Origin of the sequence: uncultured Flavonifractor sp. (genome assembly GCF_944385615.1) — a bacterium.
GTDB lineage: Bacteria > Bacillota > Clostridia > Oscillospirales > Oscillospiraceae > Flavonifractor.
Window position 1 is genome coordinate 1 of the sequence record NZ_CALWXV010000016.1, and the last position, 47,653, is coordinate 47,653.

At 58.9% G+C, this 47,653-nt stretch carries 48 protein-coding genes, 1 other RNA gene and 2 riboswitches; of the genes, 9 read left to right on the forward strand and 40 right to left on the reverse strand.

Annotated elements, in window-relative coordinates; all coding sequences use genetic code 11:
• Window positions 1–450: 450 nt before the first annotated feature.
• Genes Q0J75_RS05990 through Q0J75_RS06010 form a run of 5 tightly spaced genes read right to left on the reverse strand, consistent with a single transcriptional unit; the run spans window position 451 to window position 8,675 of the window.
• Window positions 451–3,417, reverse strand: coding sequence for a type I restriction endonuclease subunit R (locus Q0J75_RS05990; RefSeq protein WP_297198131.1), 2,967 nt, complete (start codon window positions 3,415–3,417; stop codon window positions 451–453).
• Window positions 3,418–3,435: 18 nt separating this feature from the next.
• Window positions 3,436–4,614 carry a protein kinase domain-containing protein gene (locus Q0J75_RS05995; protein WP_297198134.1) on the reverse strand — a complete coding sequence of 393 codons (1,179 nt, stop codon included), beginning with the start codon at window positions 4,612–4,614 and terminating at the stop codon, window positions 3,436–3,438.
• On the reverse strand, window positions 4,614–5,954 hold the full coding sequence (locus tag Q0J75_RS06000) for a restriction endonuclease subunit S (protein ID WP_297198137.1): 1,341 nt from the start codon (window positions 5,952–5,954) through the stop codon (window positions 4,614–4,616). The genes Q0J75_RS05995 and Q0J75_RS06000 overlap by 1 nt, the downstream gene beginning before the upstream one ends.
• Entirely contained in the window at window positions 5,951–7,960 is a 2,010-nt protein-coding gene (locus Q0J75_RS06005) for a type I restriction-modification system subunit M (protein ID WP_204650116.1), read from the reverse strand. Before Q0J75_RS06005 ends, Q0J75_RS06000 begins: the two co-directional genes overlap by 4 nt.
• Window positions 7,961–7,982: 22 nt before the next feature.
• Window positions 7,983–8,675, reverse strand: coding sequence for a helix-turn-helix domain-containing protein (locus tag Q0J75_RS06010; RefSeq protein WP_297198143.1), 693 nt, complete (start codon window positions 8,673–8,675; stop codon window positions 7,983–7,985).
• 192 nt (window positions 8,676–8,867) lie between these two features.
• On the opposite strand from Q0J75_RS06010, the gene Q0J75_RS06015 reads away from it, so the two are divergent.
• From Q0J75_RS06015 to Q0J75_RS06030, 4 genes are all read left to right on the forward strand, one after another.
• Window positions 8,868–8,993, forward strand: coding sequence for a hypothetical protein (locus Q0J75_RS06015; protein WP_275951050.1), 126 nt, complete (start codon window positions 8,868–8,870; stop codon window positions 8,991–8,993).
• Window positions 8,932–9,279, forward strand: a complete 348-nt coding sequence (locus Q0J75_RS06020) for a cysteine-rich VLP domain-containing protein (protein WP_363315713.1) — start codon at window positions 8,932–8,934, stop codon at window positions 9,277–9,279. The genes Q0J75_RS06015 and Q0J75_RS06020 overlap by 62 nt, the downstream gene beginning before the upstream one ends.
• A 116-nt stretch (window positions 9,280–9,395) precedes the next feature.
• On the forward strand, window positions 9,396–9,794 hold the full coding sequence (locus tag Q0J75_RS06025) for a replication initiator protein A (RefSeq protein ID WP_257592660.1): 399 nt from the start codon (window positions 9,396–9,398) through the stop codon (window positions 9,792–9,794).
• Window positions 9,795–10,113: 319 nt separating this feature from the next.
• Window positions 10,114–10,287, forward strand: a complete 174-nt coding sequence (locus tag Q0J75_RS06030) for a hypothetical protein (RefSeq protein ID WP_297198149.1) — start codon at window positions 10,114–10,116, stop codon at window positions 10,285–10,287.
• A gap of 700 nt (window positions 10,288–10,987) precedes the next feature.
• On the opposite strand, the gene ssrA is transcribed toward Q0J75_RS06030, so the two are convergent.
• From ssrA to Q0J75_RS06050, 4 genes are all read right to left on the reverse strand, one after another.
• Window positions 10,988–11,335: a transfer-messenger RNA gene (ssrA, locus tag Q0J75_RS06035) on the reverse strand.
• A gap of 66 nt (window positions 11,336–11,401) precedes the next feature.
• On the reverse strand, window positions 11,402–11,923 hold the full coding sequence (locus Q0J75_RS06040) for a peptidylprolyl isomerase (RefSeq protein ID WP_297198152.1): 522 nt from the start codon (window positions 11,921–11,923) through the stop codon (window positions 11,402–11,404).
• A gap of 42 nt (window positions 11,924–11,965) precedes the next feature.
• Window positions 11,966–12,439, reverse strand: a complete 474-nt coding sequence (gene smpB, locus Q0J75_RS06045) for an SsrA-binding protein SmpB (RefSeq protein WP_297198156.1) — start codon at window positions 12,437–12,439, stop codon at window positions 11,966–11,968.
• A 62-nt stretch (window positions 12,440–12,501) separates the two neighbouring features.
• Entirely contained in the window at window positions 12,502–12,996 is a 495-nt protein-coding gene (locus Q0J75_RS06050) for an adaptor protein MecA (protein WP_297198159.1), read from the reverse strand.
• A 157-nt stretch (window positions 12,997–13,153) separates the two neighbouring features.
• On the opposite strand from Q0J75_RS06050, the gene Q0J75_RS06055 reads away from it, so the two are divergent.
• The 5 genes from Q0J75_RS06055 (at window position 13,154) to Q0J75_RS06075 (ending at window position 18,486) form a co-directional block, all read left to right on the forward strand.
• Complete coding sequence (locus tag Q0J75_RS06055; RefSeq protein ID WP_297198162.1) at window positions 13,154–13,690, forward strand: NUDIX hydrolase; 537 nt, start codon at window positions 13,154–13,156, stop codon at window positions 13,688–13,690.
• Between the two features lie 15 nt (window positions 13,691–13,705).
• Entirely contained in the window at window positions 13,706–14,416 is a 711-nt protein-coding gene (locus Q0J75_RS06060; protein WP_297198165.1) for a response regulator, read from the forward strand.
• Between the two features lie 74 nt (window positions 14,417–14,490).
• Complete coding sequence (locus Q0J75_RS06065; RefSeq protein ID WP_297198168.1) at window positions 14,491–16,281, forward strand: ATP-binding protein; 1,791 nt, start codon at window positions 14,491–14,493, stop codon at window positions 16,279–16,281.
• Window positions 16,268–17,620 carry a hypothetical protein gene (locus tag Q0J75_RS06070; RefSeq protein ID WP_297198171.1) on the forward strand — a complete coding sequence of 451 codons (1,353 nt, stop codon included), beginning with the start codon at window positions 16,268–16,270 and terminating at the stop codon, window positions 17,618–17,620. The genes Q0J75_RS06065 and Q0J75_RS06070 overlap by 14 nt, the downstream gene beginning before the upstream one ends.
• A gap of 41 nt (window positions 17,621–17,661) precedes the next feature.
• Window positions 17,662–18,486 (forward strand): hypothetical protein, encoded by an 825-nt coding sequence (locus tag Q0J75_RS06075; RefSeq protein WP_297198175.1) that lies wholly within the window; start codon window positions 17,662–17,664, stop codon window positions 18,484–18,486.
• Window positions 18,487–18,755: 269 nt separating this feature from the next.
• On the opposite strand, the gene raiA is transcribed toward Q0J75_RS06075, so the two are convergent.
• From raiA to Q0J75_RS06230, 31 genes are all read right to left on the reverse strand, one after another.
• Window positions 18,756–19,301 (reverse strand): ribosome hibernation-promoting factor, HPF/YfiA family, encoded by a 546-nt coding sequence (gene raiA, locus Q0J75_RS06080; protein WP_297198179.1) that lies wholly within the window; start codon window positions 19,299–19,301, stop codon window positions 18,756–18,758.
• 99 nt (window positions 19,302–19,400) lie between these two features.
• Window positions 19,401–19,820: a DUF134 domain-containing protein gene (locus Q0J75_RS06085; RefSeq protein WP_297198182.1), complete on the reverse strand. Its 420-nt coding sequence runs from the start codon at window positions 19,818–19,820 to the stop codon at window positions 19,401–19,403.
• Window positions 19,821–20,115: 295 nt separating this feature from the next.
• Window positions 20,116–21,396 carry a glutamate-1-semialdehyde 2,1-aminomutase gene (hemL, locus tag Q0J75_RS06090; protein ID WP_297198185.1) on the reverse strand — a complete coding sequence of 427 codons (1,281 nt, stop codon included), beginning with the start codon at window positions 21,394–21,396 and terminating at the stop codon, window positions 20,116–20,118.
• Window positions 21,396–22,379, reverse strand: coding sequence for a porphobilinogen synthase (gene hemB / locus Q0J75_RS06095; protein ID WP_297198188.1), 984 nt, complete (start codon window positions 22,377–22,379; stop codon window positions 21,396–21,398). Before hemB ends, hemL begins: the two co-directional genes overlap by 1 nt.
• Before the next feature lies 1 nt (window position 22,380).
• Window positions 22,381–23,865, reverse strand: coding sequence for a uroporphyrinogen-III C-methyltransferase (cobA, locus tag Q0J75_RS06100; protein ID WP_297198190.1), 1,485 nt, complete (start codon window positions 23,863–23,865; stop codon window positions 22,381–22,383).
• On the reverse strand, window positions 23,862–24,740 hold the full coding sequence (hemC, locus tag Q0J75_RS06105) for a hydroxymethylbilane synthase (RefSeq protein WP_297198196.1): 879 nt from the start codon (window positions 24,738–24,740) through the stop codon (window positions 23,862–23,864). Before hemC ends, cobA begins: the two co-directional genes overlap by 4 nt.
• Window positions 24,737–26,383, reverse strand: coding sequence for an NAD(P)-dependent oxidoreductase (locus Q0J75_RS06110; protein ID WP_297198200.1), 1,647 nt, complete (start codon window positions 26,381–26,383; stop codon window positions 24,737–24,739). The genes hemC and Q0J75_RS06110 overlap by 4 nt, the downstream gene beginning before the upstream one ends.
• Window positions 26,380–27,072, reverse strand: a complete 693-nt coding sequence (gene cobI, locus Q0J75_RS06115; RefSeq protein ID WP_297198203.1) for a precorrin-2 C(20)-methyltransferase — start codon at window positions 27,070–27,072, stop codon at window positions 26,380–26,382. The genes Q0J75_RS06110 and cobI overlap by 4 nt, the downstream gene beginning before the upstream one ends.
• The gene (locus Q0J75_RS06120; RefSeq protein WP_297198206.1) at window positions 27,069–27,917 is read right to left on the reverse strand and encodes an ATP-binding cassette domain-containing protein; all 849 of its coding nucleotides are present in this window, start codon (window positions 27,915–27,917) and stop codon (window positions 27,069–27,071) included. The genes cobI and Q0J75_RS06120 overlap by 4 nt, the downstream gene beginning before the upstream one ends.
• Window positions 27,914–28,693: a cobalt ECF transporter T component CbiQ gene (gene cbiQ, locus Q0J75_RS06125; RefSeq protein ID WP_297198208.1), complete on the reverse strand. Its 780-nt coding sequence runs from the start codon at window positions 28,691–28,693 to the stop codon at window positions 27,914–27,916. Before cbiQ ends, Q0J75_RS06120 begins: the two co-directional genes overlap by 4 nt.
• Before the next feature lie 2 nt (window positions 28,694–28,695).
• Window positions 28,696–28,992, reverse strand: a complete 297-nt coding sequence (locus Q0J75_RS06130) for an energy-coupling factor ABC transporter substrate-binding protein (protein WP_297198211.1) — start codon at window positions 28,990–28,992, stop codon at window positions 28,696–28,698.
• 13 nt (window positions 28,993–29,005) lie between these two features.
• The gene (locus tag Q0J75_RS06135; RefSeq protein WP_297198273.1) at window positions 29,006–29,653 is read right to left on the reverse strand and encodes an energy-coupling factor ABC transporter permease; all 648 of its coding nucleotides are present in this window, start codon (window positions 29,651–29,653) and stop codon (window positions 29,006–29,008) included.
• Window positions 29,654–29,756: 103 nt separating this feature from the next.
• A riboswitch (cobalamin riboswitch) is annotated at window positions 29,757–29,953 on the reverse strand.
• 1 nt (window position 29,954) lies between these two features.
• On the reverse strand, window positions 29,955–30,734 hold the full coding sequence (locus Q0J75_RS06140) for a sirohydrochlorin cobaltochelatase (protein WP_297198214.1): 780 nt from the start codon (window positions 30,732–30,734) through the stop codon (window positions 29,955–29,957).
• Window positions 30,735–30,750: 16 nt separating this feature from the next.
• Window positions 30,751–31,398 (reverse strand): precorrin-8X methylmutase, encoded by a 648-nt coding sequence (locus Q0J75_RS06145; RefSeq protein ID WP_297198217.1) that lies wholly within the window; start codon window positions 31,396–31,398, stop codon window positions 30,751–30,753.
• A gap of 3 nt (window positions 31,399–31,401) precedes the next feature.
• A complete protein-coding gene (locus Q0J75_RS06150; protein ID WP_297198220.1) occupies window positions 31,402–32,898 on the reverse strand; it encodes a cobyric acid synthase in 1,497 nt (498 codons plus the stop codon).
• Entirely contained in the window at window positions 32,898–33,953 is a 1,056-nt protein-coding gene (gene cobD, locus Q0J75_RS06155; RefSeq protein ID WP_297198222.1) for a threonine-phosphate decarboxylase CobD, read from the reverse strand. Before cobD ends, Q0J75_RS06150 begins: the two co-directional genes overlap by 1 nt.
• Before the next feature lie 14 nt (window positions 33,954–33,967).
• Window positions 33,968–34,945: an adenosylcobinamide-phosphate synthase CbiB gene (gene cbiB, locus Q0J75_RS06160; protein WP_297198226.1), complete on the reverse strand. Its 978-nt coding sequence runs from the start codon at window positions 34,943–34,945 to the stop codon at window positions 33,968–33,970.
• Window positions 34,942–35,538 carry a histidine phosphatase family protein gene (locus tag Q0J75_RS06165; protein WP_297198229.1) on the reverse strand — a complete coding sequence of 199 codons (597 nt, stop codon included), beginning with the start codon at window positions 35,536–35,538 and terminating at the stop codon, window positions 34,942–34,944. The genes cbiB and Q0J75_RS06165 overlap by 4 nt, the downstream gene beginning before the upstream one ends.
• Window positions 35,529–35,885 carry a bifunctional adenosylcobinamide kinase/adenosylcobinamide-phosphate guanylyltransferase gene (locus Q0J75_RS06170; protein ID WP_297198232.1) on the reverse strand — a complete coding sequence of 119 codons (357 nt, stop codon included), beginning with the start codon at window positions 35,883–35,885 and terminating at the stop codon, window positions 35,529–35,531. Before Q0J75_RS06170 ends, Q0J75_RS06165 begins: the two co-directional genes overlap by 10 nt.
• Entirely contained in the window at window positions 35,882–36,649 is a 768-nt protein-coding gene (locus tag Q0J75_RS06175) for an adenosylcobinamide-GDP ribazoletransferase (protein ID WP_297198235.1), read from the reverse strand. Before Q0J75_RS06175 ends, Q0J75_RS06170 begins: the two co-directional genes overlap by 4 nt.
• A complete protein-coding gene (locus Q0J75_RS06180; RefSeq protein WP_297198239.1) occupies window positions 36,646–37,167 on the reverse strand; it encodes a bifunctional adenosylcobinamide kinase/adenosylcobinamide-phosphate guanylyltransferase in 522 nt (173 codons plus the stop codon). Before Q0J75_RS06180 ends, Q0J75_RS06175 begins: the two co-directional genes overlap by 4 nt.
• 181 nt (window positions 37,168–37,348) lie before the next feature.
• Window positions 37,349–38,407 (reverse strand): nicotinate-nucleotide--dimethylbenzimidazole phosphoribosyltransferase, encoded by a 1,059-nt coding sequence (gene cobT / locus Q0J75_RS06185; RefSeq protein ID WP_297198242.1) that lies wholly within the window; start codon window positions 38,405–38,407, stop codon window positions 37,349–37,351.
• Window positions 38,404–39,774: a cobyrinate a,c-diamide synthase gene (locus tag Q0J75_RS06190; RefSeq protein WP_297198245.1), complete on the reverse strand. Its 1,371-nt coding sequence runs from the start codon at window positions 39,772–39,774 to the stop codon at window positions 38,404–38,406. Before Q0J75_RS06190 ends, cobT begins: the two co-directional genes overlap by 4 nt.
• On the reverse strand, window positions 39,771–40,964 hold the full coding sequence (gene cbiE, locus Q0J75_RS06195) for a precorrin-6y C5,15-methyltransferase (decarboxylating) subunit CbiE (protein ID WP_297198247.1): 1,194 nt from the start codon (window positions 40,962–40,964) through the stop codon (window positions 39,771–39,773). The genes Q0J75_RS06190 and cbiE overlap by 4 nt, the downstream gene beginning before the upstream one ends.
• Window positions 40,961–41,713, reverse strand: a complete 753-nt coding sequence (cobK, locus tag Q0J75_RS06200) for a precorrin-6A reductase (RefSeq protein ID WP_297198250.1) — start codon at window positions 41,711–41,713, stop codon at window positions 40,961–40,963. Before cobK ends, cbiE begins: the two co-directional genes overlap by 4 nt.
• Before the next feature lie 4 nt (window positions 41,714–41,717).
• Window positions 41,718–42,452: a precorrin-3B C(17)-methyltransferase gene (cobJ, locus tag Q0J75_RS06205; protein ID WP_297198253.1), complete on the reverse strand. Its 735-nt coding sequence runs from the start codon at window positions 42,450–42,452 to the stop codon at window positions 41,718–41,720.
• Window positions 42,449–43,438, reverse strand: a complete 990-nt coding sequence (locus Q0J75_RS06210; protein WP_297198256.1) for a cobalt-precorrin 5A hydrolase — start codon at window positions 43,436–43,438, stop codon at window positions 42,449–42,451. The genes cobJ and Q0J75_RS06210 overlap by 4 nt, the downstream gene beginning before the upstream one ends.
• Complete coding sequence (cobM, locus tag Q0J75_RS06215) at window positions 43,435–44,190, reverse strand: precorrin-4 C(11)-methyltransferase (RefSeq protein WP_297198259.1); 756 nt, start codon at window positions 44,188–44,190, stop codon at window positions 43,435–43,437. Before cobM ends, Q0J75_RS06210 begins: the two co-directional genes overlap by 4 nt.
• A 2-nt stretch (window positions 44,191–44,192) precedes the next feature.
• Window positions 44,193–45,332: a cobalt-precorrin-5B (C(1))-methyltransferase CbiD gene (gene cbiD, locus Q0J75_RS06220; protein ID WP_297198262.1), complete on the reverse strand. Its 1,140-nt coding sequence runs from the start codon at window positions 45,330–45,332 to the stop codon at window positions 44,193–44,195.
• A 95-nt stretch (window positions 45,333–45,427) separates the two neighbouring features.
• Window positions 45,428–45,611: riboswitch (cobalamin riboswitch) on the reverse strand.
• Window positions 45,612–45,658: 47 nt separating this feature from the next.
• Entirely contained in the window at window positions 45,659–46,117 is a 459-nt protein-coding gene (locus tag Q0J75_RS06225; RefSeq protein WP_297198265.1) for a GNAT family N-acetyltransferase, read from the reverse strand.
• Window positions 46,114–47,653, reverse strand: a 1,540-nt coding sequence (locus tag Q0J75_RS06230) for an HAD-IC family P-type ATPase (protein ID WP_297198268.1), incomplete at its 5' end; no start/stop codon positions are given. The genes Q0J75_RS06230 and Q0J75_RS06225, both read right to left, overlap by 4 nt.

Here is a 47,653-nt window from a genome sequence, read left to right on the forward strand (position 1 = left end):
TTGACACCGACGATTTCAGCCATTTTAACCTGAGATAGCTTGACACTTTCCCGCAGAAACCGCAGCCTTTCTGCTACCTCTTTCAAAAGATACACCCCCTGTCTGTTAACTTGATTTTATCAGATAACAGGATAACATTCAACCCCATATCAACATAATATTGTGAGGTCAAACCAGAAAGAAATGCAGGTCTATGCGATACAGTCCCGGAAGTCAAACATATAGGCGCGCAAGCAATGCGTGTGGATAGCCACACACAAATCCGGCAAGCAATGCGAGTGTTAATACACACTCACATTTCCTGCCGTCTGCTTGTTGAGGGCAGCGCCCCCAAACCCCTTTTGATCGCAGAACTTCATTCTGCGGCTGCGCGTTCTGCGAACGCTTTTTTATTTAGAATTACCCCTATGCCACAATTCAGGACATAGGGGCAATTCTACTGCGGTTTTCTCAATTCTGAGACGGCGTTTGATAAGGCTTTCCTTCCTTATTGTAAGTCAAATTAAACACCAGATCTGACAACCATTTTTTGAAATCGGGATTATCCTGAAACTGCTTGAACAGTTCCATATTGTCAGCCATGATGCTAAAAATAACCTGCTGCAAAGCACGCTCACTTTCAATACGAGCATTTTGCTTATCGGAGTTTTTCATAGCATTTTGATAGTGCTCATCCTTGGAGACCATAGCCGGAATCTCAAGAATTTGACGGCGGACATTATCCGCATCATTCCAATCTATGTTGCCAAACATATCATTAAATGTTGTCAAGATGGCAGAGAGCAAATCCATCTCTGGCTCTTTTTTGGCTCCAATCTGACCCGTCGGCACAGGGGCCACTTCTGCATCTTCATCCTGAAGCACAAGAGAAATACATTCCTTAGCCTCTAAGCGATAGCTATCCAGATCAATCGCCTCTAAAATCCCCTGTGTAAAATCATCCTCTGGCGGAGACGGCAGTTTCGGGATAAGCAGATTCAAGAAAATCGAGAGCTTTTCCCAATCAGGATTTCCATAAGGGAGAATAGCCCCCAGGAATCCATATGTACGCACAAAGGATTTGGCCGCACTTTTAAATTTGATTTGTCCGTCGACATCCAGTTCTTTGTATGCAGCAGCACAAGCATCCAGAATAGGATCAAGTCGATCCCGCTCGGCACCGTCGAGGTAGAGATTGACCAGTTTCTCTACATGATCCTGTGTGAATACCTGATACTCCTCCATCGCGGCAATCAGGTCATAGAGTTTATTGGGATCAGTTTCATCCGACAGCAATGTGGTGCGGTAGTACCGAGAAAAAGCCTCTACAATTGTGGCTGAATCATTGGCGAAGTCCAAAACAAAAGTATCGTGCTTCTGCGGATGAGCGCGATTGAGCCGAGAGAGCGTCTGCACGGCCTTTATGTCAGAAAGTGGCTTATCCACATACATGGTGTGCAACAGCGGTTCATCATAGCCTGTTTGGAACATATCCGCCACAATCAAGAAACGATAGGGATCTTGCTTAAATGTCTTTTGGATTTTGTTATCTGGGAATCCATTCAGCCCCGCAGAAGTCAATGCAGGCTGCTGACCGTGAAATTCCTTTTCGCCAGAAAACGCGATGATTGCTTCATAAGGACTATGCCGAGCAGCTAAGCATCTATTGACCGCATAGTAGTATTCAATGCAACGCTCAATATTGCTGGTGATAATCATTGCTCTAGCTTTTCCACCAATTTTACCCTTGGCAATCACTTGTTCGTGAAAATGGCTGACCATCATTTCAGCTTTTTGCTCAACTGTAAAAGACTGATTTTCTACAAAGGCACGAAGCTTCTTTTGAGCTTTTTTCTTATCATAGAGTGGATCGTCCTCCACGGTCTTTTTTAAGCGATAAAAGCTGTCGATAGGTGTATAGTATTTGAGTACATCCAGGATAAAGCCCTCTTGGATTGCCTGTTTCATGGTATAGACATGGAACGGGCGATGCTTGATTTTATCTCCCTCTTGGTACGGGGTTCCGAAGGTCTCGAGGGTTTTATTCTTAGGTGTGGCAGTGAAGGCGAAGTAGCTGGCGTTTTTCAGCAGCTTGCGTCCTTCACACATGGCATTGATTTTATCCTCATTATCCTGTTCTTCCTCAGAAGCCAACCCAGACAGGGCAAGGTTCATCTTTGCCGAGGTGCGCCCACTCTGACCGGAATGGGCCTCGTCGATAATGATTGCGAAATGGTTATCCTTGTGCTGTGTGCCAATGTCAGAAAGGACAAATGGGAATTTCTCCACGGTGGTAATGATAATCCGTTTCCCAGCCTGAATTGCCTTTCTCAAATCACTGGAATGTTCTGCCCACGCCACGGTGCTGCTCACCTGCATAAACTGCTTGATGTTATCCCGAATCTGCTTGTCCAGAACTACTCGGTCTGTAACGACGATAACACTGTCCACAAGCAGCTCACCATCGTCCGATTCCAGTCCTATGAGCTGATGGGCCAGCCAAGTGATTGAGTTGGATTTTCCGGAACCGGCACTGTGCTGAATCAGATACCGCTGCCCAATACCGTTTGCCTTCACATCTGCTAGCAACCGCTCTACCACATCCAGCTGGTGGTATCGAGGAAACACCTGCGTATATGTTTTCTTTTTGGTGTCCGGATCTTCCTTTTCCACCACTTGGGCGTAGTTTTCAATAATGCGGGCCAGCTTCTGTTTGGTCAGAATGTCCTTCCAGAGATAATCGGTCATCATGCCGTTTGGATTGGGCGGATTCCCCGCTCCATCCTTATATCCCTTGTTGAACGGGAGGAACCAGCTGGCTTTTCCGTCCAGCTTGGTGCAGAACTTGATCTGCGCATCGTCAACCGCAAAATGAACCATGCAGCGTTTGAACTGAAACAGCAGTTCTTTGGAATCGCGGTCATGCTGGTACTGATAAACGGCATCGTCCACATTCTGCTTGGTGAGCTGGTTTTTCAGCTCAAATGTAATGACCGGCAGACCGTTGATAAACACGCATAGATCCAAGGCCAGCCTTGTGGCGTCCTTGGAGTACATCAGCTGGCGGGTTACACTAAAAATATTCTGCTCGAACATCTTACGGGCGGCCACATTTTTGGCGGTGGGGGTCAAGTAGAACATGACCAAATCCACCGGATACACCTTGATTCCCTTGCGCAGGACATCTATGATTCCACGTTTGGCAATTTCACCTTGCAGACGATTGAGAAACTGCTGCTTTTTTTGCTCACTTTTGAACACGCCCAGCTTGTCCATCGCATCGCCCTGTGTGGACTGCAAAAAGCGAAACAGGCGTGTTTCGTCAATCGCATAGTCGCGGTTATAGTCGGCATTGGTACCCTGCTCATATCCGTTGTGGTTGACCAGCCAATCCACGATTAAAGTTTCAATGCCAGATTCTTTTGTGTTGGTTGGCATAGTGTCACCTCGTTTTGTTTAGAATGGTAATTCATCATCAGGAATTGCGACTGCAATTGTAGACAGTTTTGATATGATATTTTGCAGTATAAGTTCCTTCGTTTCCATGCTGTAAGACTCATACCACGTTAAAAAGGCTTTTACCGCTTCGCAGGGAATACCAACACTATTGTCATACCTGTACGAACACGAAACCACACTGCTAATAACATCTGCATTCTTTTGGATGTACTCTTCAAAAATATTGCTTTGTAATGCCTTTTGTAATTTCTCGCTAAATGATTCCGGCGAAGTATTAAATTGGCGTTCTGATGTGTACTGTGTCAAAGATTTGTATAAGTTATCAACAAAGGAATGATAGATCTTCTTATCTTCCTCTGAGATATTGAGTGCCACAAACCCACGCTTGCTGATAGCTTTTCGGATTTCTTCAAAGCTGGAGTATCTATCCTCCGGTTTTTTCTGCATCATCTTATCGAGAATGCTTTGATAAGAAAAATTCATCTCATCAGGATGCTCCGCTTCTCTCATCAGGCGATTAAGTAGCTCCGCCAAATAAAACATATCTGTCAGAGATGTATATTCTTTGTCGTAATATTCCTGCGGTAATGTATCAGCATTGCGCCTGTTGATTTGCGAACGCAAACTATCATCAGCTTGTGTCGACTCAACAAGTTTTCCAATTCCAAAATCAATTACTTTAACCGTACCTGACTTATCAATCATGATATTTCCTTCGCGGATGTCACGATGAATGACATGGTGTTTTTCCATATACGCAAAGGCATCGATCAACTGAACAAAAATATTATCAGGCGTCGGGTCATCGCACAAAATCGAATCAAGTTCTTCATATTCACTTAGATATTTATCGATCGTTTTTCCGTCTATAAATTCCATCAAAATATATCCTCTATAAATATTCTCATAAGCATAGTAGTTATAGATGCGGACGATATTTCTGTGATTAAGTTTATAGAGTATTTTGATTTCATCAAGGAAGTTCTTGTAAAATTGCTCCCTTATTTCGTCATATTCTGGCTCATACTTTTTTGCAACAAAGAGTTCGTCAATATACGGATCTTTCAAAACAACGGTTTTGCCAAATGATCCGCCGCCCAGATCATTATTAACCATGATATAGTCTTTTTGTTTGACAAACTCAATAATATCTCCATTTTGCTTCTCAATGGCCATTATTCCACCTCCATCTCGTCCTCTGGTTCTTCGGCTTCATCTGCCAGTTCCTCGACTAACTCAAAATCCGGCACATCAATGCTCCGCACATCAATCTGGCCTGTGACAACATCAGAAATCAGACGAGTACGAAGTTCATGCAACAGCTCAATTTCTCTGTTTAAGGCGTTCTCAACTGCCGAAGCCTTTTTAGCCTGAGCGTCGATATATTGCATGATTTCTTTTTGTTCCTCGATGGGCGGTACAGGAAGATAGATCGTATAGAAATCTTCTGTATAGAGCCGCCAAAATCCTTCGATAATACCACGCACTCGAACCCGCAGTTCACGTCGACACAAGGCGCTTTTCAACACCATTTCTCCAAAGGACGGAATTATTCTTTCTGTATTTGGTATCAAAACAGTGTAGTCCGGACTGATTACTCCGAATTGTGGCGCTAATGCAAATACTCCCAGATGGGCCTTCAAACGATTTAACACCAGATCATCTTGATAGCACAGCTTTCCGCCAGCATATGATTCCGACAGCATACGGCGCTCATCCAGTTGGGAGTCAGGAACCAAGCCGTACTTCTGGCTCATTGACAGGTGCGTTTCCATACCTTCTTTTGACCGCTCATCTCTTTCCCTAAACAGGTATTTGCAGCGAATAGCCGACCAGTGGCTGGGGATATCGCCAATCCAAGCGATATGACTGTCTTTGCAGCCAACATCACTATGTACGCCCTTTGTGATTACTTCGCAAATCAATTTTTGTTGCTGTTCTCTCAACACTTGAATCTGTTGTTTTTTTGCGGCAATTAACCGATTGATTTTAGAAGTCTGCCATTCCAGATATCGTACAATCTGATCTTGTTCCTTATGAGATGGGCATGGAACATACATATTTCTAATATCTTTGTACCCAATCGACTGACGAACGCCTCCTCCCATGCCATAAAAAACTTTTCGGATATCGTACGCATGAAGTAAGTAGTGTAGATATGCTGAATTGCTTAATGGGCAAAGGCAAGTATATGCAGATGTTATAATCCCAGTTTCTTTTGCTAACCCTGTTCTCAAACTCGTATGATCATTTTGTAGGTCTGTTAATCTTAGTATAATATTTCCTTTACGGATGACCTGGTAATTGTTATAGTTTTCTGGCACCAATCCGGCGCTAAGATTTTTTTTGCGTATTATATTTCCATAACTCAGTGACATTACCGCAAAATCTATATTTTCCGGCTTCCTATCCTTTTGCTCTTTGGCAACTTGAGAAAGAAATTTCCATTCCCATTTTTGTGGAATTTGAGGCAACCAAAATAGCCCCGTGTCTTTATATACCTCGTATCTTCTCATTGCTCAACTCCTCCAAGAATCTCCGCCAGCATACCATCAGTTTCAGATTCCAACTTTTTGAGGTCGTTTACGATTTCCTCCATGCTACGCAACTGCACCGGCTGATAGAAATACTTGGTAAAGGACAGCTCATAACCAATCTGGGTTTTCTTTTCGTCTACCCAGGCATCCGGCGCATATGGCAACACCTCGTTTTTCATAAAGGCATCGATCCCGCCCTCATAAGTAAAGGGAATCATCTCTGTGTCCCGCAGGTCGGTATCAGGTTCTCCGTCAACGGGCTGCGCCATGGGATCTTTCTCCGTGATAAAGGGACGAATCTTTTTCAATGCGGCCGCTTTTAGCTTTGTGGCCTTGGAAAAAACCGTCCAATCATCGGTAGGGGTTCCTGCCGGGACAGAGCGGATTGCTTTCTGTACTTGCTCCAACTCCTCCGCCTTTTTGAAAGTGTCGGCAGGAATCGTTCTGTCAGGGTACACCCGCAGGCGAAGAGGGCGCTCGACAGTAATGGACCAATATCCGAATTCCCGGTTGTCAAATACACGGCTGACGGAGCTTTCTTCCATCTCCATGAAAATCCGCATGATTTCATCCCGGAGCTCCGGTGTCAGCTCGCAGTTTTTCTCGCCCATGTTTTTACGCAGCGGGGATTTCATAGCCGTGGCATCGATCAGCTGAATCTTTCCTTTGCGGCGTTCTTCTTTTTTGTTGCTCAGCACCCAGATATAAGTACCAATCCCTGTGTTATAAAACATTTTTTCCGGCAGTGCAATTACCGCTTCCACCAGGTCACTCTCAATGAGGTAACGGCGGGCATTGCTTTCGCCGGAACCTGCATCACCGGTAAACAGAGAGGAACCGTTGTGAACTTCTGCAATGCGGCTGCCCAGAGGGGTATCCGTCTTCATCTTCGCCGCATTATTCAGCAGGAACAGCAACTGGCCATCACTGACACGGGGGATCATGGCAAGCTGAGTGCCATCCTCCAGGTAGGCATTGAAACGGCTGTCCAGGATGTCTTTTTTGCCGCCCATCTTTTCTGCGTCCACTTTCCATGTCTTTCCGTAAGGAGGATTGGACAGCATAAAATCAAACTGTCTGGTGGCGTTACCATCCATCGACAGCGTAGAGCCATAGCTGATATGCTCTGCTTGTTTTCCGTCACCCTTCAGCAGCATATCCGCTTTGCAGATGGCATAGGTCTCCGGCTGCACTTCTTGGCCAAACAAGTGAATCGAAACCTGCTTGCCGGTTTCTTCCGCCAGTCCCAGCAGGCGATCCTGCGCCACGGTCAGCATACCACCCGTACCGCAGGCTCCATCATAGCAGGAATAGGTGGCATCCTTGATCTGGTCCTTGATAGGAACAAAAATCAAATCTGCCATCAGTTCCACCACATCACGAGGTGTGTAGTGTTCACCAGCTTCTTCGTTGTTGGCCTCGTTAAACTTGCGAATCAGTTCTTCAAAGATAGTGCCCATGGCGTGGTTATCCAGTCCCGGCAGCTTGATCTCGGTTTTGCTATCATCGGTATAAACCGGATTAGGGCTGAGGTTGATTTCCTTCGACACAAATTTTTCAATGACTGCGCCCAGAATATCGGCTTCGATCATTGTGTCAATTTGGTTTCGGAACTGGAACTTCTGCAAAATCTCCTGTACATTTGGAGAAAAACCGTCCAAGTATGCGGTGAAATCGGCTTTGAGCTGCTGTTGCTTGGCGCGGGCCGTCAGATCACGCAGACGGAAGGGAGAAGTGTTGCAAAACGCCTGTCCAGCAGCTACACACAGTGCCTCCGTTTGATTGGTAATCCCCGCAGCATCCAGTTTGGCTTTCATGTCCATAACCTGCTGTTTCGTATCCTCCAAAACAGCATCCAGACGGCGAATCACCGTCATAGGCAAAATCACATCACGATACTTGCCACGCACATATACGTCGCGCAGACAGTCATCAGCAATGCCCCAAATAAAGCTCACAATCTGGTTGTGAATCTGATTATCCATATTAGCAACCTACTTTCTTTGTTTAGTTCTTCCTAAATTCATCATATAGTCGCTTCGGCAATTTTCGCAGATAAGAGTTCAGTACGCCAATAGCATTTTCCATGTGGACTTGGGAAATTACATCATTCTCAACCGGAAAGTAACCATATTTGTTCATCAACAGGCGGGCTTCTTCCAATTTTTCAGCATTTCTCTCACGCCGTTTTGTTCCAAAAGCATCACTGCTCAGTGCGTACAGATAGTACGAAAATAAGCTCTGCTTGATCTTCTCCATCACAATTTCAAACTCCATACTGGTGAGAAAATCATTTAGAATTGCCGTATCCTGCTGTGCATATATTTTCGGATCTTCCTCACTGCTAGAATCTTCCTTGCATCGAATCAATTCTTCAATCGCCCCGTCGCACAGACCCAACTGCTCAGAAATATTGTGGTATTCCTGTTTGCGAGAGTTAGACAGTCCCAGCAGATACTCCACCGACACATCGTAAAAATCCGCAAAGGCGACCAGATACTCGATGCTCATGCTGCGGGTACGGCCATACAGAGGATGGACAGGATCGTTGATTTCATAATTTTTGAGATTTGTATGGCTGATGTTGACGCCACGCTCTGCAAGCTGCTTGGAAAGCTGTTCAAAGGACAGCTTTTTTTCTTTACGAAGATCTTCCAGCCGCTCTTTGGTCAGCGCCATCCGTGCTTCGTCATACAGCATGAGTTTATCCTCCTATCCGTTTATAAACTATAATTTACAAACGTGCGTTTTCTGAAACCAAAATAATTTGTGGTTGATATACCGCATTCAGGCTTTTTCTGCGGTACAATTCAATTAGAGTTTACGGTTTACGTTTATTATAAACCATAAATCTCACAAAATCAATTCTCTACATGAAATGGAGGAAAGCGCATGGAAAAATATCTGCATATGCTGCAACCACAAAGCTGGGAGGAAAAACAATTTGTTGATTCAAATGACACCCAAGCAAAGGAGAAAAGCCAATGCGCTGATTCGAAAATCTTGCTGCAATTATGACGGCGGCAATTGTATTGCGCTGGATGATGGCGAGCCTTGTGTCTGTGTACAGAGCATCTCTTATTCTCTGTGCTGCACCTGGTTCCGGGATTGGGTTCTGCCAGGTGCTCCGGCTTTACAAGCTGAAATCACCAGTCCCAAAGGATTGAAGCGATGCGCAGAATGTGGTACGCCGTTTCTGGCAAAATCCAACCGTGCCAAGTATTGTCCCGATTGTGCCCGCAAGGTACACCGCCGTCAGAAAACAGCAAGTGACAGGAAACGGAGGTTGAATACGGACAAATAGAGCTTCTAAAAGCCGGATATATGCTCGGTTTCCAGCCTGGCAATCATGGAGATGAATAGCAATACCCCTTATCGCTCAGAAATCACGTTCTAATTGTCCGCATGGAGGTACCTGTCATGGCTACAAAACCCTTTTACATTCATCAGAAGCCACCGGCCCAAAGTTTTATACGACTGCCCAATTTTCTGTTTGAGGCACCAAGTTTTTGCTCCTTGTCAAGCGAAGCCAAACTGTTGTATGCGATGATCCTGCGTCGAACGGATTTGTCCCGCAAAAACGGATGGGCCGACGATTATGGCAAAATTTATCTGTATTACCCCATCAACGAGGTGTGCGAGCTGCTGCACTGTGGCCGTCAAAAAGCGGTGGACACGCTGCGGGAGCTGCAATATGCAGATCTTGTATCCATCAAAAAACAGGGGTGTGGAAAACCCAACCGTATCTACCCAAAACACTATGAAGCGGTTTCGAACACCGACTTCAAGAAATCCGGTTACGGAACGCCGGAAGTCTGAATAATGAATTCGACAAGTACAGTAATCCGCTTTCTTGAAGTGCGAAAACCAGACGGTAGATAAAAAGAAAAAGATAAATATACCCAGTTTAATTCGATTCATTCCCTTCCTATCCGAGCTATTTTGTGCGGGCTTTTCCGGCGAAAACCCCGGAAGGGAAGGGATGGGAAAGGAGCTCTATGAGAATTTTCTCAGGCTTTAAAATTATCTGTTTCCCCTCTGTGTATGGGAACAATCTTTCGCAGCTGTGTATCGCCGGGAAGGAGTGTGAGATGGACTGAGTTGAGCCGGAAAGGTTTTGCTGTTGGGGCAATACACTATGTCCAGCCAAGAAAAACGTCAAAATCCATATGAGATCGAACTGCCACAGTCCATCATTGATTCCTTCGCCCGATTCCTTGCACCTGAAATCCAGAAATTATATGCCAGCGAAGAAGGGCGGAAGGAATTGGAAACATGGAAAAAGAAGTATTCTGATAAAAGTGAGGAGTGAAGTAAAGTTCAAAGATAATATGCAAAGGGACGCCCTATTTCGGGGCGTCCCTTTTTGTTTTGTCGCAGTAATGAGGAGGAACGGTTTGTTCCATGGGGGCATTTCTCACACCTGAGATGGATAGGCGTTTTGCCTACCCGCTCATGTTCGGTGCGTCGCGTTTTGCGACGTACCAGTCGGAATCAGGGGTGTCCCTGTTTCACAGTACCTTTACGGTGTAAAGGGGTGCGAAATTTGAACACCCTTTTGGAGGGATAGTACACCATAGCTATCGTCCCGAGTAAGGGGCTTCCATTTTGGAAACCCCCTTTTGGGGAAACTTATATCGCCGGATGGGATGGTATATTGCCACCTCATAAGGGTGTAACGATTCGTCACATCCCTGCAAAGGGGGCGGCGTTTTAGCGTACCCTTCAAAAGTGTTCGCAGAACACGCAGCCCCAAAATGAGTTCTGTGTTCAGTGGGGTTTGGGGCATAGTACCCAACAAGAGGAAAAGTGAGTGTGTGTTAATACTCGCATTGCTTGCGACGATCTATCTATTATGATTGGGCAATGAATCCCAATAGGGCATAAGCATACAAAAAAACCGAGGACCAAGGTGCATAGTACCTTGGTCCTCAGTTTCTGTTTTGACATCACAGCCACACCCTTACGGCAAAGCCGCCTTTGAAAAAGTAGGTGTTCGTGTAATGTCCATCTGGTGGAGGCGGGGGGAGTCGAACCCCCGTCCGAAAACGCTTCCTCGGGAACTTCTCCGGGCGCAGACGGTCATTTACATTCCCTCACCCTGGCGTAGGCCGTCAAACTACAAGGCTCGGTAGCTTCATTGTTCATGGTGCGCTCAAAGCTTTGCGCACACACGTGCACCACTCGACGACGCCCCATCCCGGCTCGTGGTCCTTCCGGGCGGGACGGCCGCTAATTAAGCAGCGGCGAGAACGACGTTATCGTTGTTCTTTAATTTATAAGTTGCCCGTTTTTAGGATGTCAGGCACATCCGCCCGCTATTCCCGCCTCTACGTCCCCGTCGAAACCAGTACGCCCCCATGGAGCGGCGCGGCTGAGCCGCGCCGCGACAGGTAATATACTTTATTTCTGTGGGTGAGGCAGTCTCAGCACTTCTCCGGAGCGGGATACTCCACACCAAAGGTCTCCACGGTAACCGACTTCATCCGCTGATCCTCATAGGGCCGGTCCATCCGGTCCCGCTTGGCGCCCACAATGGCGTCGGCCACATCCATGCCCTCAATCACCTTACCGAAGGCAGCATACTCGCCGTCCAGGTGGGGGGCCTTCTCTACCATAATGAAGAACTGGCTGCCGGCAGAGTTGGGATGCATAGCCCGAGCCATGGACAACACGCCCCGGTCATGCTTCAGGTCGTTTTTCACCCCATTGTGGGAAAACTCACCCTTGATGGAGTAGCCGGGACCGCCCATGCCGGTGCCCTCGGGGCAGCCGCCCTGAATCATAAAGCCGGGAATGACCCGGTGAAAGATCAGGCCGTTATAAAAGCCGGACTGGACCAGGCTGATAAAGTTGTTGACAGAATTGGGCGCCACCTCGGGGTAGAGCTCGGCCACCATCTTGCCGCCGTTCTCCATCTCAAAGGTCACGATAGGATTCTGAGCCATGTGGATCTCCTTCCTTTCTTCGGGGCATCAAATCCCCGCCGTTCAATAACCGCCGCGGCGGTGAGCTTTCATGGTGCGGTCCATCTCCCGCTTGGCATCTCTGGCAGCGGCGGAATCCCGCTTGTCGTAGAGCTTTTTACCCTTGGCCAGGCCGATCTCCAGCTTGACTCTGGGGCCCCGGAAGTAGATGGACAACGGAACCAGCGCGTATCCGTCCTGCTTGACCTTGGCAAACAGTTTGAAAATCTCCCGCTTATGCATCAGCAGCCGGCGGGGGCGCAGCGGGTCCTTATTAAAGATGTTACCCTTTTCATAGGGGCTGATGTGCATCCCATGGACGTGGATCTCCCCGTCCTTGATGATACAGAAGGAGTCCTTCATGTTGACATGGCCCTGGCGGATGGATTTGACCTCGGTGCCCGCCAGCTCAATGCCCGCCTCGTACTTATCCTCGATAAAATAATCGTGGTAAGCCTTGCTGTTCTTGGCGACCACTTTGACACCCTTGTGCTCCATTCCGCCACCTCCCAACCGGGACAAATCTTCTGAGAATATATTATACCATACCTGTCAATAGCTCAGCCAGGAAAATATGCCAGCAGTCCGGTAAGGGCGTCAGAGGGGAGTACCGTCCGGCCATGCTCGGCCAGACTGGCCTCCAGATGAGGCCGGTCGGTCTCGCCCCGGCCAAACTCCGACAGCCGGGCGGCGGCCTGCTCCTCCTCCACCGGCAGGGAGAGCCACCACCGCTCCCCCCACCACAGCAGGGCTGCGTCCGGCCTGGGAGTCGCCACGGCCCGGGCGGCGGCGGCCAGATCCTCCAGACTGTCAAAGGAAAACCAGCGCCGCTCCGGGGCGCGGACATGGGCAAATACCAGCACGCCGCAGGATTCTGGGTATGCCTCGATCTCGATGGCCCCCTCCAGATCCATCCCCGCCTGCCGGAAGGCGGTGCGGGTGAGCTCCAGGGCCTGCTCCAAAGTCAGACCCGCCGGGGTCAGGCCGTGCTCTTTCAGATCGGCGGGGGTGATGTACAAGGCAACGCTGGCGCTGCCGATGGGCTGGATGGTCATAGGCTACCTCCTCACATGGTCACAGACGATTATACCGGCTGGGCCGGGCGGCGTATAGCTGTAATGATTGGCGGGATTGGAAAAGCTGAGGGTGGCACAGGTGCCGGGATTATGATATAATGCTCCTATCCTATTGAAGAAAAAGGGGATATGCCGGATGGAACTGTGGGAAAAGACCGTAGAGAGCCAAACGCTTTTTGAGGGCAAGATCGTCACCCTTAAGCTGGACAAGGCCCAGCTGGTCAACGGACGTGTGACCGGGCGGGAAGTGGTGGAGCACCCTGGCGGGGTGGCCATCCTGCCGCTGTTTGATGACGGTACGGTCAGCATCGTGCGTCAATTCCGCTACCCCTTCCAGGAAGTGGTTACCGAGCTGCCTGCCGGCAAGCTGGAAAAGGGGGAGGACCACCGCCCCGCCGCCCTGCGGGAGCTGGAGGAGGAGGTGGGGGTCACCTGCGGCAAGCTGACCTATCTGGGCTGCCTGTACCTCTCCCCCGGGTTCTCCACTGAGGTACTCCATATGTATCTGGCCCAGGAGCTGAAGCAGGGAGCCTGCCACCCGGACGACGACGAATTTCTGGAGGTGGAGCGGATTCCCTTCTCCCAGCTGGCCGATCAGGTCATGTCCGGGGAGATCACAGACGCCAAGACGGTGGCCCTGGTGCTGAAGGTCAAGCAGCTGCTGGGGCTGTAAGGACAGGAGGTTACCATGAGCAAGCGTATTCTGATCGTGGAGGATGAGAAGAATATCGTGGACATTCTCAGCTTTAATCTGGCTAAGGATGGTTACGAAACGCTGGAGGCCTATGACGGTGAGGCGGGCTTGCAGCTGGCCCTGGAGCAGAATCCCGACCTGATCCTGCTGGATCTGATGCTGCCCAAGATGGACGGCTTTGACGTGTGCCGCAGTCTGCGCAAGGAAAACCGCAGCACGCCGGTCATCATGCTCACCGCCCGGGAGGAGGAGACTGACAAGGTCCTGGGCCTGGAGCTGGGGGCTGACGACTACATCACCAAGCCCTTTTCCATGCGGGAGCTGCTGGCCCGGGTCAAGGCCAATATCCGCCGCAGTGAGATGGTATCCGGCGCGCCCATTCCGCCCCCCACTCCCTCGGGCAGCCGGATGGAGCTGGGCCGCATTTCCATTGACCCCGACCAGATGATGGTCTATAAGGATGGCCGGGCCCTGGATCTGACCCAGCGGGAGTATGAGCTGATTAAGTTTTTGGCTGCCCAGCCCGGCAAGGTGTTTTCCAGGGAGGCTCTGATGGAGCACGTGTGGAATTACGAGGGCTATGTGGGCGATGTGCGGGCAGTGGATGTAGCCATCCGCCGCCTGCGGGAAAAAGTGGAGGACGACCCAGCCTCTCCCCAGTTTGTGGTGACCCGGAGAGGACTGGGGTACTATTTCAACGCCTGACAGTTTCATAAGGGCGGGGCTCTGTCCCCGCCCATCGGTTTTTATCTTTCAACCAGAGAGGAGTGGTCCACGGTATGTTTCGCAGCCTGCACATGAAGCTCATGCTCATCATGACGCTGCTCATCATCCTGCTGATGACCGTTGTGGGCGCATTCCTCATCAACTCTGTGGCCAATTTTTATACCCAAGACTTTTATACCCAGATGGCCGAGGCCTTTCAGGACGAGGTTTTCTGGGCCGATTTGAATACCCCCACCTCCGATGAGGAGGACGGCGCGGCCAGCATTGCCGAAATCCTCAACGCCTATAACGGCACCCTTGGAGTAGACAACCGCAGCCGGAAGTATTATGTGCTGGACGGCACCGACGGTCACTGGCTGGCGGGCTCCGACGAGCAGGACGCCGACCAGCCTTTAGACCTGGACTCCCGCAACCTGATGCAGGTGCTGGCGGGCGCGGAAAAGGGGGACGACAGCACTCCCTCCGCCTCTTACATGGATGTGGCGGTAGCTGTTCAGCGGGGAGAACAGCGCTATATCATCTATGTCCGGGACGACGGTACCAACGCCGCCGCCCTGAACCGCGAGCTGATTACCCTGATCGTGGAGGCTCTTGGCTTTGGTCTGGTCATCTCTGTAATGCTCTCTTTCCTGCTGTCCAAAACCCTTATCACCCCCATTGAGCGGCTTACCGAGGGGGCGGAGCGGGTAGCCAACGGGGACTTTTCCCAAAAAATAGAGGTGGCCTCCCGGGATGAGATCGGTATCCTCACCGGCACCTTCAACGACATGGCCCGCCAGCTCCACCACACCCTGGAGGAGGTGGAGAACGAGCGCAACAAGCTGGGCACTCTCTTTCTCCACATGACCGACGGCGTGGTGGCCTTTGCCCGGGACGGGGCGGTGATCCAGTCCAACCCCGCTGCCGAGGAGCTGCTGGGCATGGCCATCCCCATCGGAGGCAGCGTCAACTATGACACCCTATTCTCCGACATCGCCCCCCTTCAGGGGGTACTGGCAGTGGAGTCCCCCGGCTATCTGGACGGGGTGCGCAATGTGGGGGGCAAAAGCCTGGAGCTGCTGCTCACCCCCTTTGACCAGGAGCGGCTGGGTGGCGTTCTGGTGGTGATCCATGACGTCACCGAGCAGCACAAAACCGAGGAAATGCGCCGGGAGTTTGTGGCCAACGTGTCCCATGAGCTGCGCACCCCCCTGACCAATATCCGTTCCTATGCGGAAACTCTGGTGGATAACGCGGGAGAGCTGCCCCCCGACACAGAAAAGAACTTTTTGGGGGTCATTCTCAACGAGTCCGACCGGATGACCCACATCGTCCAGGACCTGCTCACGCTGTCCCGGTTCGATTCCGGCCGGTCGGAGCTGAAGCTGGCTCCCTTCTCCTTTGGGCAGGCAGTACAGGACGTGTACAACGCCATTTTGATGGAGGCCCAGCGCCACGGTCATCAGGTGGAGCTGAAGCTGCCCGATACCCTGCCGCAGATCGTGGGGGACCGGGAGCGCATTGTCCAGGTGATGATGAATATCGTCTCCAACTCCATCAAATACACCCCCGACGGCGGCCATATCCGCATCTCTGCCGGTCAGTGGCCCGCCAAGGTGTGGATGGAGGTGGCAGATGACGGCATCGGCATCCCCAAGGAGGACAGGGGACGTATTTTTGAGCGGTTCTACCGGGTGGACAAGGCCCGCTCCCGGGAATCCGGGGGCACCGGCCTGGGGCTCTCCATCGCCAAAGAGATCATCGACCGTCACGAAGGCATCATCGAGCTGCTGGACCGTCCGGGTCCTGGCCTGACGGTGCGCATCACCCTGCTGATGGAGGGGCCGCGCCATGCAACAGAGTAAGCCCAGACGCCGCCGGAGGCGGCGCAATCAGGGAGTGGAGCGGCTCAAGACGCTACTGATCGTGTTGCTCTCCCTCTCCGCCGTCTATCTGACCGGCCTTGCTCTGATTCAGAATGAGGCGGCCTCCGGCACACAGGGACTGCTGGGGGGACTGATCTCCCTCTTCCACCCCACCCACGCCGATTCCACGCTCAGCTCTGACAGCGGCGGACAGCTTACCGCCGCCGCCCGGCCGGTGCGCATTGCCCTGTACGACGGAGAAAACCGGTACGCCGTTCAGTACGATACCACCCAGACCGACAAGCTGTATGACAGCGTGGGAATTCTGTTGGGAGAGGCGCTGACCAGCGCCGCCCGGCCCGTCTCAGTACCGGAATCGGATTGGCGGACCGCCCTCCAGTCCCCCGGCATCTGGTTTGACTTCCTGGGCCATATCCCGCTGGAGACCCTGAGCGCCTGGACCGGAGAAGGGAGCGGAAATACCGCCCTCACCGGCTCAGTCCGGCAGATCGCGGTGGCCCGGGTGGACGGCGAGGTGCGTCTGTACTATCATAATGAGAGCGACAGCCTGTATTATGCCTGCGAAACGGCGGTGGTCTATGAGGGCCACATGGATCAGCTGCTGTCCGGCTACGGCGGAAACGGCACATTTTTTGTCTTTGAGCTGGGGGAGGACAGCGGCTACAGCGGTCTGGACCCCTATATGCTCCTCTCCGCCGCCACTCCCACGCCAACCGTCTACCGCGCTTCCAATCCCCTGTCCAGCCTGGATGACACGCTGATTGGCACGTTGCAGCAGGCCCTCTCCTTTCAGACCTCCTACTACCCCATCCCCAACGGGATCCGCATCCGGGAGGGACAGGAGACTCTGGAGATCAGCAGCACGGGCACCGTCTCCTACAGCACGGCGGAGGGTACCGCCTCCCGCTATCCGGTTGGGAGCGAGAGCGGCTATGATGTTACAGAGATCGTAGAGGCCACCCGGAAAATGGCCGCCGATACGGTGGGCAGCTACTGCGCCGCCGCCCGGCTCTATCTGATGGCGGTGGAAAAGACCGACGACGGTCTGGAGGTCCGCTACGGCTACAGCCTGAACGGGGCGGAGGTCAGCCTCCCCGGCGGGGGATGCGCCGCCCACTTTACCATTCAGGATGGACAGATCACCGCCTTTACCCTCTGTTTCCGCCGGTATGAGGATGCCGGACAGACCAGTTTGGTCCTACAGGAGCGGATGGCGGCCGCGGCGCTGGACGCCCTCTCCCCCGAGGGTCGGGAGCTGCTGCTGTGCTACCGGGACAACGGCGGAGAGACCGTCCAGGCCGGCTGGGTTGCCAAATGACGCCCCTGGGGCCCCAGCGGGCATGAGACAGCGAGGTTGCTATGGAATGGTCGAAACTGAAAAATGTGATCCTGCTAATGCTGCTATGTGTCAACGCCATCCTGCTCCTGCTGGTAGGCAGTCAGGCCAGAGTGAGCACCCGATATCAGGAGGAAACCAAGGAAGCAGCCCTGTCCGTGCTGGAGCAGGGGGGCATCTCCTTTCTGCTGGATGAGCTGCCCGATGACTTAACCCTGCCGGTGGTGACGGTCACCCGGGACCGGTCCAATGAGTCCGCCATCGCCTCTGCTTTGTTGGGAGAGGTAACCCTTCAGGAACAAAACGAGGTGCGCCCCCGCTACTCCGGCCAAAACGGCACGGCGGAGTTTTCCATGAACGGCAGCTTTACCATAACCCTTCAGCCCGGTGTGTACACGCTGGACGGTCATGATTATGACAAATCCAGCCAAAGCTGTCTGAAAACCATGGGCCTTTCCGGCACGCTGGCGGACAAGCGCCTGGACGGGTCGGAGACGGTGCTCACCTACTTTCAAAATTGGGAGGGCGCCCCGGTCTTTTCCTGTCCCGTCACCCTGCGCTGGCAGGGGGAGGACCTGATCCAAATTGAAGGTTCGCGTTTGGAGGGGACCGCCGCTTCCTCAACGGAAGAGGCGCTGCTCTCCACCTCCACCGTGCTGGTCCGCTTTCTGGCAGGGGTCAACGCCGGTGGATATGTATGCAGCCGCATCGAGGCCATGACCCCCGGCTATCTGTCCAGCAGCACCACCACCCGGCAGGTCCAGCTGACTCCGGTGTGGCGGTTTACCACCGATACCGGCGCCTATTATGTGGACGCCCTTACTGGCGACTTCACCCCGGCGGAATAGGACACCGCCTTACACACAAAAAGTTCCTTTGTAAAAGTGCCTCGCAGAGTTCCGCCGCCCGAAGGCGGCGGAATGAAATCAAAATTTGTCATTTCCAAGGACATGCGCCTTGGAAATGACACTTCTCATGATGGATGGGGTGACAATTTCGCAAGAAATCGAACTCCATCCATCATGTAATCTTTTGTGGAAAAAGACTTACGGTCTTTTTCCACAGTCTTAAAAAGCGGGAGCGGCAAAAGCCGCTCCCGCTTGGATTTTATGCACCTTTAATCCTCGTCCACAATGAGTCCGTAGTCTCCATCGTTGCGCTTATACACCACAGCAAACCGACCGTCCTGGTCGATATCCTTAAAGGCGAAGAAGGTGTGGTCTACCAGATTCATCTGGAGCACCGCCTCGTCTACCGTCATGGGCTTGATGGGGAAACGCTTGGTGCGGACAATCTTGAAGTCCTCTTCATCGGTCTCCGGCGCGAAAGAGGAGATCTCCTCCATATCCACGCTGCGGGAGAAGGCGTCCTGACGGAGGCGCTTTTCCAGCCGGCTCTTATTCTTGCGCAGCTGGCGCTCCACCGAGGAGACGGCCGCGTCGATGGTGGCAAACATATCAGAGGTGCTCTCGGCCACACGGATGATGGTGCTGCCGGAGCGGATGGTCAGCTCCACATTGTTGCGGTCCTTTTCCACGCTGAAGACGATGGCGGCCTCCGTATCCGCCTTAAAATAACGGTCTAACTTGCCCACCTTTTTCTCGGCGTAGGCATGGACCTTGTTGGGCAGATTGATCTTCTTGTCTGTGAACACGAACTTCATCGTTTTCAACTCCTTCCACCCTCCGAGGAGGGATTGGGTCGCCGGACCGGTCCGGTTCCCTGTTCTGATTATACCACGAAGTACGCAGATTGTCACAACTTATTTCAAAAAATTTTGTGAACTTTGCCCAGCGCATTTTACCCCCTCAGAAGGGGCACAGCCACCGCACCCGCAGCGCCCTCCCCCGCAGCCTCTGCGTGCGCAGTCCCGGCCTGGACAGACCTCCCCCTGCGGACACAGGGTATAATCTCCCCCGGCAATGGCCAGACGCCGTCCCTCCACCAGAGCCAGGGCCAGCTTCCGCCGGGCGGTGTCGTACACCTGCTGCACCGTGGACCGGGCCACCCCCATCTGGGCTCCACATTCCTCCTGAGTACAGCCCAGCAGGTCGATCAGCCGGATGGCCTCGTATTCCTCCACCGCCATCTCCACCGTACCGCCAGCCGTTCCCTCCAGCGGACCAAAGGCACGATGGACGGGCAGGGCACAGATACGGCGGCACTTTTTTGGTCTTGCCATGGGCCTCCCTCCTGTTCTTGCCTCCAGTGTACCAGATTCCCGGTGTCTGTCAAGAAAGGGCAAGAGAAAAGCCGCTGCGGATGCAGCGGCTTTGAGGCTGCCCAAAAAGACCTGCGGTCTTTTTGGGCAAAGGGTTGCATGACGGATGGGGTTCGATTTCTTGCGAAATTGTCACCCCATTCGTCATGAGAAGTGTCCTTTCCGAGGCGCATGTCCCCGGAAAGGACGGATTTTGATTTGATTCCGCCGCCTGCGGGCGGCGGAACTCTGCGAGACTTTTTCAACAAGCTGTGGATTACAAGCTGCGAAATACTTCTTCCGCGGCATCCAGAGTGGCCTGGAGTTCTGCCTCCCCATGGGCGGCAGAGACAAACATCGCCTCGAACTGGGCGGGAGCCAGGGCCACGCCCCGCTCCAGCATCCCCTGGAAATACTTGGCGTACTTGCCCACATCGCTGCCCTTAGCGTCCACAAAGGTGGTCACCGCCGTGGGGGTAAAGAAGGGGGCCAGCAGGGAGCCGATCTGGTTGACCACCACCGGCGCGCCCGTCTTGGCAATGGCCTGCCGCAGACCGGCGGCCAGCTGCTCTCCCTTGGCCGCGATGTCGGTATACACCTCCGGGTGCTCCTTCAGATAGGTGAGCTGGGCCAGTCCGGCAGCCATGGCCACCGGGTTGCCGCTGAGGGTGCCCGCCTGATACACTGGGCCGCAGGGGGCCACCTGCTCCATCAAGGCTCGGCTGCCGCAGTAAGCTCCCACCGGCATACCGCCGCCGATGATCTTGCCGAAGGTGACCAGATCCGCTTTGACCCCAAAATATGCTTGCGCGCCTCCCAGAGCCAACCGGAAACCGGTGATGACCTCGTCAAAGATGAGCAGGGCGCCGCTCTTGTCGCACAGCTTCCGCAGGCCTTCCAAAAATCCAGGGGCAGGGCCTACCACACCCATATTGGCGGCCACCGGCTCCACAATGATACAGGCAATCTGGCCGGACCAGGCGTCCAACAGAGCCTCCACAGAGCTGAGGTCGTTAAACTGGGCGGTAAGGGTGTGCTTTACAATGTCCTCGGGCACACCAGCGGAGGAGGGATGGCCCCCAGCCAGGGCGGAGGAACCGGCGTTCACCAACAGGCAATCGGAATGGCCGTGGTAGCACCCCTCAAACTTGATGATCTTGTCCCGCCCGGTAGCCCCCCGGGCCAGCCGGACGGCGGACATCACCGCCTCGGTGCCTGAGTTGACCATGCGTACCATCTCGATATTTGGCACCAGGTCGACCATCAGCTGGGCAATCTCCACCTCCCGGCGGGTGGGAGCGCCGAAGGACAGGCCGTCTTTGACGGCCTTCTCTACGGCCTCCCGAATGACCGGGTGGTTGTGCCCTAAAATCATGGGGCCCCAGGAACAGACATAGTCGATGTATTGCTTGCCGTCCTCGTCCCAGATGAAGGGGCCGTCGGCTCTGGTAATAAAGCGGGGGGCCATGCCCACGGCCCGGTAGGCACGCACCGGGGAGTTGACCCCGCCGGGGAGCACCTTAATGGCCTGTTCAAAGAGTTCTTCCGAGCGTCCCATCAGCCGATATCCCCCTTCTGAATGGCCTGGGCCAGTTCTTTGGCGTAGTAGGTGATAAGCATATTGGCCCCCGCCCGGAACACGGACAGAGCCGACTCACACATAATGCGGTACTCATTGATGAGCCCGGCAGCCGCTGCCGCCTTGATCATGGCATACTCGCCGGACACGGAATAGGCACACATGGGCAAATCGTAGGCGTCGGAGCACTCCCGGATCACGTCCAGGTAACTGAGGGCGGGCTTGACCATGAGGATATCCGCCCCTTCTTCCACATCCAGCGCACACTCTTTCAACGCCTCTTTCCGGTTGTGGGGGTCCATCTGGTAACCTTTCCGGTCCCCAAAGGAGGGGGCGGAGCCTGCCGCCGACCGGAAGGGGCCGTAGAAGGCGGAGGCATACTTGGCGGAGTAGGCCATGATGGGGGTGGCGGTATAGCCGTGCTCGTCCAGGATGGCCCGGATGGCGGCTACCCGGCCGTCCATCATGTCGGAGGGGGCTACCATGTCCGCCCCGGCCTGCACATGGCTGAGGGCGGTCTTGGCCAGTACCTCCAGAGTCTTGTCGTTGTCTACCTCATGGCCGCAGAGGATGCCGCAGTGGCCGTGATCGGTATACTCGCACATACACACGTCAGTAATGACGTAAAACTCCGGGTACTTCTCCTTAATGGCCCGGATGGCCTTCTGGACCACCCCATCCTCTGCCCAGGCAGAGGAACCCACAGCGTCCTTGTGGGCGGGCAGGCCGAAGAGGATACAGTGATGCACCCCGGCGGCCAGGCACTCCTCCACCGCCAGACACACACTGTCCAGGCCGTAGTGGTTCTGTCCCGGCAGAGCCTCGATAGGCCGGGTCCCCTGAAGGGTCTCGTCCACAAAAATGGGGTAGATCAAACTGTCGGGGGACATACGGGTCTCCCGGCACAGGCGGCGCACCGCGTCATTGCCCCGCAGGCGGCGGGGCCGTTGGATCAATTCCATATTAAACACCTTCTACAATTAGTTCCACCAGCGCGTCCATGGTGGCCTCTCGGGCCACCCGTACCGGAATCCCATAGTTCCGGGCTTCGGCGGCAGTCTGAGCGCCGATGCACATGCCCACCATGCGGGAAAAATCAGCGTCCTCCCCCACCGTGGACACAAAGCCTTTGACGGTGGAGGCGCTGGTGAAGGTGACCAGCAGCCCCGCTTGGGACTCCACCGCCTCCCGCAGCTTCTGAGAGCGGGGATTCTCATACAGGGTACGGTAGCTGGCCACGTCGTCACAGGGTATGTTACGCTTTGCCAGGGCCTCTGTCAAGGCGGGGGAGCCCTCTTCCGCGCGAAGCGCCAGCACCTTTCCGCCGGCAGGCAGGCCCGCTCCCAGATGGGCGGCGTCATACACCTCCGGCACATAGTCGGCTTTCAGTCCGTGAGCAGCCATGGCCTTAGCGGTACCAGGGCCGATGGCCGCCAGCTTTACGCTCCACAGGGCCCGGGCGTCTTTGCCATGGCCCTCCAGCCACCGCCACAGCGCCTCCACCCCGGCGGGGCTGGTAAGAACCAGCCATTCATACTCCTTCAGCCGTTCCATGGCCCCATCCACAGCGGGGCAGGGGTCCAGAGGTACCGTGGCAATGCAGGGGTACTCCCATACATCGGCCCCCAGAGCCTGCAGCCGGGCGGACAGGGTGCCGGAGCGTTCCTTGGGCCGGGTAACCACCACCGTTTTCCCCTTCAAAGGCAGTTGATCGAACCAGTCGAACTCCTCTGCCAGAGCGCATACCTGCCCCACCACGATGACAGCAGGGCTTTCTACCTGTTTCTCCGCCGCCACGGCGGGGAGAGTGGTCAAGGTGGCGCTGATCCGCCGCTGCGCGGGGGTGGTGCCCCGCTCCACCACAGCAGCGGGGGTGTCGGGGGTCATGCCCGCCGCCAGCAGGCCGGTACAGATGGCCTCCAGAGCAGATACTCCCATCAGAAAAACCAGGGTGCCTTTCGTTCGCACCAGGGCCTCAAAGTCGATGTCCAGCTCCTTCCCCGCCCGCTGGTGGCCGGTGACGATGTGGAGAGAGGAGCAGCAATCCCTGTGGGTCACTGGGATACCGCCGTAGGCGGGGGCGGCGATGGCGGAGGTAATGCCGGGCACCTCCTCAAAGGCCACGGCGTGCTCCGCCAGCAGCTCCAGCTCCTCCCCGCCCCGGCCGAAGAGGAAGGGGTCGCCCCCCTTGAGGCGCACCACGTTTTTCCCTTCCAGAGCCTTGTCCAGCAGGATCTGGTTGATCTGCTCCTGGGGTACCGGATGGCGGGCGGCCTGCTTGCCCACGTTGATCTGTTCCGCCGTTTCCGGCATCAGGGCCAGGATAGCGGGACTCACCAGCCGGTCGTATACCACCACCTGGGCATTCTGAAGGGCCTCCAGCCCTTTGCGGGTGAGCAGGCCCGGGTCCCCGGGGCCCGCCCCCACCAGCGTCACTTTTCCCTTCATGCCTGCGCCTCCTTCATCTGGTCCGCCAGCTGTTCCGCCAAGGCCTCCCCCTGGTCCCGGGGGCCGGAAGTACTCTGGCGAAACACCTTTCCGGCCTCATTCACATAGAGGCCCATCAGGGTAATGGTATCCCCTTCCAGCCGGGCGTGGGCGGCAATGGGGGAGGAACAGCCTCCGTCCAGCCGTTTTACAAAGGCCCGCTCGGCAGCGGCACACAGGGTTCCTTCCCCATCCACCACGCCGGTCAAGTAGCTGAGGTCCTCCCCGGCTCTGGTCTGGAGGGCCATAATACCCTGCCCGGCGGCGGGGATCATCTCCTCCACAGTAAAATACCGGGTGATGCGTCCCTCCAGCCCCAGCCGCTTGAGCCCGGCGGCCGCCAGCACCAGGGCGGAGAACTGCCCCTCGTCCAGTTTGCGCAGTCGGGTAAGTACATTACCCCGCACCGGGGCCACCTTCATCTCAGGAAAAAGAGCGTTCAGCTGTACCGTCCGCCGGGCGGAGGCGCAGCCGATGGGCTTGGCCGGGTCCAGCTCCGCCACTCCCTGTGGCAGCACCAATACATCCCGTGGGTCCTCCCGTTTGGAGAAGCCCGCCAGAGGGATGGCCGGGTCCACCTCCATGGGCAGATCCTTGCAGCTGTGGACGGTCAGGTCCACCCGTCCGTCCAGCAGGGCGGCATCCAGCTCCTTGACAAAGAGGCCCTTACCCCCGATCTGGTCCAGGGTCCGGTCCAGAATTTTGTCGCCGGTGGTCTTCATGGTCACCAGCTCCAGGGTGATCTCCGGGTGCTTGGCCCGGATGGCCTCCATCACCAGCTCCGACTGGATGACAGCCAGCTTGCTCTCCCGGCTGCCCACCCGTATGATCCTCATTCCAATCCCTCCAGTACGGTCCGAATGGCCTTGGCAGCCCGGGCGGTGCGGGCGTGGTCGTCTCCCCGTCCGGCTACCCCGGCCACAATGTTGTCCCCGGTGCAGATGGCCGGGAAAAAGAAGGTACACTCCTCCGGGGCGTCGGCTACACTCACCGGGATGCCCAGAGCCCGGGCCTCCTCTCCCACCGAGCGGTTGACGCTCCGGTCGTCGGTGGCGGCAACCGCCAGGGCAGCCCCCGCCAGGTCTCCAGGGACATAAGGCCGCTGCTGCCATTGTATGCCACCCTCCAGCGGTTTACACCTGGGGGCGATCACGGTGACCTCCGCCCCAAACCGGGCCAGCACCCCGGCCCGGCGGCAGGCTACCGCGCCGCCGCCAATGACAACGGCTTTTTTTCCACAAAGATCAATAAAGATAGGAAACCGGAAAGGCTTTTCCGGCGGCATGGCCCACCGGGGTTTGGCGGCGGTATGGACCTCGATCTTGGCGGCGCACCGCTCCAGATCCTCCGGGGTCAGGTTGTCCTTCAGCCCCCCGGACAGCAGGTCCACCGCCCGGCTCACCGCCAGCTCCACCAGTTCCCGTGCCTCCGGGCCCTCCAGATCGGTGGACAGCACCCGGGCGGCCACCGCCTGCTTGACCCGTTCCAGGCTGGGCAGACAGGAGCGGTAGTTCTCCCACTGGCCCAGCCGGTCCAGATATTTTTCCACAATAGCAACCGCCTCCTGTGGAATCTCCCGGCTGGTGTCCACCCCCAGGTCGTCCACATTGTAGAGGGTAAAACCGGGCAGAGTGCCCACCTGGGGCTCGATGTCCCGTGGAATGGCCAGGTCGGCCAGCACCTTGGGCGGATGGGTCAGCTCAGCCAGTTCCCAGGCGGTAACGGTATAGTGAGGGCTGGTGGTGGCGGAGAGCACCAAATCCATCCCGCCCATGGCGGAATAGCGCTCCTCATAGGGGGTGACGGAACACCCGGCGGGCACCACGGTCTCCCCGTGGTGGTAGCTGCGCAGGGTGATGGTGACGGAGCACCCCGCCTGGTGAAGCAGCGAAGCGGCCAGCCGTCCCATCTCCCCGTTTCCAATGACCATGGCCCGTTTTCCGGTGAGGCCGCCCAGCGTTTGGTCCAGCCGGTCCACGGCCGCCCGGGCCGCCGACCGTGGCACCCCGATAAACCGTACACGGGTCTTGATCTCCTTACCGGCGGCGGCGGCGTTGCGGAACAGCGTCTCCAGCACCCCGTCCGCCGTGCCCGCCTCCCGGGCGGCGGCGGCGGCGGCTTTCACCTGCGTGACAATCTGGTCCTCCCCCCAGATCTGGGAGCGCAGTCCCCCCGCCACCTCCATCAAGTGACGGGCAGCCTTCTCTCCGCTCCGGGTGACAAAAGCGTCGGCAAAGGGGGCGTAGGGCACCCCGGCAACGGCGCACAGCAGCCGCCCCGGATCAGGCTCCGCCCCTGGCTCACAGGACAGGTAAAGCTCAGTGCGGTTGCAGGTGGACAGCAGGACGCAGCCCTCCACCCCGTCCCGGCTCCACAGGCGGCGGTCCAGCTCCAGTACCCGGCTGCGGGTGAAGGACAGGCTCTCCCGCAGGTCGATGGGGGCCTTGTGCCAGTCCAGGCCGGTCATAACCAGATTCACGCCTGTTCCCCCTTCTTGACCAATACCACAGAGAAGTAGCCGCTGCCCTCCTCCAAATCGGCAAAGCGGGGGCACACCAGCTCTCCCTCCATGCCGCAGTTGGCCACCAGTGAGGCTTTGTCCAGCAGGCCATGGTGGTCCAGCGTCTCCTTCAAGGCTCCGATCTCCTTGCCCGCCTTCATAAACACCAGATTGGCGTCCAGGTCCAGGCAGTCGGTCACGTCCTTGTGGGAGGCTGGAACAATGAGCAGCCGCTCCGATTTTTCGCACAGGGCGGTCCCCAGCCGGGCGGCTACAGCGCAGAAGGAGGGCACGCCGGGGATGATTTCCGCATCATACCCCCGGGCCACCACCTTTTTGTGGAGGTAGAGGTAGGTGGAGTACACCGTAGGGTCCCCCAGGGTGATAAAGGCCACGTCCTTCCCCTGATCCAGGGCGGCGCACACCAGGTCGGCGTTACGCTCATAGGCGGCGTTCAGGGCTTCATGATCCCGCACCATGGGAGCGGCGCAGCTGAGCAGCTGCTTGCCTTCGGCCAGCTCTCCTACAATGTTGAGGGCGGTCTTCTCCCCCCGGCCAGCATCCGGCACGGCCAGCACCGCCGACTGGCGGATGACCCGCTCGGCCTTTCTGGTGATAAGTTCCGGGTCTCCGGGGCCAACCCCCACGCCGTACAACATTCCTCTCATGGTTCTTCCTCCTTCAGCATACGCAGGATCTCCCGCCGGGCCGCCCCGATGGTGGCGACGGACCGGTCGGCGTCCAAGCCGTCCACGTCCCGCAGCACCTCCATCAGATGGGCGATGCGGGGCAGGCGCAGATGATTGGCCCGCAGGGCCTCCGGATGGGCAAACAGCTCCTCCGGCGTACCCTGGGTCAGCACCTTTCCGCCCCCCAGCAGACAGGCATAATCACAATATAGGGGCACGATGTCCATATCATGGGTGGCGATCAGTACCGTCATGCCCAGCTCGTCCCGCAGCTGGAGTAGCAGGCGCATGATATCGCTGACCCCCTGGGGGTCCAGCCCGGCGGTGGGCTCGTCCAGGATAAGCACCTCCGGCTCCATCACCAGCACCCCGGCGATGGCCGCCCGCTTTTTCTGCCCGTAGGACAAAGCATGGGTGGGCTTGTCCCGCAGGTGGGACACCCCAGTGCGCTCCAGAGCCTCCTCCACCCGGCGGCGGACCTCCTCCGGGGGCAGGCCCAGATTCACCCCGCCGAAGGACACGTCCCGGTACACATCAGCGGAAAAGAGCTGGTCGTCCGGGTCCTGAAAGACGATACCCACCCGTCGCCGCAGCTCGGTAAGTCCCTTTTTGTCGTAGCGTACCGGCTCTCCCCCCAGCAGCACCCGGCCGCTTTTGGGGGTAATTACTCCGTTGAGGCTGAGAAACAGGGTGGACTTGCCCGCCCCGTTGGCCCCCAGGATGCCGGTAATCTTTCCCTTCTGGGCGGCAAAGGAGACGTGGTCCAGAGCCACGGTCCCATCCTCATAGGTATAGCACAGTTCTTCCGCCTGGATGGCATTCACGGCAGCAGCCTCCCTTCCACAAACCATACGGCCATCTGTCCCGCCGCCGCCAGGGCGGTAAGGGGGAGCAGCCCCCACCCCGGCCGGTAGGCATCCGTCAGGGTGGCAAGGCTGCCGGTGTAGCCCCGGGATTCCAGGGCGGTATAGATCCGGTCCGCCTTTCTCCAGGCCCGCAGGAACACCATGGAGGCCAGCATCCCCAGCGAGGACACCGACCGCCGGAAGCCCTGATAGCCCAGCCGGGAGTCCTGGGCGGTACGGATATTGGCCGCCGTCTCCGACAGCACAAAAATGAAGCGGTAGATCAGCTCCATCAACTCCACCAGTAGGCGGGGCACATGGAGCTTTTCCAGCGCCATGGTCAGATCGGTGACCGGGGTATTGAGGGCCAGAAAGTACATGCACCCGATGGTACCCAGGGCCTTGCAGAAGATCCGCCCCCCCAGCCACAGCCCCCCGGCGGTAAAGCCCCACAGCCGGTCCCCCACCGGCAGGGCGGCCACCATCTCCGTGCCGGCGGGATAGCTGCCCGCCACGATGGTGATACACCCCACCGCCAGAAAGACCAGGGGAATTTTCAAAAAGTGGAGGTACACCCTGGGGGATAGGCCCCCCAGAGCGGTAACCAGCACCCCCATTCCCACCAGGGTAAACAGGCCCACCGCCACGCTGTCACAGCACAGGCAGACCACCAGCGTCACAGCCGTCAGCAGCAGCTTGGGCATGGGGGACACCCGCCGCAGGCGGGACTGATAGGCGTAGCGGTCGGTGCCCATGCTCAGTCCTTCCCTTCCGTTTTTCCACCCGGCTTTTTGGTGATGCGGCCCAGAACAAAGCCCACCACCCCCGCGCCGATGGCGGCCTGGAGGGCAAAGAGCAGGGACTCCACCTCGCCGCTGGCGGGCTCCAGAATGGGCTCGAACCAGGGCTCATAGTCGGGGTTGAGCTCCATGATGGCCTCCTCCGCCTCTCCGTCCGCCCCGCCGAACTCGGCGTTGGGCAGCAGCCACAGGGGCACGGCGGCAATGACCACCACCAACAGGATCAAAATCAAATTTTTCTGCCAGACTTTCATATCCTTCCCCTCCTTACAGCACCCGCAGCTCCTGGAGCTCGGTCCGGCTGTACTTCTCCAGCACGTTGAAGACCACCACGGTAAGCAGGCCCTCGGCAATGGCCAGGGGGATCTGGGTGACGGCAAAAATAGTGAGGAACTTCACCATGCCGCCGTTGACCACTCCCAGCTGCACCGAGGTGACCACATAGGTAAACAGGTCCCCCAGAGCGGCGGCAGCAAAGACCGACACAGCGGCGGGGGCTTTGGCCTTCCGGAGCAGCTGATAGACCAGCCAGGACACGATGGGCCCGGCAATGGCCATGGAGAAGGTGTTGGCCCCCAGGGTGGTGAGGCCGCCGTGGGCCAGCAGCAGAGCCTGGAACAGCAGCACAATGAGCCCCAGCACGGTCATTACCAGGGGCCCGAAGAGGATAGCTCCCAGGCCCACGCCGGTGGGGTGGGAGCAGGAACCGGACACCGAGGGAATCTTCAGGGCGGAGAGCACGAAGGCGAAGGCGCCGCACATGGCCAGCAGGATCTTGGCCCGGGGGGCCTGGTCGATCTTCTTCTTGATGGCAAAGAAGCCGGCCACCAGGAAGGGGACGCATACCGCGCCCCAGCCGATGGCCCAGCCCACCGGCAGCATACCCTCGGCGATGTGCATGGCGGAGGCGCCCATGGTCAGCAGACCCAGCAGCCCCACCAGCACTGCCCCGGCCCGGACGGTTTGGTTGGCAGTCAAATGTCTCATGTTGTCTCATCCTTTCCTATCACGCGTAGGTTTGATGGTGTGGAACCAGGCAAGGTTTTCCGGCTTGAGCCTCTCTGCCGCCGCGCGTCTTCCCAGGATACCCCAGTGACCTTTTTTGCCCGGCGGCTCTTCTCTTACGGCAGCGGGACTGCGCGGGAGTTGCACCCGACTTCCCTTTTCCCGGTCCTTTTTATCAAAACAGGCAGCTGCCTGGAATTGGCATACAGACTTAGCCCTCTTCCGCCTCTCTGGCGTGCTTGACAAAGAGGGCCTGAACGCTTGGGAACTCTCCCAGGCCCTGGAGCACGCAGGTAACGGCGTACCCCTCCCGCTCCAGCAGGGACTTCCAGGAGTCCTCTTCCTCCCCCGCCAGGTCGTTTTTGGCGTGGTCCCCCGCCACAATCATCAGGGGCCGCAGCTCCACCTGGTCCGCTCCCAACTCTTGGATGCGGCGCACCGCCTCCCCAAAGCCGGGATAACCCTCTACGGTGCCAATGACCACGTCCTTCCGGCCCAGGTCCCGGAACACATATTCCAGCAGGGCATAGCAGGAGTTGGCAAAGTGCTCGGTGCCATGGCCCATATAGAGGATGGCTTTTCCCGCTGTTTGCGCGGGCAAATCAGCCAGCAGGGCCTGGGCTGCGTCCAGATAGTCCCCCGTCTCAGTGAGCAGGGGGCGGCCAAAGGCCAGCTTTTCAAACCGCTCCTCATAGGGGGCAGCCAGGGCCATCATTTTGTCGTACTCGTCCCCGTTCATGATGTGAGTGGGCTGGACCAGCACGTCGGTATAGCCCTCCGCCGCCAGCTTTTCCAGGGCAGCGGGCACATCGTCGATCTGGGTACCCTCCCGGGCCAGCTTCCGCAGGATCATCCCGCTGGTGAAGGCCCGGCGGAGGGTCCGCTCCGGGAAGGCGGCGGCCAGGGCCCCCTCAATGGCGGCGATGGTTTTTTCCAGGGTGTCCCGGTGGCTGGTGCCAAAGGACACCGACAGAAGGGCTTTTTGTTCCATGGTCGTTCCTCCTGTGTTACTCCCGCGCATTGTTGCTGGCCTGATACAAAAGGGCGTTGCAGATGGCGGCGGCTACATTGCTTCCCCCCTTGCGGCCCCTGGCCACAATGTGGGGGGTATCCATGGTAAGCAGCAGCTCCTTACTCTCCACCACGTTCACAAAGCCCACCGGCACGCCAATGACCAAAGCGGGCTTCAGTTTCCCTTCTTCGATCAGCTCGCAGGCCCGCACCAAGGCGGTGGGGGCGTTGCCGATAGCCAAGATCAGGGGGCCGGGCAGCTGAGCCGCCCGCTCCATAGAAACGGTGGCGCGGGTCTCCCCTCTGGCTTTGGCTTCAGCGGCCACGTCCGGGTCGGACATGAAGCATACCGCCTTTCCCCCGAACTTCTCCAGCACCTTTTTATTGACACCGGAAAAGGCCATCTGGGTATCGGTGACGATGGTGCAGCCCCCTTTGATGGCGGCGATACCCGCCGCCACTGCGTCAGGGGAGAACACCAGATTGTCGGCGTAGTCAAAATCGGCGCTGGTGTGGATCACCCGCTTGATAACAGGCAGCTGCTCGGGGGGAAAGGTGCGCTCCCCCAGCTCCTGGCCGATGATCTCCATGCTCCGGGCCTCGATCTCGGCGGGGGCCACCCGCTGTAATTGGATTTTTTTCATGGGTTATTCCTCCCCGTTCAGGATGCGGTAAACCCGCTCCATATCCAGACTGGCCCGCAGGCCGTCCGCCAGCTTGTCATACTGCATCTGGGCATAGGCCTGCCAGTCCACGCTGGCCGCCTGGCCCTCCAGCCCCTTGGCCTTCATGAGAGCGGTAACCAGAGACTCCGCCACCCCAGCCTTGTCAAAAATCCCATGGACATAGCAGCCCCACACGTTGCCTTGGCTCAGGCCATCGGTGTGCTGCTCTTGGGTCTGGGTGGTGAACACCACCAGAGAATCGGCGTCGCTCTGAGTACGGCCCATGTGGATCTCGTAGCCCTCAAACGCCACGCCCTGAAGGCCGCAAAATATGCCCTGGGCCTTTTGAAACACGCCGGTCACCTGGGTGCGGGTCTTTTCTCCCTGGAATACCGTCTGGGCGGGCAGCAACCCCAACCCTTGGAGGGTGCCGCCTCCCTCCACCCCATCGGGGTCGGAGACGGTATTCCCCAGCATCTGATAGCCGCCGCAGATGCCCACCACCGCCCCGCCAGCGGCGGCGTGCTTCAGGATGGCTCCCTCCAGGCCGCTCTGCCGCAGCCACCGCAGATCGTCCATGGTGTTTTTGGTGCCGGGGAGGATAATCAGGTCGGGATGGCCCAGCTCCTTCACGCTCCCCACATAGCGGAGGGACACCTCCTCCATCCGCTCCAGAGGGTTGAAGTCGGTGAAGTTGGACAGGCGGGGCAGGCGGATGACAGCGATATCCACCAGCCCTACCCTGCCGCTCCCCGACAGGCGGGCGGACAGAGAATCCTCGTCGTCCACGTCCACATCCAGCATAGGCACCACACCCAATACCGGCTTGCCGGTGAGGGCCTCCAGCTGGGTGAGACCGGGGCGGAGGATCTCCACATCTCCCCGGAACTTGTTGATGATAAGCCCTTTGATCATGGCCTGCTCTTCGGGCTCCAGCAGCTTCACTGTGCCGTAGAGGGAGGCAAACACGCCCCCCCGGTCGATGTCGCCGCACAGCAGCACCGGGGCGTTGGCCAGGCGGGCCATGCCCATATTGACGAGATCGTCTTCCCGCAGGTTGATCTCCGCCGGGCTGCCCGCCCCCTCGATGACAATGATATCATATTCCTCCGCCAGGGCGGAGTAGGCCGCCATCACGTCGGGGATGAGATTTTTCTTATACTTGAAGTAATCTCCCGCCTTCATGGTCCCCCGGGGAATCCCGTTGACGATGACCTGAGAGCCCACGTCGCTGGTGGGCTTAAGCAAAATGGGGTTCATCCGTACATCGGGGGCCACCCCAGCGGCCTGGGCCTGCATCACCTGGGCCCGGCCCATCTCCAGCCCGTCGGGGGTGATGGCGGAGTTGAGGGCCATGTTCTGGGACTTGAAGGGGGCCACCTGATAGCCGTCCTGCCTGAAAATACGGCATAGCCCCGCCGCCAGCAGGGATTTCCCCGCGTTGGAGGCGGTGCCCTGGATCATAATCGCCTTCGCCATCACAGCACCTCTTTCATAACGGCCAGCAGCCGCCGGTTTTCTTCTTCTGTTCGCACGCACACCCGGTACCAGTCGGGGCCCAGTCCGTGGTAATTGCCGCAGGAGCGGATCAGAATCCCCTTTCCCACCAGCCGCTCCTTCAGATCGTCCACGCCGGGCAATCGGAACAGCAGATAGTTGGCCTGTCCGGGAATGACCCTACAGCCCAGCTTCTCCAGCCCAGCAGTCAATCCGGGCCGCTGCCCCTCGGCCAGCGCCCGGCCTTCCGCCGCCCAGTGGGGACAATCCCGCAGGGCCGCCACACCGGCGGCCTGGGCAGGGGTGGACACACTCCAGGGCTGGGCGCACCGGCCCATGGCCTCCCGCAATCCCTCGTCCGCCGTCAAAGCGTAGCCCAGACGCAGGCCCGCCATGGCATAGCTTTTGGTAAAGGCCCGCAGCAGCAGCAGGTTGGGATACTCCTCCAGCCAGGGGGCCAGTCCCGGCCCACCGGCGGCCAGGGGCAGAAAACACTCGTCTACCGCCAGAAGAGCCCCTGCCCTCCGGCACCGCTCCGCCGCCGCCAGCAGCAGCTCCTGGTGGATGAGCCGACCGGTGGGGTTGTTGGGTGTACAGAGAAATACCAGCTCCACGCCGGGCCCGATGGCCTCCAGAAAACCGCTGTCCAAATCAAAGTTTTGATCCGGGTCCAGTGTATAGTGGACCATCTCACAGCCCACGCCCGTCAGCGCCTCCTCATATTCGGAAAAGGTAGGGGCGGTGACCAAAGCCTTTCGGGGCCGCAGGGCAAAGGCCAGCCGGAAAATCAGGTCGGCGGCTCCGTTGCCGCACACCACCTGGGTTTCCTTTACCCCATCGTAGGCGGCGATGGCCTGCCGCAGCGCCCGGCACAGGGGGTCCGGGTAGCGGTCGGACTGGGCCGCCGCCTCCCGGGCCGCCGCCCTCGCCGGGGCGGGCATTCCCAAAGGGTTCAGATTGGTGGAGAAGTCCAAAACCTCCCCCTTCCAGGCGGCCTGGGCGGTGAGCACATCCCCGCCATGGGTGTAGACTGGCATAATGACGCTCCTTTTCACGGAAACAATAAGATCATCAGCGGTACCCCGCAGAAGAGCAGCAGGGCAAAAAAGGCGGTGGCGTACAGGATGCGGCCTGAGCGCAGGATATCCAGGGGCTCAATGGGCCGCTGATCGTCCCCGATATAGGGCTTTTCCACCCGCTTGCCGAAGTAGTCGCTGGGCCCCGCCAGCCGAAGCTGGAGCGCCCCGGCGCAGGCCGCCTCGGTGTGGGCGGAGTTGGGGGACTTGTGCTTTTTCCGGTCCCGCTTGAACACACGCCAGGCGTTTTTCCCGTCGTAGCCCGCCGCCGTGCTGCCCAGGCACATAAGCACCCCGGCTACCCGGGCAGGGATGAAGTTGAGTACATCGTCCCACTTGGCCGCCGCCCGGCCAAAGTAGAGGTACTTGTCATTTTTATAGCCCACCATGGAGTCCATAGTATTGGCCGCCTTGTAGAACATCCCCAGGGGCGCTCCGCCAATAGCCATAAAAATCAGGGGGGCGATCACCCCGTCGGAGGCATTTTCCGCCACCGTCTCCACCGCCGCCCGGGTCACCCCCGCCTCGTCCAGGCGCTGGGTATCCCGGCCCACGATCATGGAGACGGCGTACCGGGCCCCCTTCAGGTCTCCAGCTTTCAGGGCGTCGTATACCTTTTTGCTCTCCGCCGCCAGGGACTTGGTGGCCAGCAGCTGATAGCACAGCACGCTCTCCACCCCCAGGGCCAGCCAGGGACTTACCAGCCAGCACCCCCACAGCAGCAGCACCGTCAGCCCGGTGGGGATGAGCAGGGTAAGCAATACCAACACCACACCGCCCGCCAGCTCTCCGCCATGGCTCTTGGGAAACAGGCGCCGCAGCATACGTTCCAGCCCTGCGATCAAGGCCCCGATGGCCCGCACAGGATGGGGGGCCCAGTGGGGGTCTCCCAGCAGCAGGTCCAGACAGAAGCCGATGAGCAGGGCCAGCAGATGACTTGTCCACCAATTCATCCCTTGAATTCCTCCAACACCGTCAGCTCTAATGTATCTGAATCCAGGGCCATGCGGAAGCCCCCGCAGTTGGGGCACATCCAGCCGTAATAGTCCCGCTCCGGCCGTCCGTATTTGGACAAAAGGCCCATCAGGGCTCCGCCGTGGGATACCACCCCCACCCGCTCAAACTTCCGCGCGGCGGCGTCCTTGGCCAGCTTTTCCAGCCCAATGGAGACCCGGTCCACCACCTGTTGGGCGGTCTCCCCCACCGGCATGGCGGCAAAATTCAAATGCGTCCCAGGCTGGCCGATCCAGGCCTGGTACAATGGGTCGTCCTTCAGCTCCTCGTGGTTCTTCCCTTCAAAGGGGCCGAAGTCGGTCTCCCGCAGCTCGTCAATGACCGTCATCTCCACGCCGGGCCACAGAAGCTCCGCCGTCTGCCTGCACCGCAGCAGGGGACTGCGGTAGATGTGCGCTACCTTGGGCAAAGTTGGCCCGACCCGTCGGGCCAATTCCTCCCCCTGGGGTGTGAGCGGCACGTCCAGGGTGCCGATAAAACGCTTCTCCAGGTTGCCCTGGGTGGTACCGTGGCGCATGAGGATCAGTTCCATGGCGCGTCTCCTTTCAGGGTCATGGGCAGGCCGCAAAAGATGCGCTCCACCCGCTCTGCCCGCTTTGCCAGCCGGCAGCACAGCCGGCCCACCTGCTCCCGCCAGGCCCGCTGGGACGGGTCCACCGGCACCACGCCGCAGCCCACCTCGTCACAGATCAAGATAAGCTCCGGGTTGACGGCCAGCAGCCCCTCCTCGTCCAGGTCGGGCCAATCCTCCACCCCGTCAAAAATGGGCTTATGCTTGGCCTCCTCCGGGGTGCGGGCCACCTGGTCAGGGGTATATCCGGTTTTGCGCAGCACATAGTCCAGCTTACCCTGGCCCGCGCCGCCAATGATGAGCATCATAACAGCACCTCGATCTTCTGGGCCAGCATTACGGCCAGCACCATACCCAGCTCACACAGCTGGAGGAAAAAGCCCGCCAAGTCTCCGGTGACCCCTCCAAACTGCTTTTTTGCCGTGATCACATAATAGAGGCACACCAGGGCGGCTCCTGCCAGGGCGGCCCCGCCGGTCCACAGGTCCAGCACCAGCGCCCCGACTCCGCAGGCTGCCACCCACAGAATCAGGAACACTCTTGCTTTCAGCGTGTCCATCGGTCCGGTGAAGGTAGCCAGCAGCCCGGTCCCTCGGGCGTTGGGCAGGGTGACGGCAAACAAACCGGACAGACTGCGGGACAAAGCGGGCCCCAGGGCCAGCACCAGGGCGGAACGGGGCGTCACCGCCGCCTCACACCAGCAGGAGAAAAACACCAGCAGATAGAGGGCGCAGCAGATGATGGCAAAGGCCCCGGTGTGGGAGTCCTTTAAAATTTCCAGCTTCCTCTCCCGGCTTTGGTGGGAAGACAAAGCGTCGCAGGTGTCACAGAAGCCGTCCAGGTGGATGCCGCCGCTGAGGGCGATGGGGATGAGCAACGCAAAGGCGGCAAACAGGATCTTGCCAATGCCCAGCGCCCCAGCCAGGGCCATCCAGCCCCACAGCACCGCCCCGATGACCACCCCTACCAGGGGAAACCAGCACAGCGCCCAGGACAGGGCTTTCTTCTCCCAGTCCACCCGGGGCATAGGCAGCTTGGAGTACATGGCAAAGGCTATGATAAGACTTTTCACACACTCGCTCCCTTCCACGCCACGGGAATCCCGCACACCACCTCGTAGACCTGATCGGCCCTGGCGGCAATCGCCCGATTCAGCCGGGCCAGCACCGACAGGTACTCCAACGTCACCGGGTCGTAGTCCATGCCGTCGGAAAAGAGCTCGTTGGTCACCACCACCAGCAGCTCGGCCTGTTCCGCCGCCCGGCAAATCCCCGAGAGCACCCGGTCAAAGGCTCCTTCTGCCCCGTCCGGGGAAAAATACTCGTTGGCGGTCAGGTTGGACAGATCCTCCAACAGCACCGCGGTATGGGGGGGCAGGGTCACTTCTGCCAGAGCGGTGGGACATTCCACCGTGTCAAAGCCCTTCCCCAAGCGCATCTGCCGGTGGCGCTCTACCCGGCGGACGCTCTCCGCGTCCCACACCCGCATGGTAGCCAGATAGATCCGTTTCTCCAGCCCCGAGGCGGTCACCAGGGACTCGGCAAACTCCGACTTGCCGCTGCCCGACCCGCCGGACACCAGAATCAGCATGGCTTTTCCCTCTTTTTTGATTCCAAATAGTGCGGAGCAGGACATGCGCCTGCGCAGCACACCTTAACTTGTGGCCGCTGCGGCCACAACCGCCTTTGCCGTGCAAAGGCGAGGAGGGTATCAAAATCGGTTTCCTTGGGAACCGATTTTGTATCCAGGGGGGAAGAATTCCCCCTTGGAGTTACATTAACGGCTCATAGGCGTCAATATCCGCCGCCTCAAAGGTGGTCATTTCCCGGTACACCGCCAGCCCCATGTCCAGCAGGGGCATCACCGCCACCGCACCGGTGCCCTCGCCCAGCCGCATCCCGGCATAGAGGAAGGGCTCCAGCCCCAGCTCGGTCAGCACCAGCTTACTGGCCGGCTCGTCGGAGGCGTGGGACCCCAGCATATAGTCTTTGCAGGCAGGACACAGCCGGGCGGCGATGAGGGCGGCCACCGAAGAGATAAAGCCGTCCACCAGCACTGGCACATGGCACGCAGCGCCCCCCAGGAACACGCCTGCCAGCCCCGCCAGGTCCAGGCCTCCCACCTTGCTTACCACGTCCAGGGGATCGTTGGGGTCGGGCTGATTGCGTTCAATACCCTGCTGAATGGCTTTGATCTTCCGCTGTAATCCTTCGCTGGACAGCCCCGCGCCCCGGCCGGTCATGACCTCCGGTTCCTGGTTCAGAAACACCGAAGCTACCGCGGAGGAAGTGGTGGTGTTGCCGATACCCATCTCGCCGGTGCCCAGCAGCTTTACCCCGCCAGCGCACAGGTCTTGGGCAATTTCCACCCCGGTGAGTACCGCCCGCCGGGCCTCCTCCCGGGTCATGGCGGGACCCTGGGTGAAATCAGCAGTCCCCCGGCGGATATGCCGCTGGAGAATCCGCTCCCCCGTAAGCGGTCTGGCCGTGCCGATATCCACCGGCACCACCTCCACTCCGGCGGACCGGGCCATGGCGCACACACTGGTATCTCCGGTGGACATATTCTCCGCCACAATGGCGGTGACCTCCTGGCCGGTCTGGGTGACCCCCTGAGCCACCACCCCGTTGTCGGCGCACATCACCACCACCGCTCGCTTGGAGAGGTCCACATTGGGGGTGCCGGTTATGGCCGCGATCCGGATCACCGCGTTTTCCAGCGCCCCCAGACTGCCCAGGGGCTTGGCAATGGAATCCCAGCGGGCCTTGGCTGCCGCCGCCGCTTTCTGGTCAGCGGGGGTAATGGAACGTACCACTTCTTCCAGTGTCATAAGGATGCCTCCCGATAGCGGCGGGCCGCCGCCACAAAATTGCGGGCCAGCTCCGGCCTGGCCCAGAAATGGAAATGGGGAAATCCGGCGTACAGCGTGGGGGTATGGAAGGCGCACTCCCACCCCCGGTCGCTCTGGGGTTTGCGGGCGGAAAAGTCCCCGCCGGGGGTGCTGCTGTCCCAGTAGTGGAACTCATGGGCGGGGAAAGACTCCCCCGCCTTGCATAACAGGCCGTCAGTTTTCGCCGTCAAGGTAATGTATCCGAACCGGCCCAGCTTGCCGGTGTTGTGGGCCTGGCCGGAAAAGGCCCCCACCATGTGCCAGTCATACCGGCCATCGGCATCCCCCAGGTGGCGGTGCAGGTAGAGAAAGCCGCCGCACTCGGCCACTGTGGGCAAGCCATGTCGGATTTTCTCGTGGATCTCCTTCATCAGCATGTGGTTGTTCGCCAGCTCTTTGGCAAACAGTTCTGGGTAGCCGCCGCCCAGGTAGAGCCCGCAGGTCCCTTCCGGCAGGGCGTTATCCTCCAGAGGGGAGAAGGCCACCAGCCTGGCCCCCATTTGCTCCAGCAGCTCCAAACCGTCGGCATAATAGAAGCAAAAGGCCTTGTCCCTGGCAACAGCAATGACCGGCTCTCCTTCCACCGGAGCGGGCAGAGAGATGGGCGGCGCTTCCAAAGCGGGCGCTTCCGCCGCCAGGGCCAGCAGGCCCTCCAGATCCATGGTCTGTTCCGCCTGGGCCGCCAGCTTGTGCAGCTTTTCCTTTAAGCCCGCCACCTCTCCGGCAGTGACCAGCCCTAAATGGCGGCTCTCCAGGGCGCAGCTGGGCAGATTGGGCAGATAACCGTATACGGTGAGCCCAGTCTCCCCCTCGATACATTCCTTCAGCCGGGGATAGAGCATGGGGGACACCCGGTTCAAAACCACCCCCCGGATTTGGCTGTCCGGGCGGAAGGTTTTCATCCCCTGTACCACCGCCGCCAAAGTGAGGGCGCTCCCCCGACCATCCACCACCAGCACCGCGGGGGTGCAGGTAGCCTTGGCCAGGTGGTAGGCGCTGGCCTCATGGCTCATGGCAATCCCATCATAGTAGCCCATGACCCCTTCGATGAGAGCCAGGCCAGCGCCCACACTGTTTCGTTCCAGCAAATAGCGGGTCTTGTCCTCCCCCAGGAAAAACAGATCCAGGTTGCGGCTTTTGGCCCCGATGATCTCACTGTGAAACATGGGGTCGATGTAATCAGGGCCGCACTTGAAGGCCACCGGCTCCAGATGCCGGTCCACCAGCGCCTGAAGGATGGCGCAGGTAACGGTGGTTTTTCCACCCCCGCTGGCGGGGGCGCACAGCAGCAGCCGGGGGGCGCTCATACCCGCCCCTCCCCGGAGAAAATCCACACCGGATTCTGGGCGTCCATCAGGTGATACCGCCCCGCAGAGCGGGTGCGGGTGGCGGACACCTGCACCATGTCGGCCCCCTCCAGAGGGGCAAAGAGCCGGGCGGCCTCGGCCACCGTCTCCAGCGTCACGGCGGTACACACCACCCGGGCAGCGGGATTTTTACGGAAGATCACGTTTAAAATCTCCTCCAGCTCCCCGGAGGTGCCGCCCAGAAAGACCCGGTTCGGGGCGGGCAGGTCCTGAAGGGCCTCCGGTGCTGTCCCCGCCACCACATGCAGGTTGGAGGCATGGAACCGGGCCTTGTTCTCCTCCAGCAGAGCCAAGGCCTCCTGCTTTTTCTCCACCGCAAAGACCTGTCCGGCGGGACAGGCCAGGGCGCACTCCACCGACACCGAGCCGGTGCCCGCCCCCACGTCCCACACCACATGATCCTCCTCCAGCCGCAGCTTGGACAGGGCCAGGGTGCGCACCTCTTCCTTGGTCATGGGGACCTCTCCCCGGAGAAAAGCCTCATCGGGCAGGCCGGGAAAGTTGAAGGGCCGTACCACCGGGTCGGGGTTTTCCGCCAATAACACCGACAGATCGGCAAAGGACCCCTGGGCCAGCTCCGCTGCTGTACCGGTAACGATGCGCTCATCTTCATAGCTCAGCCGCTCCCCCACCGAGAGCTTCACCCCGCCCAGCCCTCGCCTGGTCAATTCCTGACAGATATCCTCCACCCGTGTGGCTCCGCCGGTAAGGGCAAAGGTACGGGCGTTGCGCTGGATCTCCCCCACCACATTATGGCTGCGGCCATGGGCGCTGACCAGCTTCACGTCCTGCCAGTTGGTGTGGAGCCGGGCACAGAAATAGCTGAGGGAGGAGATACCGGGGACGGTAATCACCTCATGGTCCCCCAGCAGGGTCCACAGCTTGTGGGCTCCGCTATAAAACCCGGTGTCTCCCGACAGAAGCACTCCAATGGTGCCCTCCCGCTGCTTGTCGATGTACTCGGCGATATCCGCCCCGGCGATGAGGGGCACACAGGTGTGGCTCTCCTGAAACCGCTCCAACAGCCGGGGAGCCCCCACCAGGGCGGTACACTCCTTGATCGCCTCCAGCGCCCACAAAGTCATGGTCTCCGGGGCCCCCATGCCGATGCCAATGAGATAGACTTTCATCCGTTTGCCTCCCGTTCCAGCCGTTCCTTCAGCCCCTCCAGGGTCAGCCCTGTCTCCCGCCGGGGCCGCTCCACCACCAGCAGGGTGCAGCCCACCGCCTTTGCGGCCTCCGCTTTTTCCCGAAACCCGCCGTAGCCGCCGGTATCCTTGGTGACCAACACCTGGATGTCATATTGTTCCATGGTGGCCTGATTCATGGCCCGGGTGAAGGGACCCTGCATACAGAGGATGTTTTTGGGCAAAAAGCCCAAGTCCAGGCACCGCCCCAGAGAGTCCAGAGTGGGCAGCACCCGTGGATAGCATCGCTCCACCAGGCCGGGCCGGGCAAAGGCATCTAGTTCCTTGCTGCCGGTGGTGAGTAAGATATGCCCCGGCAGCTCTTCCAGTAAATCGGCGGCCCGGGCCATGCTGTCGGCCTTGAGACAGCCCTCCTCCCCGTCGGACTGCCGCAGCAGGCGGTGATAGGGTAGCCCTGCCACAGCGGCGGCGGCCTGAATGTTGTCGGTGACGGCCACCGCATAGGGGTGGGTGGCGTCCACCACACAGGCAAAGGGACGGGAGGCCATCAGCTCCTCCATCTCCTCCTGGGTGAGCCGCCGGGCGGAGAGGACAATATTAGGGTGGTCTGGAACCAAGGCCGCTCCATAGTCGGTGGCCACGCATAAGGTGACCTTCCAGCCCCCCTCCGCCAGCCACTGGGCCAGCTCCCGGCCCTCGGCGGTGCCGCCGAAGAGCAAAATATCCTTCATAGGGTCAGTTCTCCCGCTGGAGATAGCCCCGGGGGGTGACCATTTTCCCGTTCAAAATCTTGGTCTGGCTGTTGCCGATAAACACGGTGGTAAACATATCCACCGGGGCCTCCCCCAGCTGTCCCAGGGTGTAGAGAGTCCCTGTCTCTCCCTCTCGCCCGATGTTGCGGACAGTACCGCACACGGTTTCGGGGCTCTTGTCCCGGAGCAGGATGTCACAGGCCCGCTTCAGGTAGTCGGGGCGGCTCTTGCTGGCCGGGTTGTAGAGGCAGATGACAAAATCCGCCTGGGCGGCGGCGGTCAGCCGCTTTTCAATCTTATCCCAGGGGGTGAGCAGGTCGGACAGGGAGATCACCGCAAAGTCGTGGGTAAGAGGGGCCCCCAGCACAGCCGCGCCGCCGCAGGCGGCGGTGATGCCGGGGATCACCTCAATCTCAATAGGGTCATATTCCTGGGCCACCTCATAGATGAGTCCCGCCATGCCGTACACCCCGGAATCGCCGGAGCATACCATGGCCACGTTTTTCCCGGCCAGAGCGGCCTCCACGGCGGCCCGGCAGCGGTCCACCTCCCGGCGCATCCCGGTGGACAGCACCTCTTTTTCGGGAAAATCCGGCTTGACCAGGTCGATATAGGCGGTATAGCCCACCAGCAGGTCACATTCCTCCAGGGCCGCTCTGGCCCGGCCCGTCAAATCTACTCCCCCGCCGGGGCCCAGTCCAATCACCGTTACTTTCATGGTATCTTCCTTCCTGCCACCGCCACGGTGACGCCGTTTTTCGCCTGTTTACGCACCAGGAGCATTCCCCCGGCCCGTACCGCCGCCCGCTCGCACACATTGTCTACCCCGGTGATCTCCCGTACAAAGGCCGACGGGGTAAAGTCCCCCTCCGCCTTTGCCAGCTCCTCCGCCGAAAAAACAGTGAGCGGCAAATCATGGGCTTGGCAAAAGGCCAGCAGGCCCGGTTCCTTTTCTTTCAAATCAATGGTGGCTATCTGCTCCACCCCACGGGGCTCATAGCCGGTGAGGGCGGCTTCCACCGCCGCCTGAATGGCCTCCATTGGGGTCCCTTTCCGGCAGCCCACACCCAAAATCAGCCCCTTGGGGCACAGCCGCAGGGTACGGGGAAAGGGGCCCCCTCCGGTTTTCCAGGTAACCCATACACCCAGTTCCGCCCGGCTTTCAGTCAATCCGACGGGACAGGAGTGGTTAAAGTCACTGGTAAAGCCCACCGGCTTCCCCTCCAGCAGGGCAGCGGAAACCTCCTTGGCCAGGACCCGGTCGGTGATAACCATATCCTGTTCCCTGGCCCACACGTCCACGGCAAAGAGGCCGTTGACGTCGGTGGCAGTGGATACCGCCGCCTGACCGCCGGTAAGGGCGGCCACCTGTAGGGCCAATGCATTGGCGCCCCCCACATGGCCGGACAGCAGGGGAATCACAAACCGCCCACCCTCGTCTACGCTCACCACGGCGGGGTCGGTAAATTTATCCTTGATATGGGGAGCGATGGCCCGGACAGCAATGCCCGCCGCCCCGATAAAAAGAAGGCTGTCCGCCTGTTCCCAGGCCCAGGCCGTCCAGGCCGTCAGACTGTCATAGGCCTGCGCCCCTACTTCACCAGCAAACCGGGCAGGCACATGGAGGGTAGCCCCCAGGGCATCGGCCAAACGCCGCCCCAGCGCCGCCCCCCGGCGGGTAAAGGCGATGACCGCCGCTGTCACTGGCTGGCCTCCCGGAATTCATGGGTAAAGGTGGGGTCATACAGCTTGGAGCGTTGGTAATCGTCCCCCAGGAAATGCCCTATGGTGATGAGAGCCGTCTTGGTAACCTTGTTCTCTCTGGCGGTTTTGGCCAAAGTGGACACGGTGCAGCGGTATACCTTCTCCTCCGGCCAGGTGGCCTTATACACGATGGCCGCGGGGGTGTTCGGGGCATATCCTCCCGCCATCAGCTCCTCCTCCACCTGCTCCAGCAGACCGGTGGACAGGAAAAGCACCATGGTGCAGCCGTGGCTGGCCATCTTCCTCAGCTGCTCCCCTTCAGGCACCGGAGTGCGGCCTGCCATGCGGGTGATAATGACCGACTGGGACACGTCGGGGAGGGTGTACTCCGCGCACAGGGCGGCGGCGGCCCCCGAGAAGGAGGACACACCAGGGGTCACGTCATAGGAAATGCCCAGCTTGTCCAGCTCATCCATCTGCTCCCGGTGGGCGCCGTACAGCGATGGGTCGCCGGTGTGGAGCCGGACGGTGACGCCGCCCTTCTCCTCCGTGTCCTTCATCACTGCAATGACCTCTTCCAGGGTCATTTTGGCGCTGTCATACACCTGACAGCCCTCTTTCTTATAGTCCAGCAGGGCGGGATTCACCAGGGACCCGGCATAGATGATGACATCCGTCTCCCCCAGCAACCGAGCACCCCGAACGGTAATAAGATCGGCCCCGCCGGGGCCCGCACCGATGAAATGTACCATAGTCAAATCTCCTGTCTGTATCCATGACGGGCCAACAGGTTATCTGCCGCCGCCGTTTTTCCCAAAATACCGTACTGGTTGGAGAAAAATACCGCTCCAATCTCCATCGAGCCCGCCCTGTGCCTGAGCTGCTCCTCCAGGGCCTGGGCGATGGAGGCCATCACCGGTTCCAGCAGCCCGGCCTTCTGTAATAGGGCCACGCCCGCATCGGTGGTGGGGCTATCAAAGAGGGCCCGCAGCAAGTTTCTGTCTCCCCCCGCCAGTGCGGCGTGGGCGGTAAGAGTCTCCCGCCGGCCGTCGGCCACCTTGGAATGGGTGTTCATGCTCCCTGCCGCCACCTTGATGAGCTTGCCCAGATGGCCCACCAGCAGCAGAGAGGAAAAGCCCAGCCCCACCGCGTGGTCAATGGCGTGACCAATATAGTTGCTGCAAGTGCACCGGTCCTTCAACTCCAGCCCCAGGGTCTCCTGGGCAAAGGTATCTCCATAGTTGCCGGGGGTCACCAGCAGGTCTTTCACCCCGGCGGCTTTGGCCATATCCTGCTCCAGGTAGAGGGAGTCGATGAGAGCGGCCTCGCTCATGGGCCGGACAATGCCGCTGGTACCCAGGATGGAAATGCCCCCCTCAATGCCCAGCCGGGGATTGAAGGTGCGTTCCGCCAAAGCCTCCCCCTCCGGCACCGAGATGGTGATGGTCAGCCCGCCGGTATAGCCCGCCTGAGCCGCCTCCCGCTCCGCCTGCTCCAAAATCATCCGCCGGGGGGTGGAATTGATGGCGGCCGCCCCCACCGACTGGTCCAGGCCGGGCCGGGTCACCCGGCCCACACCGGCGCCGCCGTCGATGGTAACGCCGGGGCTATCGGTCCGTTCCGCCTTGGCACAGATCAGCGTACCGTCGGTCACATCCGGGTCGTCTCCGCCGTCCTTTCGCACCCCGCAGCAGGCCCAGCCCGGGCCAGCAGCGTGGTCCAGCAGCTCGGCCTCCACCTCAATCCCCGCCGGGGTACGCACCCGGACGGCGGGGAGCCGCTCCCCCGTCAGCAGCAGCCGGACCGCCCCGGCTGTGGCGGCGGCAGCGCAGGTACCGGTGGTGTAGCCGCAGCGCAGCTGCCGGTTCCCCACCGGGATATACACTTCCAGCACCGGACCGCCCCCCTTTCCGTCAAAAAAGGCCCTCCCCAAATGGGGAGGGCCTTTTTCCGCCGAAAAAATGCCGCACCTCTCCACCTCAGAGTTACGCAAAACTGTATCCCTGCAGCGGGTTTCCTGGCTCGCGCTTCGTCCGCCGGCGCACCTTCTCAGCCCACAGGCCAATGGTTTTTCGCGCCCTTGTCCGCGCTTACAGTAGAGGTAAGACTGCGCCGGATTTCCACCGGCTTCCCCTGAAGCGGCAATGCCGCAGCTGCGGATACCATTTGATTCTTTGCCATTATATCAGGGGTTGGCAAAAAAGTAAAGGTAATTTCTTGTCAGAGCCGTGCATCAGCAACCCTTCTCATCATGACGAAATTAGTCAATTTGACCCCATGGCGCTCCACCTGCTGTTCCCGCACCGCCTGCCAGCCCCGCCGTTCCAAAAAGGTCCGGGCGGTGAGGGAAGCGTGGGTCAGTGTTGCGCCTGGGAGCGCGTCCAGCAGCGTAGTGGCGATCCCCCGGCCCTGATAGTCTCTGTGGACATACAGCCGGTCCAGATAGCCGTCCTGCCTCAAATCCGCAAAGCCCACGATCACCCCGTCCCACTCCGCCACCAGGGTGGTGTGTGCCTGAAAGGAGAGGTCCCAGGCCGCCAGATCCACCTGGCCGTCGGCCCAGGCGTCCAACTGCTCAGGGGTGTAATCTCTGTGGCATACCCCATGTACCGTCTGATAAAACAGCTCCGCCAGGACGGGGCAGTCCTCTGGACGGTAGGGGCGCAGGACCGGCCTCACCGGCGCCTCCTCATGCGGCGAGCCTTATCCCATAGCAGAGCGCCAGCCTGGCAGATCTTCAGCAGCACGCTCATCACCGGATAGGCCAGGCACAGGAACACCAGCAACACCAGCAGGGACTGAAGGGTCAGAGGACTCAGGCCAAAGCTGCCGCCAAACCACAGGATAGCCACCAACGAGGAGCCGGTCATGGCTCCCATCAGCACCCGCCGCTTCCAGTCAAAGGGTTTGCACACCTGATAGAGAACCAGCAGACCCACCGTCACCAGCAGGATGGTGGACATGGTGGACAGCTCGTCGGTGGTAAAGCCAAAGACCAGGTAAAAGGCTTCCAGCCCCAGCACCACCACCAGATCGGTCAGGCCGCCGGGCAGAGCGGCCCGGAACACATTGGTGAGGAATTTGCCCTTGACCAGGGCATGGTTGGGCTCCAGGGCCAGGAAGAGAGAAGGAACCCCGATGGTGACGGCGCTGAGGAAGGAAATTTGCAGCGGGGTCACCGGATAGGGGAAGGTGGCAAACAGGGAGAGAATGGACAAAAAGAAGGAAAAAATGTTTTTGACCAGATAGAGGGCGGCGGCCCGCTGGATGTTGTTGATGACCCGCCGGCCCTCGGCCACCACTTTGGGCATGGCGGCAAAGTCGGAGTTGAGGAGCACCAGCTGGGCGGCATGGCAGGCGGCATCCGAGCCGGAGGCCATGGCGATGCCGCAGTCGGCGTCCTTCAGAGCCAGTACGTCATTGACGCCGTCGCCGGTCATGGCCACGGTGTGGCCTCCCCGCTGGAGGGCCCGCACCAGCCTGCGCTTTTGGTCGGGGGTGACCCGGCCGAAGACAGTGTAGGTCCGTACCGCCCGGTCCATATCGGCGTCGGTCTGAAGGGTGGCGGCGTCCACATAGCGTTCCGCCCCTTGGATACCCGCCTGACGGGCCACCTCGGCCACCGTCACCGGGTTATCGCCGGAGATGACCTTGACGGCCACCTTCTGCTCAGCAAAGTACCGGAAGGTCTTGGGGGCGGACTCCCGCACACGGTTGGACAGCAGCACCAGAGCCATGGGGCATACCCGCCGGGGGTCCAGCCCCTTCTGGTCGGGCACCCCCTCATATTCCGCCGCCAGCAGCACCCGGTAGCCCTTGGCCGACCAGGGGTCTACCGCTTCCTTCAGATCGCTGTACCGGGGCCCCATGATAAACTCAGGGGCCCCCACCACATAGGCCCCGTGGCCGGGAAATACGGCGGCGCTCCACTTGGTGGCGGAGGTAAAGGGGATGGTCTGCTGGGCGTGCCAGGACGATTTGCCATGGAACTTTTTCTGCATGGCCCGGGCGGTGTCGTTGTCGGCCTCAACCGCCTGATAAAAGGCGTTCAAAATTTCCGTGATCTCGGTCTCGGCGTACTTTTCCTCGTCCAGATACACCACCTCGCCCACCTCCATGCGGGGCTCGGTGATGGTGCCCGTCTTGTCCACACACAGCACGTCCACCCGGGCCAGGGTCTCGATGCAGTTCATATCCTGGGCCAGCACCTTGCCC

Bases quoted from the DNA above. Each gene is read 5' to 3' on its own strand.
- Q0J75_RS05990 (WP_297198131.1), bottom strand. From the start codon at position 3,417: ATGCCAACCAACACAAAAGAATCTGGCATTGAAACTTTAATCGTGGAT.
- Q0J75_RS05995 (WP_297198134.1), bottom strand. From the start codon at position 4,614: ATGGCCATTGAGAAGCAAAATGGAGATATTATTGAGTTTGTCAAACAA.
- Q0J75_RS06000 (WP_297198137.1), bottom strand. From the start codon at position 5,954: ATGAGAAGATACGAGGTATATAAAGACACGGGGCTATTTTGGTTGCCT.
- Q0J75_RS06005 (WP_204650116.1), bottom strand. From the start codon at position 7,960: ATGGATAATCAGATTCACAACCAGATTGTGAGCTTTATTTGGGGCATT.
- Q0J75_RS06010 (WP_297198143.1), bottom strand. From the start codon at position 8,675: ATGCTGTATGACGAAGCACGGATGGCGCTGACCAAAGAGCGGCTGGAA.
- Q0J75_RS06015 (WP_275951050.1), top strand. From the start codon at position 8,868: ATGGAAAAATATCTGCATATGCTGCAACCACAAAGCTGGGAGGAAAAA.
- Q0J75_RS06020 (WP_363315713.1), top strand. From the start codon at position 8,932: ATGACACCCAAGCAAAGGAGAAAAGCCAATGCGCTGATTCGAAAATCT.
- Q0J75_RS06025 (WP_257592660.1), top strand. From the start codon at position 9,396: ATGGCTACAAAACCCTTTTACATTCATCAGAAGCCACCGGCCCAAAGT.
- Q0J75_RS06030 (WP_297198149.1), top strand. From the start codon at position 10,114: ATGTCCAGCCAAGAAAAACGTCAAAATCCATATGAGATCGAACTGCCA.
- Q0J75_RS06040 (WP_297198152.1), bottom strand. From the start codon at position 11,923: ATGGCTCAGAATCCTATCGTGACCTTTGAGATGGAGAACGGCGGCAAG.
- smpB (WP_297198156.1), bottom strand. From the start codon at position 12,439: ATGGAGCACAAGGGTGTCAAAGTGGTCGCCAAGAACAGCAAGGCTTAC.
- Q0J75_RS06050 (WP_297198159.1), bottom strand. From the start codon at position 12,996: ATGACCATCCAGCCCATCGGCAGCGCCAGCGTTGCCTTGTACATCACC.
- Q0J75_RS06055 (WP_297198162.1), top strand. From the start codon at position 13,154: ATGGAACTGTGGGAAAAGACCGTAGAGAGCCAAACGCTTTTTGAGGGC.
- Q0J75_RS06060 (WP_297198165.1), top strand. From the start codon at position 13,706: ATGAGCAAGCGTATTCTGATCGTGGAGGATGAGAAGAATATCGTGGAC.
- Q0J75_RS06065 (WP_297198168.1), top strand. From the start codon at position 14,491: ATGTTTCGCAGCCTGCACATGAAGCTCATGCTCATCATGACGCTGCTC.
- Q0J75_RS06070 (WP_297198171.1), top strand. From the start codon at position 16,268: ATGCAACAGAGTAAGCCCAGACGCCGCCGGAGGCGGCGCAATCAGGGA.
- Q0J75_RS06075 (WP_297198175.1), top strand. From the start codon at position 17,662: ATGGAATGGTCGAAACTGAAAAATGTGATCCTGCTAATGCTGCTATGT.
- raiA (WP_297198179.1), bottom strand. From the start codon at position 19,301: ATGAAGTTCGTGTTCACAGACAAGAAGATCAATCTGCCCAACAAGGTC.
- Q0J75_RS06085 (WP_297198182.1), bottom strand. From the start codon at position 19,820: ATGGCAAGACCAAAAAAGTGCCGCCGTATCTGTGCCCTGCCCGTCCAT.
- hemL (WP_297198185.1), bottom strand. From the start codon at position 21,396: ATGGGACGCTCGGAAGAACTCTTTGAACAGGCCATTAAGGTGCTCCCC.
- hemB (WP_297198188.1), bottom strand. From the start codon at position 22,379: ATGGAATTGATCCAACGGCCCCGCCGCCTGCGGGGCAATGACGCGGTG.
- cobA (WP_297198190.1), bottom strand. From the start codon at position 23,865: ATGAAGGGAAAAGTGACGCTGGTGGGGGCGGGCCCCGGGGACCCGGGC.
- hemC (WP_297198196.1), bottom strand. From the start codon at position 24,740: ATGAGGATCATACGGGTGGGCAGCCGGGAGAGCAAGCTGGCTGTCATC.
- cobI (WP_297198203.1), bottom strand. From the start codon at position 27,072: ATGAGAGGAATGTTGTACGGCGTGGGGGTTGGCCCCGGAGACCCGGAA.
- cbiQ (WP_297198208.1), bottom strand. From the start codon at position 28,693: ATGGGCACCGACCGCTACGCCTATCAGTCCCGCCTGCGGCGGGTGTCC.
- Q0J75_RS06130 (WP_297198211.1), bottom strand. From the start codon at position 28,992: ATGAAAGTCTGGCAGAAAAATTTGATTTTGATCCTGTTGGTGGTGGTC.
- Q0J75_RS06135 (WP_297198273.1), bottom strand. From the start codon at position 29,653: ATGGGCGCCTCCGCCATGCACATCGCCGAGGGTATGCTGCCGGTGGGC.
- Q0J75_RS06140 (WP_297198214.1), bottom strand. From the start codon at position 30,734: ATGGAACAAAAAGCCCTTCTGTCGGTGTCCTTTGGCACCAGCCACCGG.
- Q0J75_RS06145 (WP_297198217.1), bottom strand. From the start codon at position 31,398: ATGAAAAAAATCCAATTACAGCGGGTGGCCCCCGCCGAGATCGAGGCC.
- Q0J75_RS06150 (WP_297198220.1), bottom strand. From the start codon at position 32,898: ATGGCGAAGGCGATTATGATCCAGGGCACCGCCTCCAACGCGGGGAAA.
- cobD (WP_297198222.1), bottom strand. From the start codon at position 33,953: ATGCCAGTCTACACCCATGGCGGGGATGTGCTCACCGCCCAGGCCGCC.
- cbiB (WP_297198226.1), bottom strand. From the start codon at position 34,945: ATGAATTGGTGGACAAGTCATCTGCTGGCCCTGCTCATCGGCTTCTGT.
- Q0J75_RS06165 (WP_297198229.1), bottom strand. From the start codon at position 35,538: ATGGAACTGATCCTCATGCGCCACGGTACCACCCAGGGCAACCTGGAG.
- Q0J75_RS06170 (WP_297198232.1), bottom strand. From the start codon at position 35,885: ATGATGCTCATCATTGGCGGCGCGGGCCAGGGTAAGCTGGACTATGTG.
- Q0J75_RS06180 (WP_297198239.1), bottom strand. From the start codon at position 37,167: ATGCTGATTCTGGTGTCCGGCGGGTCGGGCAGCGGCAAGTCGGAGTTT.
- cobT (WP_297198242.1), bottom strand. From the start codon at position 38,407: ATGACACTGGAAGAAGTGGTACGTTCCATTACCCCCGCTGACCAGAAA.
- Q0J75_RS06190 (WP_297198245.1), bottom strand. From the start codon at position 39,774: ATGAGCGCCCCCCGGCTGCTGCTGTGCGCCCCCGCCAGCGGGGGTGGA.
- cbiE (WP_297198247.1), bottom strand. From the start codon at position 40,964: ATGAAAGTCTATCTCATTGGCATCGGCATGGGGGCCCCGGAGACCATG.
- cobK (WP_297198250.1), bottom strand. From the start codon at position 41,713: ATGAAGGATATTTTGCTCTTCGGCGGCACCGCCGAGGGCCGGGAGCTG.
- cobJ (WP_297198253.1), bottom strand. From the start codon at position 42,452: ATGAAAGTAACGGTGATTGGACTGGGCCCCGGCGGGGGAGTAGATTTG.
- cobM (WP_297198259.1), bottom strand. From the start codon at position 44,190: ATGGTACATTTCATCGGTGCGGGCCCCGGCGGGGCCGATCTTATTACC.